The 56,113-nt window shown below is 58.4% G+C and carries 56 protein-coding genes and 2 pseudogenes (2 of these 58 only partly in view); 24 read left to right on the forward strand and 34 right to left on the reverse strand.

Features of this window, described 5'->3' with window-relative positions:
• The 4 genes from M1E10_RS04560 to M1E10_RS04575 form a co-directional block, all read left to right on the forward strand.
• Positions 1-162, forward strand: the final stretch of a protein-coding gene (locus M1E10_RS04560) for a TetR/AcrR family transcriptional regulator (RefSeq protein WP_499173475.1). The gene continues 393 nt to the left of window position 1, outside the view; 162 of the gene's 555 nt are visible here — the last part of the coding sequence; the start codon falls outside the window, past its left edge; it ends in the stop codon at positions 160-162.
• A 176-nt stretch (positions 163-338) separates the two neighbouring features.
• Complete coding sequence (locus M1E10_RS04565) at positions 339-686, forward strand: ArsR/SmtB family transcription factor (RefSeq protein ID WP_499172939.1); 348 nt, start codon at positions 339-341, stop codon at positions 684-686.
• Positions 679-1,143, forward strand: coding sequence for an SRPBCC family protein (locus tag M1E10_RS04570; protein WP_499172940.1), 465 nt, complete (start codon positions 679-681; stop codon positions 1,141-1,143). Before M1E10_RS04565 ends, M1E10_RS04570 begins: the two co-directional genes overlap by 8 nt.
• 224 nt (positions 1,144-1,367) lie before the next feature.
• Positions 1,368-3,080, forward strand: a complete 1,713-nt coding sequence (locus M1E10_RS04575) for an IS630 family transposase (protein WP_499172941.1) — start codon at positions 1,368-1,370, stop codon at positions 3,078-3,080.
• A 147-nt stretch (positions 3,081-3,227) separates the two neighbouring features.
• Here the strand turns inward: M1E10_RS04575 and M1E10_RS04580 are convergent, their stop codons facing one another.
• Positions 3,228-3,512, reverse strand: coding sequence for a hypothetical protein (locus tag M1E10_RS04580; protein ID WP_499173479.1), 285 nt, complete (start codon positions 3,510-3,512; stop codon positions 3,228-3,230).
• On the opposite strand from M1E10_RS04580, the gene M1E10_RS04585 reads away from it, so the two are divergent.
• Complete coding sequence (locus M1E10_RS04585) at positions 3,460-3,642, forward strand: hypothetical protein (RefSeq protein ID WP_499172942.1); 183 nt, start codon at positions 3,460-3,462, stop codon at positions 3,640-3,642. The two genes, M1E10_RS04580 and M1E10_RS04585, sit on opposite strands and share 53 nt — an antisense overlap.
• A gap of 68 nt (positions 3,643-3,710) precedes the next feature.
• Here M1E10_RS04585 and M1E10_RS04590 read toward each other — a convergent pair.
• Positions 3,711-4,259, reverse strand: a pseudogene (locus M1E10_RS04590) (GNAT family N-acetyltransferase); the annotation flags it as partial.
• Positions 4,260-4,521: 262 nt separating this feature from the next.
• On the opposite strand from M1E10_RS04590, the pseudogene M1E10_RS04595 reads away from it, so the two are divergent.
• Positions 4,522-4,943 (forward strand): annotated as a pseudogene (locus M1E10_RS04595) (DUF1349 domain-containing protein); the annotation flags it as partial.
• A 450-nt stretch (positions 4,944-5,393) separates the two neighbouring features.
• Positions 5,394-6,317 (forward strand): DMT family transporter, encoded by a 924-nt coding sequence (locus M1E10_RS04600; protein WP_499172943.1) that lies wholly within the window; start codon positions 5,394-5,396, stop codon positions 6,315-6,317.
• Between the two features lie 270 nt (positions 6,318-6,587).
• On the opposite strand, the gene M1E10_RS04605 is transcribed toward M1E10_RS04600, so the two are convergent.
• Together M1E10_RS04605 and M1E10_RS04610 are read right to left on the reverse strand one after the other, a co-directional pair.
• On the reverse strand, positions 6,588-7,196 hold the full coding sequence (locus tag M1E10_RS04605) for a DUF488 domain-containing protein (protein WP_499172944.1): 609 nt from the start codon (positions 7,194-7,196) through the stop codon (positions 6,588-6,590).
• 17 nt (positions 7,197-7,213) lie between these two features.
• Entirely contained in the window at positions 7,214-8,092 is an 879-nt protein-coding gene (locus tag M1E10_RS04610; protein ID WP_499172945.1) for a manganese catalase family protein, read from the reverse strand.
• A gap of 131 nt (positions 8,093-8,223) precedes the next feature.
• On the opposite strand from M1E10_RS04610, the gene M1E10_RS04615 reads away from it, so the two are divergent.
• From M1E10_RS04615 to M1E10_RS04625, 3 genes are all read left to right on the forward strand, one after another.
• Positions 8,224-8,442 (forward strand): hypothetical protein, encoded by a 219-nt coding sequence (locus tag M1E10_RS04615; protein WP_499172946.1) that lies wholly within the window; start codon positions 8,224-8,226, stop codon positions 8,440-8,442.
• Positions 8,443-8,444: 2 nt separating this feature from the next.
• Positions 8,445-8,729, forward strand: a complete 285-nt coding sequence (locus M1E10_RS04620) for a hypothetical protein (protein ID WP_499172947.1) — start codon at positions 8,445-8,447, stop codon at positions 8,727-8,729.
• Between the two features lie 48 nt (positions 8,730-8,777).
• Positions 8,778-9,877, forward strand: a protein-coding gene (locus M1E10_RS04625) for an IS3 family transposase (protein ID WP_499172948.1) whose coding sequence is annotated in 2 segments (ribosomal slippage) — positions 8,778-9,030 and positions 9,030-9,877 — 1,101 coding nt in all. Because the reading frame shifts where the segments join, the coding sequence is not laid out codon by codon here.
• 200 nt (positions 9,878-10,077) lie between these two features.
• Here M1E10_RS04625 and M1E10_RS04630 read toward each other — a convergent pair.
• From M1E10_RS04630 to M1E10_RS04675, 10 genes are all read right to left on the reverse strand, one after another.
• Positions 10,078-10,563: a DUF2231 domain-containing protein gene (locus M1E10_RS04630; protein WP_499172949.1), complete on the reverse strand. Its 486-nt coding sequence runs from the start codon at positions 10,561-10,563 to the stop codon at positions 10,078-10,080.
• A 492-nt stretch (positions 10,564-11,055) separates the two neighbouring features.
• The gene (locus M1E10_RS04635) at positions 11,056-11,781 is read right to left on the reverse strand and encodes a Crp/Fnr family transcriptional regulator (protein WP_499172950.1); all 726 of its coding nucleotides are present in this window, start codon (positions 11,779-11,781) and stop codon (positions 11,056-11,058) included.
• A 128-nt stretch (positions 11,782-11,909) separates the two neighbouring features.
• Entirely contained in the window at positions 11,910-12,182 is a 273-nt protein-coding gene (locus M1E10_RS04640) for a DUF6894 family protein (RefSeq protein WP_499172951.1), read from the reverse strand.
• A 515-nt stretch (positions 12,183-12,697) separates the two neighbouring features.
• A complete protein-coding gene (locus M1E10_RS04645) occupies positions 12,698-13,447 on the reverse strand; it encodes a Crp/Fnr family transcriptional regulator (RefSeq protein WP_499172952.1) in 750 nt (249 codons plus the stop codon).
• Positions 13,448-13,630: 183 nt separating this feature from the next.
• Entirely contained in the window at positions 13,631-14,251 is a 621-nt protein-coding gene (locus M1E10_RS04650; protein ID WP_499172953.1) for a site-specific integrase, read from the reverse strand.
• Positions 14,252-14,701: 450 nt separating this feature from the next.
• Positions 14,702-16,273, reverse strand: coding sequence for a TerC family protein (locus M1E10_RS04655; protein ID WP_499172954.1), 1,572 nt, complete (start codon positions 16,271-16,273; stop codon positions 14,702-14,704).
• A 382-nt stretch (positions 16,274-16,655) separates the two neighbouring features.
• Complete coding sequence (locus tag M1E10_RS04660; RefSeq protein WP_499172955.1) at positions 16,656-17,216, reverse strand: DUF2076 domain-containing protein; 561 nt, start codon at positions 17,214-17,216, stop codon at positions 16,656-16,658.
• A gap of 26 nt (positions 17,217-17,242) precedes the next feature.
• Entirely contained in the window at positions 17,243-17,959 is a 717-nt protein-coding gene (locus M1E10_RS04665) for a Bax inhibitor-1/YccA family protein (RefSeq protein WP_499172956.1), read from the reverse strand.
• A gap of 17 nt (positions 17,960-17,976) precedes the next feature.
• Positions 17,977-18,738 carry an anti-sigma factor family protein gene (locus M1E10_RS04670; protein ID WP_499172957.1) on the reverse strand — a complete coding sequence of 254 codons (762 nt, stop codon included), beginning with the start codon at positions 18,736-18,738 and terminating at the stop codon, positions 17,977-17,979.
• Complete coding sequence (locus M1E10_RS04675; protein WP_499172958.1) at positions 18,731-19,261, reverse strand: sigma-70 family RNA polymerase sigma factor; 531 nt, start codon at positions 19,259-19,261, stop codon at positions 18,731-18,733. The genes M1E10_RS04670 and M1E10_RS04675 overlap by 8 nt, the downstream gene beginning before the upstream one ends.
• 367 nt (positions 19,262-19,628) lie before the next feature.
• On the opposite strand from M1E10_RS04675, the gene M1E10_RS04680 reads away from it, so the two are divergent.
• Positions 19,629-19,817 (forward strand): hypothetical protein, encoded by a 189-nt coding sequence (locus tag M1E10_RS04680; RefSeq protein ID WP_499172959.1) that lies wholly within the window; start codon positions 19,629-19,631, stop codon positions 19,815-19,817.
• A gap of 19 nt (positions 19,818-19,836) precedes the next feature.
• Here the strand turns inward: M1E10_RS04680 and M1E10_RS04685 are convergent, their stop codons facing one another.
• From M1E10_RS04685 to M1E10_RS04705, 5 genes are all read right to left on the reverse strand, one after another.
• On the reverse strand, positions 19,837-20,127 hold the full coding sequence (locus M1E10_RS04685; RefSeq protein WP_499172960.1) for a DUF982 domain-containing protein: 291 nt from the start codon (positions 20,125-20,127) through the stop codon (positions 19,837-19,839).
• 153 nt (positions 20,128-20,280) lie between these two features.
• A complete protein-coding gene (locus M1E10_RS04690; RefSeq protein WP_499172961.1) occupies positions 20,281-20,469 on the reverse strand; it encodes a hypothetical protein in 189 nt (62 codons plus the stop codon).
• 302 nt (positions 20,470-20,771) lie between these two features.
• Complete coding sequence (locus M1E10_RS04695; RefSeq protein ID WP_499172962.1) at positions 20,772-22,001, reverse strand: MFS transporter; 1,230 nt, start codon at positions 21,999-22,001, stop codon at positions 20,772-20,774.
• Positions 22,002-22,191: 190 nt separating this feature from the next.
• Positions 22,192-22,542 (reverse strand): VOC family protein, encoded by a 351-nt coding sequence (locus tag M1E10_RS04700; protein WP_499172963.1) that lies wholly within the window; start codon positions 22,540-22,542, stop codon positions 22,192-22,194.
• Positions 22,543-22,736: 194 nt separating this feature from the next.
• A complete protein-coding gene (locus M1E10_RS04705) occupies positions 22,737-23,036 on the reverse strand; it encodes a hypothetical protein (protein WP_499172964.1) in 300 nt (99 codons plus the stop codon).
• A 29-nt stretch (positions 23,037-23,065) separates the two neighbouring features.
• Between M1E10_RS04705 and M1E10_RS04710 the strand changes: the two genes are divergently transcribed.
• On the forward strand, positions 23,066-23,791 hold the full coding sequence (locus M1E10_RS04710) for a CYTH domain-containing protein (RefSeq protein WP_499172965.1): 726 nt from the start codon (positions 23,066-23,068) through the stop codon (positions 23,789-23,791).
• 136 nt (positions 23,792-23,927) lie between these two features.
• Here M1E10_RS04710 and M1E10_RS04715 read toward each other — a convergent pair whose 3' ends face one another.
• The 5 genes from M1E10_RS04715 to M1E10_RS04735 all read right to left on the reverse strand — a co-directional run bounded on the left by M1E10_RS04715 (position 23,928) and on the right by M1E10_RS04735 (position 30,696).
• Positions 23,928-25,040, reverse strand: a complete 1,113-nt coding sequence (locus M1E10_RS04715; RefSeq protein ID WP_499172966.1) for an endonuclease/exonuclease/phosphatase family protein — start codon at positions 25,038-25,040, stop codon at positions 23,928-23,930.
• Between the two features lie 173 nt (positions 25,041-25,213).
• On the reverse strand, positions 25,214-26,932 hold the full coding sequence (locus M1E10_RS04720; protein WP_499172967.1) for a Na/Pi cotransporter family protein: 1,719 nt from the start codon (positions 26,930-26,932) through the stop codon (positions 25,214-25,216).
• Positions 26,933-26,962: 30 nt separating this feature from the next.
• Positions 26,963-28,105 (reverse strand): type 2 periplasmic-binding domain-containing protein, encoded by a 1,143-nt coding sequence (locus tag M1E10_RS04725; protein WP_499172968.1) that lies wholly within the window; start codon positions 28,103-28,105, stop codon positions 26,963-26,965.
• 749 nt (positions 28,106-28,854) lie between these two features.
• Positions 28,855-29,220: a response regulator gene (locus M1E10_RS04730; RefSeq protein ID WP_499172969.1), complete on the reverse strand. Its 366-nt coding sequence runs from the start codon at positions 29,218-29,220 to the stop codon at positions 28,855-28,857.
• A 33-nt stretch (positions 29,221-29,253) separates the two neighbouring features.
• Complete coding sequence (locus tag M1E10_RS04735) at positions 29,254-30,696, reverse strand: ATPase domain-containing protein (protein WP_499172970.1); 1,443 nt, start codon at positions 30,694-30,696, stop codon at positions 29,254-29,256.
• 35 nt (positions 30,697-30,731) lie between these two features.
• Here M1E10_RS04735 and M1E10_RS04740 point away from each other — a divergent pair, with 35 nt between their 5' ends.
• From M1E10_RS04740 to M1E10_RS04750, 3 genes are all read left to right on the forward strand, one after another.
• The gene (locus M1E10_RS04740) at positions 30,732-31,925 is read left to right on the forward strand and encodes a sensor histidine kinase (RefSeq protein WP_499172971.1); all 1,194 of its coding nucleotides are present in this window, start codon (positions 30,732-30,734) and stop codon (positions 31,923-31,925) included.
• Positions 31,926-32,470: 545 nt separating this feature from the next.
• Entirely contained in the window at positions 32,471-33,694 is a 1,224-nt protein-coding gene (locus M1E10_RS04745; protein ID WP_499172972.1) for a GGDEF domain-containing protein, read from the forward strand.
• Between the two features lie 277 nt (positions 33,695-33,971).
• Positions 33,972-34,595: a plasmid pRiA4b ORF-3 family protein gene (locus M1E10_RS04750; RefSeq protein ID WP_499173476.1), complete on the forward strand. Its 624-nt coding sequence runs from the start codon at positions 33,972-33,974 to the stop codon at positions 34,593-34,595.
• A 75-nt stretch (positions 34,596-34,670) separates the two neighbouring features.
• Here the strand turns inward: M1E10_RS04750 and M1E10_RS04755 are convergent, their stop codons facing one another.
• Positions 34,671-35,375: an SDR family oxidoreductase gene (locus M1E10_RS04755; protein ID WP_499172973.1), complete on the reverse strand. Its 705-nt coding sequence runs from the start codon at positions 35,373-35,375 to the stop codon at positions 34,671-34,673.
• A gap of 421 nt (positions 35,376-35,796) precedes the next feature.
• On the opposite strand from M1E10_RS04755, the gene M1E10_RS04760 reads away from it, so the two are divergent.
• On the forward strand, positions 35,797-36,657 hold the full coding sequence (locus M1E10_RS04760) for a nucleotide kinase domain-containing protein (protein ID WP_499172974.1): 861 nt from the start codon (positions 35,797-35,799) through the stop codon (positions 36,655-36,657).
• On the opposite strand, the gene M1E10_RS04765 is transcribed toward M1E10_RS04760, so the two are convergent.
• The 4 genes from M1E10_RS04765 to M1E10_RS04780 form a co-directional block, all read right to left on the reverse strand.
• Entirely contained in the window at positions 36,641-37,015 is a 375-nt protein-coding gene (locus M1E10_RS04765; protein ID WP_499172975.1) for a holo-ACP synthase, read from the reverse strand. The genes M1E10_RS04760 and M1E10_RS04765 overlap by 17 nt on opposite strands.
• Positions 37,016-37,018: 3 nt before the next feature.
• Positions 37,019-37,213, reverse strand: a complete 195-nt coding sequence (locus M1E10_RS04770; RefSeq protein WP_113559413.1) for a hypothetical protein — start codon at positions 37,211-37,213, stop codon at positions 37,019-37,021.
• A gap of 1 nt (position 37,214) precedes the next feature.
• Positions 37,215-38,774: a patatin-like phospholipase domain-containing protein gene (locus M1E10_RS04775; protein ID WP_499172976.1), complete on the reverse strand. Its 1,560-nt coding sequence runs from the start codon at positions 38,772-38,774 to the stop codon at positions 37,215-37,217.
• A gap of 102 nt (positions 38,775-38,876) precedes the next feature.
• Entirely contained in the window at positions 38,877-40,055 is a 1,179-nt protein-coding gene (locus tag M1E10_RS04780) for an RHE_PE00001 family protein (RefSeq protein WP_499172977.1), read from the reverse strand.
• A 179-nt stretch (positions 40,056-40,234) separates the two neighbouring features.
• Here M1E10_RS04780 and M1E10_RS04785 point away from each other — a divergent pair, with 179 nt between their 5' ends.
• The 3 genes from M1E10_RS04785 (at position 40,235) to M1E10_RS04795 (ending at position 42,305) form a co-directional block, all read left to right on the forward strand.
• On the forward strand, positions 40,235-40,528 hold the full coding sequence (locus M1E10_RS04785; protein ID WP_499172978.1) for a type II toxin-antitoxin system Phd/YefM family antitoxin: 294 nt from the start codon (positions 40,235-40,237) through the stop codon (positions 40,526-40,528).
• Positions 40,525-40,902, forward strand: coding sequence for a type II toxin-antitoxin system VapC family toxin (locus M1E10_RS04790; protein ID WP_499172979.1), 378 nt, complete (start codon positions 40,525-40,527; stop codon positions 40,900-40,902). The genes M1E10_RS04785 and M1E10_RS04790 overlap by 4 nt, the downstream gene beginning before the upstream one ends.
• A 257-nt stretch (positions 40,903-41,159) precedes the next feature.
• On the forward strand, positions 41,160-42,305 hold the full coding sequence (locus tag M1E10_RS04795) for a site-specific integrase (protein WP_499172980.1): 1,146 nt from the start codon (positions 41,160-41,162) through the stop codon (positions 42,303-42,305).
• A 79-nt stretch (positions 42,306-42,384) separates the two neighbouring features.
• On the opposite strand, the gene M1E10_RS04800 is transcribed toward M1E10_RS04795, so the two are convergent.
• On the reverse strand, positions 42,385-42,648 hold the full coding sequence (locus M1E10_RS04800) for a hypothetical protein (protein WP_499172981.1): 264 nt from the start codon (positions 42,646-42,648) through the stop codon (positions 42,385-42,387).
• Positions 42,649-43,214: 566 nt separating this feature from the next.
• Here M1E10_RS04800 and M1E10_RS04805 point away from each other — a divergent pair.
• From M1E10_RS04805 to repB (M1E10_RS04825), 5 genes are all read left to right on the forward strand, one after another.
• The gene (locus M1E10_RS04805) at positions 43,215-43,439 is read left to right on the forward strand and encodes a hypothetical protein (protein ID WP_499172982.1); all 225 of its coding nucleotides are present in this window, start codon (positions 43,215-43,217) and stop codon (positions 43,437-43,439) included.
• A gap of 266 nt (positions 43,440-43,705) precedes the next feature.
• Positions 43,706-44,620, forward strand: coding sequence for a recombinase family protein (locus tag M1E10_RS04810; protein ID WP_499172983.1), 915 nt, complete (start codon positions 43,706-43,708; stop codon positions 44,618-44,620).
• A gap of 1,344 nt (positions 44,621-45,964) precedes the next feature.
• Positions 45,965-46,171, forward strand: coding sequence for a hypothetical protein (locus M1E10_RS04815; protein ID WP_499172984.1), 207 nt, complete (start codon positions 45,965-45,967; stop codon positions 46,169-46,171).
• Between the two features lie 590 nt (positions 46,172-46,761).
• Positions 46,762-47,958: a plasmid partitioning protein RepA gene (gene repA, locus M1E10_RS04820; protein WP_499172985.1), complete on the forward strand. Its 1,197-nt coding sequence runs from the start codon at positions 46,762-46,764 to the stop codon at positions 47,956-47,958.
• 3 nt (positions 47,959-47,961) lie between these two features.
• Positions 47,962-48,990 (forward strand): plasmid partitioning protein RepB, encoded by a 1,029-nt coding sequence (gene repB / locus M1E10_RS04825; RefSeq protein WP_499172986.1) that lies wholly within the window; start codon positions 47,962-47,964, stop codon positions 48,988-48,990.
• A 1,262-nt stretch (positions 48,991-50,252) separates the two neighbouring features.
• Here repB (M1E10_RS04825) and dinB read toward each other — a convergent pair.
• From dinB to repB (M1E10_RS04845), 4 genes are all read right to left on the reverse strand, one after another.
• Entirely contained in the window at positions 50,253-51,293 is a 1,041-nt protein-coding gene (gene dinB, locus M1E10_RS04830) for a DNA polymerase IV (protein ID WP_499173477.1), read from the reverse strand.
• 56 nt (positions 51,294-51,349) lie between these two features.
• Positions 51,350-53,419: an ATP-dependent helicase gene (locus M1E10_RS04835; RefSeq protein ID WP_499172987.1), complete on the reverse strand. Its 2,070-nt coding sequence runs from the start codon at positions 53,417-53,419 to the stop codon at positions 51,350-51,352.
• A gap of 305 nt (positions 53,420-53,724) precedes the next feature.
• Entirely contained in the window at positions 53,725-54,996 is a 1,272-nt protein-coding gene (gene repC / locus M1E10_RS04840; protein WP_499172988.1) for a plasmid replication protein RepC, read from the reverse strand.
• 235 nt (positions 54,997-55,231) lie between these two features.
• A protein-coding gene (repB, locus tag M1E10_RS04845) for a plasmid partitioning protein RepB (RefSeq protein ID WP_499172989.1) crosses the window boundary here: on the reverse strand, positions 55,232-56,113 show its 3' portion. 177 nt of this gene lie beyond the right edge of the window; the window shows 882 of its 1,059 coding nt (coding positions 178-1,059); its start codon lies beyond the right edge, outside the window; the stop codon is at positions 55,232-55,234.

Raw genomic sequence — 56,113 nt, forward strand, 5'->3', positions numbered from 1 at the left:
TTAGGGCGGCGGCTGACGACGGATCGACAGGAGGCCGATCTGCTAGGCTGGCAGATGGCTGCCCTCTGGCAGGGCGCCCATACCTGGTGGGCTTTCGATCAATCCGTCCCAGCAGATCGTGCGATCCGGCAGGCACTGGAGGCTTGGGTGCAAAGGCTTTAACAGGCGAAGCACGCAAAAGTCATCGACCCCAGTCCTAAACTCCACCTCACGTCCTCCAAGGCACCTTGCTGCAGAGACCTGCGTCGGCGACGGAAAGTGCCAGTTCTTGCGCGCCTCAATGGAATTGACGCAATGACAGCTTGCCATATGGTGAACTATCACTTATAGTTCACCATATGGCAAACAATCAAATTTCGCTCGACGCTGCATTTTACGCGTTGTCAGACCCAACTAGAAGGGCGGTGCTCAGCCGCTTGGTGAGGAATTCTGCTCCGGTCAAGGAGCTGGCCGAGCCATTCAGTATGGGGCTTCCTTCCTTTCTGAAGCATCTGCGAGTGCTTGAAGAAAGTGGCTTCATTATTTCTGAAAAGGTTGGCCGAACTCGTACCTGCCGAGTCAGGGTCGAGCGCTTGGTGGAGGCCGAGTCTTGGCTTTCCGAGCAACGCAAGCTTTGGCAGGCGGCGACGGATCGCCTTGCTAATTATGTCGAAAACCAAATGCCAGGAGACGGAATTGATGACTGAAAAATCTGAACTGATCATCTCGAAGTTCATCGAAGCACCTCCCGCGAAGGTCTGGAGAGCATGGTCGTCTCCGGAACATCTTGCGCAGTGGTGGATTCCGGAGCCTATTGAGTGCCAAGTGGTCAAGCTCGACTTGAAACCTGGCGGAGGTTTCGAAACGCTCATGCGCGAGCAAGGCGGTGACTTCAAACCGCATGTTGAAGCTTGCTTTCTGGAGATCGTGCCCGAGAAGCGCATGGTTTGGACGACAACATTGGCGGAAGGCTGGCGGCCAATCGAGCCGTGGCTTGCGCTTACCGCCATCATCGAGCTTGAACCACAGGGTGCGGGCACTCTCTATTCGGCCCGAGTCCTACACAAAACTGCCGCCGATAGCCTGAGGCACGAGCAGCTAGGGTTCCAAGAGGGATGGGGCACGACGCTCAAACAGCTCGCGGCATTCGCTCAGGGTTTGTGATCGCGTGACCACGGCCAGCAGGCGAGTGTGACGTCAGTTCACGCGCTCGTCTTGCGGGCTGCTTAATAAGTGGTTTCCCTGCTTGAAGTTCAAGATCATCGCAATGTCTCCTGTTGACGCAAAGGAGGCGAGGTCGCCAGATCATGTTGACGTTATGCTACATTAATTAGTCCTGTATCGGCATTGCTTGACAAGGTGTACCATCTCGGAAGGGAGAAGCGCCAATGTTCACCGATCCTAGCCAGTGGACCAAAATTCGCCGAAGCATCCTTGACGGACGCAAGTCGATTCGAGAGGTGGCGCGAGAAACTGGTATAAGCCGAGGCACCATCCGCAAGATTGTCGACAACGCCAGGCCAGTTCCGTTCAAGCCGCGTGAGAAGAGGTTTCCCAAGCTGGGTGAGCATATCGACGCGATCAGGCAGAAAATCCAAAAGGAAGGCGTATTCCCTGCTCCCCCCTTATCTGCGATGAGCGTCTTCCGTGAACTGGAAGCTCAATATGACTACGTGGGAAGCTACAGCGCCGTCCGCGAATTTCTTCGTCACGACGCTCCTAAACGAAACGACTACTGGGGATCGACCTACGATTTTTTGATTTCTCTTGACCGCAAGCGCGGGATCGCGCTCCTGCGTAAGTTATCGACCACCAATCCGGTAGTTGTTTCTAAGATTGGCGCAAGAAGAACGGCCGCAATTGCGGTCGAAATTGCTTCGAATGCGATCAAAGTCAGTGAGCGCGAAAAGCGTCGCCTGGCTTCTGTCGAGTGGATGAGAGCGGTACTCCACAAGGACATTCAAGTCTCGGAGTTGGGCTTTGTCCTTGAACCCGCATCTGACGCCGTGAGCATTTTGGAGAAGATACATTCCGGCCGCCTCGCTCACCGAAACCGGGGAATGGCCGTGCTGGCGAGGCATCGCGGCATTACCTGTAAGACATCATGCGAGTTTCTCGGGATCAACAAGCAGACACTGTTAGGCTATCTTCGTAGTTACAGAACTGGCGGAATCCCGTTGTTGTTTGCGCCAAAACAATCCGGCACGAGGAAGTTTGAAAACGAGACGCTGAAGCAGGCCGTGTTCAACCTCTTGCATGAGCCCCCCTCGAAATACGGCATTAACCGCACCTCGTGGATAATGCAGGACCTATCGAAGACGCTGAGGGAGACAGGCAACCCTGCTTGCCCAGAGGTTATTCGAAAAATCACCAAGTCGGCCGGGTATAAATGGCGAAAGGCCAGGACAGTTCTTACATCCAATGATCCTGAATATTCAGCCAAACTACAAAACGTACAGAAAATCCTTGGAAGCCTTGGCTCGGATCAGGCCTTCTTCTCGATTGACGAATTTGGCCCTTTCGCTGTTAAGATGAAACCCGGACGGATGCTCGTTGCTCCAAATACCCAGAGAGTAGTGCCACAATGGCAGAAGAGCCGAGGTTGCCTTATCGTAACGGCGGCGTTGGAGCTTTCAGGCAACCAGATCACGCACTTCTATTCGACAAAGAAAAACACTGACGAAATGATCAAAATGATGGAGATGCTGATCAGCCAGTACTCCGATCGCTCAAAGATTTATCTTTCTTGGGATGCTGCGTCCTGGCATATATCGAAGAAGCTAGAGCAAGCTCTCGATGAGCATAATTCAGTGGCTGTCTCCAGAAGCCTGCCAGTCATTGAGACCGCCCCGCTTCCTGCTGGCGCACAGTTCCTGAACGTTATCGAGTCGGTATTCAGTGGTCTCGCGAAGGCTATACTTCATAACAGTGACTACGAAACCGTTGAGAAAGCAAAGGAGGCCATCGACAGGTATTTTTTGGACAGGAACCTACAATTCAAACAAGCACCACGGCGGGCCGGAAAGAAAATTTGGGGACAAGAGCGAACACCTTCAGTCTTCTCGACCTCGAATAATTGCAAAGACCCTCGCTTCCGATAATAGCTCACTCACAACAGCGCTCTGCTGGTAAACATAATTTCCTGACGTTGTGCTACATTAAATGGAACAAGAATGTTGGTCCGCTGTCGGTCCAAAGCCGCCGATTGCAGGGATCGGCCTGGCCACAGTAGGAGAGCCCGGCGATCTTCACCAGGTCGAGTAAATGAACTTGCTACCATTTTGGCCTATGGCCGCAAACTTCCCTGTCGCTTTATCGTACAAAACCCCATCTCGGGTTTCGGTGTACTGTTCGCGAAATTGCGGGATCACAGACGTGCTGTCGTAAACAACCCTTCCACTCGCACTTCCATCACTGTTATATTCAGTCGTACTTACCAACCCCGCTTTGAAGCCAAGGTCAGCGATATTGGTCTCCTGCATGAGGCTTTCGATCGCGTTCATGGTGGCGGTCGTCGCGAACTTTGCCGCCATGGCACTGGCAGAGCCTCCGGCGTGGATCGTCTATGCGCCGCTACCCCCGCTCTTTCTCCTGACGTTGACTGGGCTCTACATGTTCGTTTTGCCATATCTTGCACCGGGGCGAGGGACGGCGCGAAACTGACTTGGCAGGTCGGTCACTCCAGCGTCAACGATCTCTTGGGTGAGAGCCCTTGCGTCGGCCCGAGCTTTCCATTCCGTAGCAAGGACGGCATAGACGTATTCATCTCCCCACACGTCGTTAAAGCGATCATTTTGGATCAGATGAGCCTCGCGACGTAGGCCGAGGCGCTCAACGACACCGACCGATCCCGTGTTTGCCGCATCCAGCCGCGCGAAAATCCGGTGAAATGAAAATGAGGAAAATCCGAGGCTGATCATCGCAGCGACGGCCTCCGTCGCATATCCCTTTCCGGCGAAGGCGGGATTGAAGATGTATCCAACCTCTCCTTGTAGTGCATTCTTGTTCGCCAGCTTCAACAGGACTTCCCCAAGCAGGGCCCCATCAGCCTTCCGCTCGACAGCCAGTCGGTAAGTATCGCCGTCCTGCTGGAATGACTCGCACAGGATTTTTGAGAACTGCTCTTCGAGGGCCCTTCCCGTTGGCGGTGCGGCATAGAGATAACGATAGACGTCCTGTCGAGAATGGTACGCAGCGTAGTCGTAGGAATCGCTGGCGATAAAGTTGCGCAATAGGAGACGGTCTGTGAAGAGCGGCATCTGAGGTTCCTGAAACTGCATCAAGCCTCCGATCTGGATGAGTTTCCGGTGCAGATAGGGGGTTTTTGCAGCACCGCAATGTCGCCGCCTGCTCAAAGTAGCTCGAGCTGGCGGTTTCAAGAGGAGCTTCGGCTTATTGACAGGACTCAACCGCTCTGGTGCGAAGCGGGGGACGGCTCCCGGCCTCCTCCCAGCAACATCCTAATCAAATATTTCGGCTGTCGAGCCGATCCGAAGTCGATTTCGTATCTGGCCTTACCTCCAGTTGTCATAGGAGCCGCTGTTGCAGAGTCTCAAGAATGGGCGGTGGCTCAATGAGCTCACAAAGGCAAAAGCATCGGATATCGAACTTTCAGGAACGACTGACGCCAACACTGATTTTTGGCGAAAAACCCACTATGGCTTTGTCCGCGACAACGGCCACTTCTACGCCTTCCAGGCCCGAAGGCGATTTCACCGCCCAGGTTCGGGTCCAGGCACATTTCGAACATCTCTATGATCAGGCAGGCCTCATGGTCAGGCTCGATGAAACACGGTGGGTTAAGACAGGGATCGAGTTCTCACTGGTCCGCCTCTGCCCATTCCCAAAGATAGATCGTTATCTAGTCCGCCCCATGTGCTGCACTCCCGAACGTGCAGGCTTAGAGGTAAGGTTTAGCGAGTGGCAACTTGGGCAGGTCTTGCAAAGACCTTCACGACTTGTCGTGGCCGCAAGAGCGCTTTATTTACGCTCCGCTGCTTGCAGCGATTGGCAATCTTGCGGATGTGCTTCCAGAGGCTGGTGAGGACGTTCTTGCGATGGTTTAAGCCACCAAGATCGGCGGGTACTTTCACTTCCAGCGCGTCTTGGCCCTCTAATGTCGTGATCACAAGCAGGACGCAGATGTAACCAAGCGTCTCGTTATTCATGAGCCACCAAAAAAAATGAGCTCACGGTTACCCGGAGCCCATTAAAGTATGAAGGTTATAGAACCTCCAGAGGGGAACAACAGATGCGCGGAACTGGGAGGAAGCCGCGTGTGCATCTGCTTTGCGCTTTATGCGCGTTTTTTGACCAGAAGAACAACATTTATTGTGCAGTGCAGTTATGTCTATGCTTCATTGCTCCTTCCGCTGCGGCGTTCTAAGCCTCCGTCAGCGTGATCAGTCAGGGGAATGGCGGAGATGGCTACAGCAACTGCAGATCGCACCTTCCTCGGTATCGGGCTCGCATCGGCAGGATACGCTTGCTTTGCCCTTCAGGATGCAGTCGTAAAGCTGCTGGTGTCATCCTATGAAGTTCCGCAAATTCTCTTCATGCGGAGCATCATCATCGTGATCGTGACGGGTATTCTTGCAAAGCACTTCCGTCACCCCTCGATCATGAAAAGCAAGCACAGAGGCACCTTGGTTCTGCGGGCTGCTCTCATGCTCGTGGCATGGCTGCTCTTCTACAACGCAGCCCGTTATCTGGGCCTGGCGGAGTTGACGACACTCTACTTCTCCGCCCCGATCATCGTCATCTTGCTCTCGATCCTCATCCTCAAGGAGAAGGTAGGAGCGGGTCGCTGGATCGCCTGCGTCGGGGGCTTCCTTGGCGTCCTCATTGCCGCGAACCCGACACAGTCCCCAAACCTGCTTCCAGCTGCGATGTGCGTTGTGGCTGGCTTCTGCTGGGCATGGAGCACGGTGCTTGTCCGCCTGGTCAGCAAGACCGAGACAACGCTCGTCCAGATGTACGCGACAAGCCTGCTGTTCGCTTTTGCTTGCGCCATCTCCTTTCCTTGGATTTGGGAGACGCCTGACGGCACCGGTTGGAGCCTGATGATCGGGCTGGGCGTCATTGCGACGATTGGACAATACCTTCTCTACGAAGGCTTCCGCCACGCTCCGGCCTCGGCTCTCGCGCCTGTCGAATACACTGGGCTGATCTGGGCGTTCGTCTACGGCTATGCCATCTGGGCCGAAGTCCCTGCAGCCTACGTGTTCATCGGAGCAGCACTAATCGTAGCTTCAAGTATCGTGCTGGTGATGTTCGAGCGCCGGCAGCTCAGTAAGTCTGCGACGCCTCTTCTGGTCAGTAACAACGAGCCGAAATAGACACGTGAGAACGGAGTTACATGACGGCAGTCGGCCCGAAGCGGACGAAAAACCTTCCACAAATCGTTATGATGTCTGGTTACTGCCAGCCGATAAAGGTAGGTGAATCAAATGCAGATTAGACGCGCGGCTGCCAATGACTTTCAAGCGTTGCAAGCTGTGGAATTGGCTTGTTTTGAAACCCTTCGGGAGGCTGGCGCAGTGAGCGGCGTCCCGCATCAGGCCTCAGGACACTGAACAGCCGGACGCTCACAGCTTCCTGGCTCCCCATCAACAACATTCCACCTTTGTGATGCTGGGATAGATGATCCGTCTTTCATCAAGAAGCACAGCGCCGTCGGTTAGATTAGCTGGAGTGGCTTTTCCACCGTCCATCAGATGAAAAACCTCCGCGCCCCGCTGCAGAAGGTGGTCACCGATGATCCTCCTATAGCAGCGCCACCACACGCTTTCTGCACACATGATGGCGCAGCGTGTTGAAGCTCCCAATGCAACAAGTTGCTCTAACCCGTGCCGGAATGGGTCTGTGAGTGCATAGTCCGCATAATTGTGGAAGCTGCGGTTGTTCCAGAACGGGTTCACATCCTGGTCGATCGACTTCTGCTTAGAGCGCCTGCCACCCAGTTCGGGGATAGCGAGATAGCTGACCTGATAGGGGCGCAAGGCATCTACCAGCGCTTCCTCGTTGAACTGAGGGTTGGTCCGTGATCTCCTGATTGAGCGCACATCCACGACCGCCTTAACCTCGCCCACTCTCAGCAGCTCCACAAAATCCGGGATCGAATGCGTGGAATGGCCAACTGTAAAAAAGGGCGGCCTTCTCTCGATCGATGAGGCAAGGCCCCGCTCTTGTTGCTCTATCGTTTTAGCGACGTGCATCGTGCGGGGCCGTCTCGTCACGAAGCCATAGGTGGCATCGGCTTCTTCGGCGTACTGTGAAGCCGGGGATCGAGTTGAGCGAGTTCCTCTACTCGTTCGCCAAGAGGCTGCGGGTCCGCCAGGAATTCGAACTCACCCTTGCCGTCCGGTGAAGTGCCCGCAGCCCACGATCCCCGCTGGCTCTCCGTTCCATCGGAGCATCTCCAGTATTGGTACGCGACCTCGGACTTCTCGCGGTCCTGCGGGAAACTGAAGGGAGCCGGTGTCTGCTCAAGACCATCGGCCTCAAGCTCCTTGATGGCGGCGAGCCATTGGTTCTGGTGCATCGTGTCTCTGGCGATCAGGAAGGAGAGCATGTCGCGCACGCCGGGATCGTCGGTCATCTCGTAAAGACGGCAAACCTGAAGCCTGCCTTGAGACTCGGCTGTAAGATTGAACCTGAAATCTGCAAGAAGATTTCCGGATGCGATGGTATACCGAGAATTCCAGGGATATCCGACGCTATCCGTCGGCGTTGCTCCCATTCCGGAAACGATCGCATGCTGCGGGTTCATGCCGGCAAGAATGGCATCTTCGACTCGGGCACCGCCCATGACTGCTCCGATCACGGAATCCTTGGCCGCATCTTCCTGCGTCTCGACCGGAGAGGTCTCGAGAAGTCTTGCGATCATCGTCGCCAGCATTTCCACATGAGCGATCTCTTCCGTGCCAATGTCGAGAAGCATGTCTCTGTACTTTGCTGGCGCACGGCAGTTCCAGCCTTGGAAGAGATAGGTCATCATGACGCTGATCTCGCCCCATTGGCCACCCAGCACCTCCTGAAGCTTCTTTGCATAAATTGGGTCGGGCCGCTCCGGCCGAGCGTTGTATTGGAATTGGTTCGTCCTAAAGAACATCGGCTCTCTCCTCTTTCCGGCACCATGCCAGAGCCTCCCGAACATGATCGCGCCATTCATGTTCCGTGCCGGAACAAAAAACGAAAGCGCCGGTTAGCGGACCGTTGCGGCCGGAACCTTTGGAGGAGGGAATGGTGAAGTCCGACGATCAGTTGGAACTGTTGCAGGAAGCGCTGTATTTCGCCCAGCAGGCGGCGGCAGGTGCGGCCGCTGAGCTTGAGGGCGAGTTGACCGAGCTTAACAATGCAGATGCTCGCTGCCGACTCCTTGTGGCGGAGCGGACGGTAGAGGAGATCGAGGCTAGAATTGCGCTTCGCCGGATGAAGCTTTCAGGAAGGAAGGTCCACTAGCGATGGCTGATGCTCGATCAACCGAAGAAGTGTTTGAGGATCATTTGCGCCTCCGTGCAGAGGGAAAACTGGAAGAAGACCTGGCCCGAAATTACGACCACCAGGTGGTGCTACTAACCAACTCGAAGATGAGCGGTCACGATGCATTACGCATCTCCGCCCGACGCCTGAGGGAACAATTGCCTGGGGCCCATTTCAGCTACCAGGTAAAGCAGGTGCATGGAGCCTACGCGTTGCTCATCTGGTCGGCCACGTCCTCGCGCTTTGATGCTGACCTGAGCCCCTGAACTTCCTCCAGATTTTGGTAGAGTCCGTCACAACCAGGAGACGGACGAATGAAGCGTTCACGGTTCACGGAAGAACAGATTATCGGGATATTGAAGGAGCAGGAGGCGGGTGCGAAGACAGTCGATATCTGCCGCAAGCACGGCATCTCGGATGCAACCTTCTACAAGTACAAGGCGAAGTATGGCGGCATGGAGGTGTCCGATGCCCGCAAGCTGAAGGCGCTTGAGGACGAGAACGCCGCGCTGAAGAAGCTGCTCGCCGAGACGATGTTGGACAATGCGATCCTGAAGGATGTCGCTTCAAAAAAATGGTGACGCCCGATGTAAAGCGGGATGCGGTGGTTCACGTCTGTGCGCAGCATGGAGTGAGCCAGCGTCGGGCGTGCGAGGTTTTGTCGGTGGATCGGTCGAGCATGCGATATCGCAGCGTGCGGCCAGACGATGCATCCATCCGTGAGGCGATGAAGAAGGTCGCGTCAGAGCGCCGGCGCTTCGGCTACCGGCGTATCCATGTCATGCTTGACCGGCAGGGGATCGTCATGAACCTGAAGAAGCTTCGGCGTCTCTATCGGGAGGAGAAGCTGACGGTGCGCGAGCGTGGCGGCCGAAAGCGGGCCTTGGGGACGAGACGTCCTCTGGCTCTGCCGTCGCGTCCCAATGAGCGCTGGAGCCTGGACTTCGTCAGCGACGCCTTCACGGACGGCCGCCGGTTCCGCGTGCTGGCGGTTGTAGATGACTTCACCCGCGAATGCCTGTGCCTGGTCGCCGATACATCTCTGTCGGGAGCACGGCTCGCCCGCGAGTTGGATAGCCTCATCGCCAGGCGGGGAAAGCCGAGAACGATTGTCTCAGACAACGGGACAGAAATGACCAGCATGGCCATCCTCAAATGGTGCCAGGAGACCACGGTCGAATGGCATTACATCGCCCCCGGCAAGCCGATGCAGAATGGCTTCGTCGAAAGCTTCAACGGCAGCTTCCGCGACGAGTGCTTGAACGAGACGCTGTTCTCGTCGCTCACTCAGGCCCGCGCCGCCATCACAGCATGGAAGGAGGACTACAACAGGAACAGACCCCACTCATCGCTGGGCAATATCACCCCCAGCGAGTTCGCAATCAAAATGGCTATGGAAAAACAGGCCGCATAAGGCCAGATTGAAAACCCAAGACTCTCCCGAAAACTGGAGGGAAAGTGGGTCTCAGGTCAATGCTGTCGAGGGAGCAGACAGCTTCGTCATTGAGAACGGCAAGATAGCCTTCCAGTCCATCCACTATACTCTCCGAAGCTCCGATTAAGGTGGTGGAACCGAGCGCCATAACGGAATTATCGCCTGAGAGGACGGTGAGGTCACTTGCGATGACCGAGTTGGATTTCATCAGGAAGCATACCCACCCGGTGTCTGTAGGACAGCTCGCCCCCTTTCCACCCGGTGTAAAGGATGAGAGCGAAGATCAATATAGATGCCCCCAGCCCCCAAGGGACCACCGCAGGAGGCCCGTCTGACCAACGGAGCAGGAGACTGGCAACAGCCACGACAACAGCAACGATATTTCCAATCATGTGACGCCAAGCGTCACGAAGCGCTCGAATCTTGCGATTGCCGAGAAAGTCGACCAAGCCCGCTACCGCTGCGATCGCTGCAGTAAGTAACGCCACGAAAAGAGCCCAGAATCCAGCAGTTGCCCAAAGAGGGTCGGCACTCCACCAGAATACGAGATCGCAAAGGAGCGTGGCAACAAAGAAACCGATCGGTAGTGGGACCAGGAGCGGATGCAGGGGATGGCCCTTGATCCGAGCCGTTGTTGCAAGGCCAGCAAGCTCGCGGTCGCTCATGACGTGTCCTCCATAGTTCGATCCTGCAACTAAGCTCCATCGTTCTAGTTCCAGAAGAACAGGTATAAGCAGATGATGGCCACCGACGGTGCAACGCTGCCGTACCCACTCTCGAACCCAAGCCGCTGTTACATTGAGATGGAGGCGGCGGCTCACCGCCAACCGCCGTCAAACTGCTAGGGGCAAACGCGCATTCTGGAATGGGAAGCCCTCGTCGTCGGCCAAGCTTCCTACTACTGCTCCTGGACGACGTGCACGAGGAAGCGGCACCGCGCTAGAGCGACGCCTGCTGGAGCGGCACGGCATGACCCCAGTAGCCCCCATCTCATAAGGAATGGCCTCAGTGCGTCGGTGACATCTGCTGAGAGACCGTAGGCGATAGCCGTCGGTGAAACGCGCCCACCTGTTTTCAGTCCGTAGGCACCCTCACACGGTCGCCCCACCTTAGCATCAAGGAGCACTAAGCTGCGTAGCTTTCACAGCTTTGCGAGATCAAGAACGCCTGATAGGAAATCCGATACGTCGCTCGTATTCCTGCTCCGGTACTCCGTAGGAGCCACTTGCGACATCTTCCAGCTTCTGCCTGTCGACAATTCGGATGTTTCCTCGCGTCGCCTTGATTGCGTGGAGACCCTCCAGGACATGAATCTCGTTGGTGACGCCTGAGCGACGGACGCCGAGCATCAGCGAGAGGAATTCATGCGTGAGTTGCAGGTCATCGTCCTGCAAACGGTCGTGGCACATCAGCAACCAGCGAGCCAGCCGCTCCGGCATGTTGTATCGGGCATTTGCAAGAGCGGAATGGGCAAGCTGCAGTTCGCAACAATGGACATATCTCAGAAGGAGATCATTAGCAGACGGCACCTGTTCAACCATTGACAGAAGCGTTGCGGCTGGCACGGAGATACCGCTGCCTGCAACTTGCATGAAAGCCTTGTTCGGCGTCTCCTCGACTTTCAGGAGAACGTGGCTGCCGCCCATGCCTTCATAGCCGATGTGACCGACCTCGACGGACTCGTCTTCAGAGTTGGTGGCGACCAGAGACGCCAAGCCCCGTTCCAGGAAGTAGACCAGGTCTGTCGCCACATCAGGAATGACGAGATCGAACTTCAGCGGCAGCTCGACCCGCTGCATAACGGGTTGCAGCAGAGCGTAGGCTTCGGGTGCAAGTGCCCGCAGAAGAAGATTTGAAACATCAGCTTGAAGAAGGTCGGACATATCCCAGCCTCGGCGGGATTGAGCCCGATCTCATGCGACGTATGGCGAGGCGTGGCAATATTAAGCTTACGCGCCAAACCGGCTTGATCGGCCAAGAGCCGAAGTTCTTTTGTGCGGTTCTGACATTTCTATTCGGCGACTGCCCTTGCCGCAGCAAGCGAAGGCTGGTCGACGATCTGAACAGCGGCCGAGAACGAGAGCACCATAACGGTAAACCCTTGTTCATCAGTGACGTTCATCAGCCAGGACGAGACGTCAGTCTCTTTCAACAAGGAACCCTTGAGCCGCTCTGCGATGGTCTCGACAGCCTCGCTACGAGCGCTAGCCAGATCAGGATGTTCTGACCCTACGGTGTCTGGGAGAGAAATGCTGTCGTGAAGATTGAAGAAATACCGCATCATCTGTCGGTTGCTCCCGTGCAGGCAAGAGCAAAATAACGGTCTCTCAGCCACCCGCGCCTGTTATCGATGGCGGTGATGAAATGTTAATGACACCTAATATAGTTATAAACAAGGCTGACGTCTTGTCATCAGGCTTTGGTCGGAGAGGGTGCCTTTTGGGGTAGCCATACGACCGCCTTAGCGAAGCTGCTTTGTAAGCTTCGCCCATACAGGTTGGCCGTCAGCTCCTCCAGAACCTCGCGGAAGGTGATGGTGTGGAGCACTTCGCCAGACGAATTGGTGATCTCAATGGAGATAGGTCGGTTCTCGTCCGACCTTTATGTCCTCGGCCATGATAGCGGGCGCATCGGTTTTCGGCTCGTTCACCTCAGAGACCAAGTCTAGCAGTTCCGACCCGTCCGGGTCTTCGACCAGGGTCATGTTGTTTCGCATGTGAAAGAAGTAGCTGACTATCGCGTCCAAACAGATTCCGCAGGTTCAGGTTCCGCTCTCGCAGAAGGGATTTCGGGAGTCAGCTATCCGGTGATGGGGACAACATTCGATGGTCCTGAGGTCCCGCTGCCGATCAGTCGATCATACTCCTGCTCGGGTCTACCATAGGCATCCCTTGCGAATTCTTCGAGAGCAGCTCGGTTTCGGATGAGGATTCGCCCTCTTTCCGACCGGATGAAGCGGTTGCCCTCAAGAACATGCAGCGCTGTCGTTACGCTTGGGCGACGGACTGCGAGCATCAGGGAAATATAATCATGTGTGAGGTACAGCTCATCCCCATCGGCGCGGTCGTGACACATCAAAAGCCAGCGAGCTAAACGCTCATCAACAGGGTGGCTGACATTGGACAAGGCGGTATACGAGACCTGAATTGCCAGAGCCTGGCTGTAGCAGGCGACGAGGCGAGCGAACGGTGGGCTACCCTCCATCGCCTTCAGGAAGCTCGCGTAAGTGATGCGGTGACCGCTGCCCGCGCTCTGTATCACAATCTCATGAGCGCTGACGTCAGCACCCACTGCCGCCAGCACAGGCGAAAATCCCTCTCGCCCAAACATGCCAGCCTCAGCCTTGTTTCCCTCAGGCGAGACGGCCACAACCGAGCCGATGCCACTATCCGGGAAATAAACGTAGTCGATCGGACCGTTGAAAGCGGCGATGACGAAGTTCTTGGGTAGGTCGATGGCGATCAGGTCGCGGCTGAACTTCGCCAGCTCTTCAGGTTCTAGCTTCGAGAGCAGAACGTTTCGCACGGACGAGGAATGATTCGGTGACATAACGGGTCCCCCTCTTGCAGGCGGGAGCACGTAGTAACCCTCAGCCGTCAGCGCCTACAGGATCGGTTGCCGACGATAATCCAGACGTTGGTCGCGCTCCCAAAAAGTCAAGGGTTGCTTAAGAAAGGTGACGTCCGCTTGTGGCGCGAGAGAGACCACCGGCTGTCGCCGATGGTCAAGAGCCTATAGCTCAATTTGCTCCGCAATCCTGAGCGCATCGTCCACCTCAACGCCGAGGTATCGGACCGTGCTTTCCAGCTTCGTGTGACCGAGCAAAATCTGGACTGCCCGAAGATTGCCCGTCTTCTTGTAAATCTGCGCTGCCTTGGTTCTCCTCATGGAGTGAGTGCCATAAGCGCTGGTGTCGAGCCCGATGGACGCGACCCATCGGTGGACAATTCGAGCATACTGCCTCGTCGACAGATGCTGCGACGTCTTCCGGCTGCTTGGAAACAGATAGCTGCTGCCATTCCTTCGAACAAATGGGAGCCACGCCGTGAGTGCGATCTTGGTCTGTTCGGTGACCTCGAACTGTACGGGCCGCTTCGTCTTCTTTTGAATGATGGTCGCCCGATCCCGGATCGAACTACCTGACCACAAGTCCTCAACCCTCAGCTTGACGAGATCGCAAGCGCGAAGCTTGCTGTCGATGGCAAGATTGAAGAGCGCCAGTTCACGGATCGCGCCGCTCATTTCGAGCCGAACGCGGATCGACCACACGTTCTTTGGCTGCAATGGGCGCTTCTGGCCAACGAGGATTCCCTTGTTCCATGGATATCGATCACGCAGTACAGCGGTGTCCATACCAAAGCCTCCGCCACTCCTCCCGCCGCGTCGCCTCCATCAGGCAGCGGATTGTAGCACATCTCGTCGCTACTCGGCCCGAAGTTGTCTTCCGACGTGCACCATGGGGCGACAACCCGCCCATTCCTCCTCTGCGGTGCTGCTCAATGTATGAACCGCTTCAAAGCACCAAGACCAGTAGTAGCCAACCGGAGGCGACTGTTCGGAGCACCAGCTTGTGGATGGGCGTTTGGGAAGACCCGGCGTTCCAGACGCAGTGCCAGATGAAGATATTATATGGCAGTGGAAGAAGGATGACGACCAGCGTCATCCATCCGGGGTATCCGTAAGCGGACAATGCTAGACCCGTCGCCAGGCAAAAGACGGAAGAACAGGTTCCGAACAGGAGCATATCCCTCCAGAACATGACATACAGTCTAGCCCTGCCGGATAGCCTGTCTGAGAAGAACCTCATCCCGACATGGTGTCCGCCGCACGCCCCCGCCTGATCCTCACCTTGTCGATGTTTCTACCGTCGAGTGAGACGATCTCGTATGTGAGGTCACCATAAGGGATTGTCTCTCCTTCTTTTGGCAAATGACCTAGTCGCCATAGGATCAAGCCCGCAAGCGTCGAGTAGCGATCAGCATCGTCCACCAGGTCGACATCAAGCAGCTTGGAGACGTGACGGATGTCAATCCAGCCGTCGACGAGCATGGAGCCGTCTTCGTCATGAACGACGGTTAGTTGCTCTTCGTCGTCATCTGCGAAATCACCAGCGATTGCTTCCAGCAGGTCAGTCGGCGTGACCATGCCCTCCATTGAGCCATGCTCATCCATAACGATAGCTACCTGTAGAGGCGACTGGCGCAATTGCTCCAGCAACCGCAAAGCGCTGACGCTCTCATGGACCACCAGGGGCTGTCGAAGGGACCGCGTGAAGTCGATCTTGCCAGTCTCGATGAGGTCTCTCAAAAGGTCCTTGGCAAGAGCCACGCCAAGGAATTGATCCATGCTGCCCCGGGCAATCGGGAAGCGGGAATGTCCCGTGTCAATGATCTTCCGTCGCAGCTCCTCGTCGTCGTCATCCATGTCAAGCCAATCGATATCCAGTCGAGGTGTCATGATGGACTTCGCGGGACGGTCGGCGAGTGTCAGCACGCTTTCGATCATCTCGTGCTCTGCCGGAGTGAACAGCTCACTTTCAGTTGCGCGTTCGGCAATAACATCGGCCGTTTCGCCGAGGGATGCTTCAGGTCGCCGACTTCCAAGCAAGGAGAGCACGGCATCCGCAGTCCTTTCTCGTAAGTCGCCGGTTGTCATGACGCGCTCACGATTGCGACGGCCGACCTGGTTGAAGGCTTCGATGAGGACCGAGAAACCGATCGCGGCATAGAGATAGCCCTTGGGGATATGGAATCCGAGGCCTTCCACGATCAGCGAGAAGCCGATCATCATCAGGAAGCCCAGGCAAAGAATGACGACAGTCGGATGCTTCGATACGAACGCCATAAGCGGCTTCGAGGAAAGCAACATGACGCCAACAGCAATGATAACGGCGATCATCATTACGGAGAGATGTTCGACCATGCCGACCGCTGTGATGACGCTATCGAGCGAGAAGACGGCGTCCAGCACGACGATCTGCACGAGGACTTGCCAGAAGACTGCGTGCTCGATCTTGCCTTCCTTCATCCCTGCATGCCCCTCAAGGCGCTCATGCAACTCCATGGTGCCCTTGAACAGCAGGAAGAGGCCCCCGAAGATCAGGATCAGATCGCGGCCGGAGATTTCCATCCCGGCTACAGTGAACAGTGGGGCGGTGAGGGTGACGATCCAGGCGACGGAGGCAAGAAGGGCGAGCCGCATGCCCAGCGCAAGGCCAAGACCGATAAGCCGGGCCTTCTCGCGCTGATGGGGCGGGAGCTTATCGGCAAGGACGGCGATAAAGACGAGGTTGTCGATGCCGAGGACAATTTCGAGCACGACCAGTGTGGCAAGACCAGCCCATGCAGCGGGGTCGGATATCCATTCGAATATCATTGAATTAAGAGGCCGCTCTTCTGAAGCGGGCCAATCCTTGTGTTGTTGATGGTAAAACGGGGAAAGCAATGTGGGAACGGAACCTTGTCGATAGCGGCAGGGTCCGTTGCGCAACTTGCACGGTGGCGAGGGGGTATCTCACCCAATCGTCGTCGGTTCGGGATGCTGGCGCGACTATCCGGCTCCTCAGGCATAAAAGAGCCTTCCTGGATCAGACGACGCCAAGAGCATGTCTTCGACTGGCGGACCCACCCTTCCTCGGACAGGAACGAGAGCGCCAGCAGGGGGCGAAGTAAGTACCATGGTAGCTTTCTGGTCGAGCATTGAGCCGCCGGAGCTTGGGAGGATGGAGGCGTCCGGCGGCCCAACTCAGGGTACGAGGTCAGATATCCTCGTCACCGCCGAAGTCGAAGTCGTCTGTGGGAGCTTCAGCATCAGGCTCCGCCTCGGGCTCAGCGGCCTGAGCCTCGTTGCCGCCCATCATGCCCATGATTGCGTTCCCGAGCAGGACGCCGCCGGCGACGCCCATAGCAGTTTGTGCCGCGCCAGCCAGAAAGCCGCCACCACGTTGCTGAATTCCCTGCTGACCTCCGTTGCCCCAAAGTGACGGAGCTGGGGCAGCCCCTCTATGCGGTGACGGTCGAGGAGCCGTGCGGGACGGCTGTGAGCTACTGCCGAACATTGAGGAAAAAAACCCACCGCCTTGAGATTGGCCGCCAGGCGCTATCCGTGACTCAAGCTCTTCGATCCGACGCTGGGCAGCTTCAAGTGCCTGCTCCTGCACGACGATGGTCTGCGCCATATAATAGGGCGCACCTGGCTGTTCTCCGACCCGTTGCTGAATGAAGCGTTCAGCTTCGACGTCGCGCTGGCCAGATTGCTGCTCGACCTGAGCGAGCTTGGTGAACAGAGCTTCGATGGCCTGTTGGTCATTACGATCCATCAGTTGTCTCCTTGGGTAAATGAAACTTACTCTTCACGCTGGCCGGTGAAGTTGAGCAGCAACTGGAAGATGTTGACGAAGTTCAGGTAGAGCGACAGGGCACCAAAGACCGCGATCTTCTGCTGTGATTCCTGGTCGAAGTTCTCTGCATATTGTTCCTTGATGTTCTGCGTATCCCAGGCGGTCAGGCCGACGAAGACGACGATCCCGATCACGGAGATGGCGAACTGCAAGGCGCTTGACCCAAGGAAGATGTTCACGATGGACGCAATGACGACGCCGATCAGGCCCATGATCAGCAAAGAGCCGAACTTCGACAGGTCTCGCTTCGTGACATAGCCGTAGAGGCTCGTCGCGCCAAACATGGTGGCTGCGATGAAGAAGGTGCGGGCGATGCTAGCACCGGTGAAGACGAGGAAGACCGAGGCAAGTGACAGACCCATCACCGCGCAGAACGCCCAGAAAGTCATCTGAGCAGTCGAGGTCGACATCGTCTGAATGCGGAAGGAGAAGAAGAAAACGAACGCAAGTGGCGCTAGCATCACCACCCACTTGAGCGGCGAGGAGAAGATCGGAACGTAGAGGGCCGGGGTAGTCCCGACTATAAAGGCGACGAGCCCTGTCACCACGAGGCCGAGGCCCATATAGTTGTAGACACGCAGCATGTGCTGGCGAAGGCCTTCGTCAAAGGCAGCGACCGAGGTCTGTCCGAAGCCGCTGAATCGGTTCTGGTTGGGATACATGATGATTTCCTTGGAGATCAGTAGAGGGAGTTCTTCAGAGTTTCCGCCTCATCGACCAATCCGGTTTCGGGCGCACTTGAAACGACGGCATAGGCGACATCACCGATCTGCCACCATGCGGCTTCAGCACCGGACAGGTTGATGTCGGCTACAGGTTCAACGGCAAATGTGCCGGGTCGGCTGGCAAACAGGGAAATCAATGTGTCGTCCTGCGTCCGTACGAGTGCCTCTACGCTGAAACCGAACGCGGCGGGAAATACCTGGACATCAACAACCTTCCAGCCCTCAGGCAGTTGAGGCATGACGATCCCGGTTGCTGAACGGATGTCGGCCCTGTCGTATGCTTTCACCTCTGGTTGCGAATGCATCTGGGCACGAAGGAGCGATGTCGTATGGGCACGAAGAGCTTGTTCTACGAACGCGGGTGGATGGGCGCTGGCGTTCACATCGCGAGTCCCCATGGATGTGTTGGCAAACCATCCTGCCGCCACGAATAGCGCAACCGTCGCGGCCTTTCTAACGTTCGACCACATCCGGGCCTCGGAAAGGCTCGACTGGAGACGTTGCGCCACCCGGCGTGTCCGTGGCGCACAGTCAGTGTCATCTGACAACATTGCGAGTTTGAGCGTCGTGCCCATACTCAAGTCGGCCATTACGCGAGCGGCAACCTCCGGGTGTGCCGACAGCCAGCATTCGACACGAAGGCGTCCGGCAGCGTCCAACTGACCGTCCACATAAGCTTGGATGTCGGTCTCATTTTGCGAAATTAGTTCAGTCATTGCTGCCTCCGACGACCCTCAGATGCGTAGGCCTCGCTGCGCTCTCCTCAAATTCCCGAAGTGCCGCTCGTGCCCGTGAAACACGAGACATCAGCGTTCCAACCGGGACGTCCAGGATTTGGCTCGCCTCTTGATAGGTGAGTTCCTCCACTGCAATAAGGTGGAGCGCCTCGCGCTGGTCCTGCGGGAGGTTCTTGAACGCTTCGCGAACCTGGGCGAGCCTGATGCCGTGTTCCTGGTGAGGAGGGTAGGATGTCTCCGCGTGCGACTGTGTCTCAGCCTCGCGACGTCCGCGAGCTGCGGCTGTACGCATTCGATCCACATAGTTGTTGTGCAGAATGGACATCAGCCATTTCCGGAGGCTTTCTCCCCGCCGGAAGGTGGAGCGCCGCTCATAGGCGCGTAGAAGAGTGTCATGTACCAAGTCTTCTGCGTCTGCGGCATTGTGGGACAGGGAGTGCGCGTATCGCTTTAGGGCCCCAAGTTGGCCAAGGACGTCAAACGTGCTCTTCCTGTCACTCATACCCCGGTATACGGAGCAGCAGCGAGATGTCTTGCATGCAAGTGCAGATTTTTTTTCAGAGTCGTCATCCCGGCACGTCAGCGATAGACCAAGCGATGCCGCCTGACCCTGCTAATTGCAATCCGGTTGACGAGTGAACTGAAGTTAGAAGACCTATGTCCGCTGTTGGCGTACACCCTACGATACTCCCCGGTCCTTGCGGACACCTGGACGAGTGGCTGGCTCGATCGTAGCCATGTCTCCAAAATGACGCAGAGCCGAGCCTTCATGTCGTATAGCAGGAAGTGAATGTGCGGTGCCGTACCATACCACTTGTCGCATTGACACCTCAGTCCCGGAGGGAATGAATAGGGCTATCGGAGGTATCATGATGATGCAAAAGTCCGTCTACACGCCGGAGCAGATCAAGCGCCTTTCAGAAGCCCATCGCATATTGTGCGCTGACCGCCTTATCGATCCACACAGTCTGCAAGGCCGCGAGGTGGCAGGACTGCTGCTGGACAAATGTACGGGCGACGAGCCGAATGATGTGATCATGCGGCGCGTTGCGCACTAAACCTTTAAGGGGCGTTTCTTTATCCCTTGCGAGCCGACGCTCTCTCTTGTGGAAGATTGCGCTGCCACGGCCGAATGCTGACGTTGGCATCAACTGCTGCCGCGATGAAGGCCTTACGAGCTATGTCATCTGTGGTCTTGCCTTCAAGCGCGTCCAGACACTTCTGCATCGCATTTAGCCATTTAGCACCTCCGATGACAGGCCACCGATAGGCCAATGCTTCGGCCGCGTGTTCGGTTCGGCCTATAAGCTGGAATGAACCCATTGACCCTGTCTGGACCTCGATCGGAACTTTCCACTCGCTGCGCATCACACCACACCCACTCCGTAGGCAACATTTGCTTCAACATGGACGGTAGGATTCAGGCACTATCGGCTAACCCGCCGATGAGTTCCCTTCGCTGAAGGCGCTGAAAGCACCACAACTACTTCGTAATGATTGTGGTGGCAGATGGCAGTAGGCTTAGCGGGTGATCAGCGAACGCCGTGCGTTCATGAGAAGTTCCTGCTCGGTAGCGAAGGACCCCAAGAGCCGAAGCATTTTGCGTTCTTCAACGTCATCAAGCTTGCTGCGGCGAGCAAAGGCGCTCACGCACAACTTCTTTTTCGCAGCATCATGGGCCGCGTCGGAAGGCACAGTATAAGATTTCATATCTCACCCTTGTACGACTTCGCCAGCGGAGTGGAGTCAGAAGTCTCTCTGCGCCTTATACAGGCAATGCTAATAAAATCCGTGTTGGTCAGATGGCGTACCATTCACGTCCGCATGCTGATGCGCTCAGGAGCAGAGGACGGCAGCGCAGCACCTTCCCGGTTCCTACCAAGACCTCAGAAGGATCATGATTCATTTCCTCGGAACAGACGAACTGTCAGAGGCAGTCGAAGCTATGATCGCCCGTCTTGGCATGACTGCTTTTGGCGCGAAGCGGAAGACGGCAGTCGGCCCTTTTATGGTCATTTAAGCCGTCCGGCTAAAAACGCGACAACTGCCAGAAACTGGACCGCCACCGCCAATATGAAAATGGCGGGGTCGGAGATCGTCCGGGCGATGCCGAACAGCGCGGGAGCGAGAGCATAGATCGCCTGGCTCAGAGCCACGATCAGCGGCACCACTCGGGAAACATCGGCTTTGTCGAATTCCACCTGAGCGATGAGAGGCGGGAGCGATGTGGCATTGCCAATGCCGAGGCCGAAAAGCAGGATCCCGACAACTATTGCAGCAGCATTTTCTCCGGCCGTCGTCAAAAGCATCAGGGTGCCGATGATCTGGACGCCATAGCTTGCGGACGCGATCAGGCGGCGGTCCGCCGAAACCGGCATCAGCCAGCCGATGCCCGTGCGCCCGAGGATTGCCGCAACGGTAGCCCCTCCCATCAGCAGGCCCGCCGCCTGTGTTCCGAAGACCGGAACCATGATCGAAAACAGATGGGCCAGCAGCCCGATCTGCGCAAACAACCCGGCAGCCATACCTGCTGCCAACGTCAGGAAGCGGCGGTCGCGCCACAGCAAAGTGCCTGCTGAGGGCGGAGCAAGTGATGGAGCCGTCGCCTCGTGGTTCGGCCGTGCTCCGTCCGGAAATTGCCCCAAAAGGTCTGGAGATTTGGCGAATGCCAGAACGGACAAGGCGGTCACAGTGGTGACCATGGAGATGCCGACGATGACGGCTGCCTGTGCAAACCCGCTCGAGGCAATGAGCGTGACCCACAGGGGCGAGAAGACGACGCCACCCACACTCGCGCCATTGTAGGCCATGGATAGTGCTGCCGGGCGGGCGCGGACAAACCAGGGTGCGATAATGGCATTCACCGCGGCAGCGCCCATCGCAACCCAGCCAGTTCCGCTCAAGAGAGCGGCGGCAAATAGCTGCCACGGCTGATCGGCAAGAGACCAGCCGACGACGCCGATGGCGAGAAGAACCGCGCCGGTGACGGTGAGCGAGGGAACACCCGCAAGCCGATACAGTCGCGGAAGGTTTGCAACGACCGCTGCGCCGACCAAAAAGTGCAGCGTTACGGCAGCCGAGACAAACGCGACGGACCATCCCGTTCGCTGGACCACCATCTGTAGGTAGATCGGTGGTCCGTAAAAACCGACACCCCAGCCAAAAACTGCCAGCACGAAGGTCGCAGCGACCACATGCCAGCCGAAGAAGGTTGCCGTCGTGGATGGTGGGCAAGATGTCATGACCTGAGCTCCAATGGGGACAGCCCCTTATGGCAGCTTCCCTGAAACGAAGTTTCGGTCACGATCGAAGTGTTGGCGCATTTTGCGGCTAGTTGCGTAAGTCCCACGACCGCTCTCGGCCGGATGAGCTTGTGCCGACTGCAGTTGACGTTTCCGCTGCAGAATGAACTTTGCGAACAAGCGAATGCAGTTATGTCCTGGCTTCGGTGACGTGCCAGAGCACGCCCGACGGGTCGTGGATGAACCCAACGATCATTCCCCAATCCTGCAGGGCGGGCGGGGTCGGTGGCTTCGTTCCGAAGCGATCAGCGACACGTTCCGGATCGTAAATGCTCCACCAAACGGTTGCGTCAGGAACGGTCAGTTGCATCACGAAATTTTCCGCCAGCTCCTTCACGTAAAAGTTCTGTAGGATGAAGCTGTCATTGCCGCTCACCATCACGGCGATACTCGCGTCTGCGTATCTCGTCTCAAAGCCAAGAGCCTCATAGAACTGCCTCGACCTTTCATGATCAACCGATGGCAAGAATGGTCGAAGCATGAGGCACCTCGGTGAGCTGTTAGAATGATGGCCTATGTTGAGCCATCTGGAACTCCGGAGCAAGCCAAACTGACCATGCCAATTCTGGAAATTGTTCGTTCCTGTAAGGCTATTTCTCCTACTGTCGCACAGGCGACCTGAAGTCTCTGAGACCGATGTCGGACGCTACAAAGACGCCCCATCACGACAGGCTACTAGAGGAGCGGTCCCGAGGCACGCCGCGGAGTAGGCCGCGTCAGTCCTTTGGTCTCGGCAAGGAGTGATCCTTGAGAGGCATTTGGCCATTCCATCAGCCACTTGTGGCGCCTAGCTGCCTCCTGCAGCTCCGGCAAAGTCCTATTCCCTTCGCGAAAGAGATTGATGAATACTTCTGCCGCGATAGCTGCTTCAGGAGATTGCCTGTCGACGAGACGCTCGCGGCACCATTGAGCCAACGCGGCCTCTAAGATCTTCAGTTCAGCAGGACCAAAAGCTGTTTCGAAGAATTTCTTCAAGTCATTTCTCCCGATCCGGGCCAGCAGGTATGAACAGCCCATTGGCATTTCAAGGGACGGACCGCGTGCTGGCCTCCCTCTATGCCAACATCGCGGTGTGGCGCCTCATCGCAGGCAGGACGAGGGAAATATGCGGGGTGTCGATGATTGGTTTCAACAAAGCCGCAGCAGCTTACCGTACTGTTCCCATTCGAAAATCTTATCAACTCGGTACGAGCAATCTTGCGTCGTCAATGCCTTCTCCATACGGAAGGGAAGCATCTGGAGTTGTAGCAATGGCATTGGAAATCGAGCGCAAGTTTCTGGTCGTGGACCAGTCATGGCGGACCCTGACTGGGAACGGGCGCCATATTCTTGATCACCTGATCGCGCGGTTTGATCTGGGTAAAGCTCGCATCAGGGTCTGTGAAAACAAAACGACCCTAACTATCAAGAGTGCTCGCCGCGGATTTTCTCGATGCGAGTACCATGTTGAGCTAACAGAGGCCGACGGACAGGCAATGATAGCGGACTTCGCGAGGGACCCCGGGTTGGAAAAGATCCGTTACGAAATTCATATCGACGATGTTGTCTGGCAGGTCGACGAGTACCTTGGGCCGTTGCGGGGTCTGGTCACGGCCGATGTCGAACTGCCGTCCGAGGATCATCGTTTTGACAAGCCGGATTGGGTGGGCGAGGAGATTAATGGCGACACTCGCTACAGCTCAAGCACGCTCTCCGCCGCAGTTGAAGCGGTCCAATCAATGCGGCCTTAAGCTAGGAGCATCTTTCCTAAATCGCCGCGGCTGAGTGACGGTGTGGCTTGAACAATCTCCCAACAATTCGCAGGTCGAGCGTCAATACTTCCTTGCTGGAAGGACCCGCGGCATTCGCCTAAAGCTGAGCTCCTGATCAAAGGTCGACATCGACCCATATCGCGGCGTGGTCGGAGCCCGCGTCCTGCTTGCGCCTCAGCTCCTCGTAGACCTCCCAACGTGCCGGACGCGAGCCCGGCCACATCCCCCTGCGAAGCACCCCGCCTTTTTTGACCCGATCGAACAGCTTCGGCGACAGAAGAAGATAGTCGATCTTGTTCGACGCGTTGCATAGACCGTAGGTGCCGGGATATCCGCCGTCATCGAAGGCCGGGTGCTCAAAGGCGTCTTTGAGGTCGCTCTCGGCTAGCAGCGGCTTCAGTGGGTCGCTGTCTGGCGTGTCGTTGAGATCGCCAATCACGGCAATGTGCTCGTTGCCATCCGCAATCAGCGCCTCATAAATCACCTTCACCCGCTGCGCCTGCGCCTTGCGTCTGCCGTTGGATGCGGTGATGCTGCCGTAGCCTTTGCTCTTGAAGTGATTGACCATCACGACGAGCGAATTTCCCGCTGGCGTCGTCACATAAAATGCTGGACAGTCGCGGGAAAAAAGGGGGTCGCCATTCGCGGCGAGGTCGTCAACATGGCTACGCATAAGGCCGATCGGATAACCCTCGCGCGTGACCAGTCCGACATCGATACCGCGTTCGTCATTGCCATCGATCACCATCACATGGCGAAAGGGTGTGCCGCCCATGGCGCGAATGACTTCTTTGTTAAAGGCGGCAAGCACCGGACGGCTTTCCGCCTCGACTACGCCAAGGACGTCTGCTTCCACATCCATCAGGACGCGCGCGGTGTTGTGCATTGCATGTTCATTGATCGGCTCGTCGCGCAGTTCCAGTGAGCCGACCCAGTCCGCGCGGCCATCGGCGACAACCTCGATGCCGCCTGTCCTGGGCCTCCTCACCAGACCACCACGGTTACGACGCAAAATAACGAACGGCCCGGTATCGGATTTCTCAAGGCCGAGTTCGATCATGAGCTCGGCCATCTTGCGCTTGATCGCATCGGTATAGGCGATTTCACCCAGAAGCGCATTGAGGGCTGCAAACTTCTCCAGGATCGGCTTGCCGTCCTCCCAGGTGTCCAGGTTCATCGCCTTGGCACGATCGAACAGGTTCTCGACATTGTAGGCCGCAAGCCGCATGGCCGCCCTCCCATAGATGATCTGTGCTGCCGGGTGTCGTGCTCGTGGCAAAGATCACCTTGGCCGCAAGTTTCATACGCTATGCTGGCACCTGGCTGACTGCACAAGATCCCGGTGTGTCGACTTGCCCTGAAGTAAACAAGTCATCGCCACGCGCGTTTCGATCGGGCTACTCACTCTGCCGGAACCATCTCCCCGGTGGGCGGCAGACCGCGTTTCTCGGCCGGCGAAACCACCGGGGTCCGGGCTATACCGCTGCGGTCGACCGAGGCGCGCTCGTCGACGATGCGCTGCACGAGGTTCTCGGCCCGCTCCATCGAGCCGAGCAGCGCCAGCAGCGCGCCCTTCTCCCCGGCCTGGATGTCACCTTGGCTCAGAACCTGCCACCGCAGGTCCTCGAACGAAGGCAGCGTCGAGTGCCCTGACGGCATGCGCGGCTGCATGGTAGGATCGAGCAGAACGCGGTTCAGCGCCTGGTCCACATGTTCCAGTCCCTGGTCGAGGACCCGCACTGCCGCCGTCGAAAACGGCTCGCGTTTCACGCGGCGCGCAATCTGATACAGCGTTTCGGAGAGAGACGATGTGAAGTCGACTTCCTCGATCATCGAGGCAACGAGGTCGAGCTGGTCACGCGACAGGCCGTCCTGGAACAGCCGGGACGAAAAGGCGCGTATTTCACGCGACAGGGCGTCAGTGGCAGCCGCGTGTTCGGTCGGGTCGGTGGGCGCGCCCTTCTTGTTGCGGGCAACATCGAGAAACACGGCCCCGGCCCGCAGGTGCCGCTGCGCCTCTTGCTGGACAGCGGGCAGCGCGGTGTTGAAGTCGGCGGCGGCGCTTGCGCTGAGATACCGTGGAACCGAGTAGTCCTCGATATTCTCGGCGCTGGTGTGGCCGACACGGCTGAGAACCCGTTCGAATGTGCTCACGAAAGGGAACAGGATCAACATGTTGAAGATGTTGAACACGATCGAGAAAACACCGACCGCGATGGGAACGCCGGGGAAGGTCTCCTGACCATCGACGATGATCGGCGCGCCGGGATCAATTCCCCACATGTTCAGGATCGAGCTCAGAACCCAGATCGCCGGGAAGAACAGCGCCAGGACGACGGCGACGCCGATGAAGTTGAAGCTGATATGCGCATAGGCCGCGCGCTTGGCGTTCTTCGATAAATTGAGCGAGGCCATCCACGAGGTGATGGTGGTGCCGAGGTCGGCGCCGACGGCGAAGGCAATCGCGGTTTCCCAGGAGAGGATGCCCGAAGCGCCGAGACCCATCACGATGCCGATGGTTGCCGACGACGAATGGATGAGTGCAGTGATGCCGGCAGCGATCATCACGCAGAGGACCACCCCGCCGAAGCTGGAGGCATCGAGGGTCTGGATGACGGCCAGAACCTCCGGCATGTTGCGCATCGGCTTGAGCCCGCCGGTCATCAGGTTGAGGCCGTAGAAGATCAGAGCGAAACCCATGCAGGCCAATGCGACATTGCGCAGCCGGTCATTCTTGGCAAAGCAGTAGACCAGCGCGAACAGGCCACCGAACAGGAGGCCTAGAGGGCCAAGCGGCAGGGCAATCAGACCATTACCCAGTGTCGTCCCGATGTTCGCACCCATGATGACTGAAATTGCCGAGCGCAGGCCGAGCACGCCCGCGTTGACGAGACCTACGGTCATGACAGTCATCGCGGTGGATGACTGGATGATGCCGGTGATCAGCGTGCCCGCGAGCACCCCTTTGACCGGCGTACCGGCCATTCTGGCCAGCCACTCGCGCATCTTGTTGACAGAGAGTGCTTGGATCCCGTTGGCCATGAATTCGAGACCGAGCATGAAGATGCCCAGACCCCCGATCACGGGAACGATGATCTCCTTGAAAAGATCAACTTCCACAGTCCTACCTCAGCTAAGCGCGACGCGCGGTTACGAATTCTGGTCAAGTCGGGTCGCCCAGAGCCTTTCGACAGCCTGGACAGCCTCGGGCGGAAGGGCAACATATCCAAGCTCCTCCGCCTGGCGGGGCGCTTCGGCGTAAAAGTAGCGAAAGAATGCGAGCGCCCGGTCGGTCTCGGCCGTTCTTTCAGCTCTGGTCACGACATATACAATGGCGGTCATCGGCCAACCGGCACCGTTGATGGCGACGGTCTCGGCGGACCAGTCGACGCCCGCGGCGGCGGCGGCGATGGTTTTGGGCGTGGCGGCGACGCTGGCGCCGTTGCCGTCGATCAGGTTCACCACGGTCAGCCCGGCGCGGCGGGCCTGGCCAATCTCGGCATAACCAATGGCGCCCTCGGTGGCTGCTACCGAGGCCACCATACCGGTGCTGCCATCCGTCGCTTCGCCCACTGGCCAGTCCAGTTGCGCCGCATGACCTGCAATCCAACTGTCGCTTTGGGCCAAGTAGCCGGTGAAGGTATAGGTGGTGCCGGAGCCTTCGCGGCGATAGCGCACCTCGATCAGCTGGTTGGGTAGGACGGCACCACTGTTCAGCGCGGCGATGGCAGGGTCGTTCCAGTTGGTTACATTGCCCGTATAGATCGCGGCGAGGACATCAGCGTCTAGCGTGAGCATTCCCGACGGAAGGTCAAGGTTGACCACCGGGGCCGCGGCGCCCAGCACCAATGGGAACTGCATCCGGCCCTCGGATGCCAAGTGGTCTGCTGTCGTCGGCACCTCCGTGGCCGCGAAGTGGACCGCCGGGCTTGCCAGGCGGATCAGGCCGCCAATGGACCCCACTGGATCGTAGTCTAGAGCCGAAATCGACCCGGCCCAATCAGAGCTTTGCCCCTCCCGCGTGGCCGGGTCGATGCGGTCGGCCGCGAGATAACCCTGATAGGCTGTCGAGACACTTTGCAGAATGGGCTGCACCAGGGTGGACCCGGCGCCCATCAGGCGACCTTCCTCGTTGGAGCCAGCGGCTGCAAAGACCAGAAACCCCAGCCCCGCGAAGGTCACCGCCGCGACAGCGATGCGCCGTCCCAGCGGCCAAGGCTGGCGCACCACGGCAACGCCGTCATTCCCGGACGCGAGCATATATGCGAACTCCCGATTCTTAGTCAGCAGCACTTGCAGTCTTCAAAGGGTTACCATCGGGCCATGACGGGTTTGTGAACCAGTCAGCGGGTAACTGTAAGTAGCCTAACCGGCCGATCGTCACGAAATCTTCTCCGCGCTATTGCCGAACCGCCATCGGGCCGTCGGTGCGGGCGGCAAACAGGCCGGAGCAGCTAAAGAACCTCGAACGGCGTGGGCTACTTCTGAGGACCATCGAGTTGGTTCGATACATGCGAAAGTCGATCAGTCTCCCGTTGTCCCAGAAGAGGGTGACGTGATCGTGGAGCTACAGTGTAGGTGGCCGCCATTGGAAGCAATGCCACATCGCCGGAAGAGATACGCGATGTGCTATTGACGGCCGCTGGCATGATCCGGGATATGCACGTGCTGGATAAGAGGGCGGAGCGCCGCCTAGTAGGAAGCCGCTTTGCTTCAAGCACCTCAAGTGCACGATGATCAAGTTGAGCAAGAGCATCTGACATAGCAACAATAAAAGCGCTTCAGTTTTCGCTGCCTCAAAATCGGGAAGCTCTGCTCCCGCCGGAAGAAAATCCCTCTCCTTAGCCAGCTCCTAGGCGTCGGCTAGCCAACATTTTGATTAGCCTGAATGGCTGATCTGGAGACAGGAGCCGGCTGTCAGCTTCGAGCTGTCGAGGCGCAGCAGTGGCCGCAAACGCTAGCGTCGCCCCAGATCGGTGATAGCGCTTTGCAAGATGCTCGGCGGTCCTGGATGCACCTTCAGCAGAACCGTTCGACCCCGCTTAAGACCTGCCGGCCAAAGCACCCTCCACGGCCATGAGGAGCCGGGTCTCGTCATACGGCTTATCGAGCACGTCATCGAACATGTCAGGATGGGACCGTCCGATGCTCGCCTGTGCGCCACTCACCAGGATAATGGGGATGGCGGAGAGCTCCTCATCTGCCCGCAAGGCCTGTGCGAGTTCCAGCCCGGTCATGACCGGCATCATGAAATCAGTGATGACGAGGTCCGGCCGTCTCTCCTTCACGAGCGAAAGTGCCGCCTGCCCGTGTGGCGCAGCGGCCACTTCGTGGCCAGCGTCTTCAAGCATGATGCTCAAAACATCAGCTATCAGAAACTCATCTTCCGCAATCACGATTATGGCCATGTCAGATGCTCTCGTTTCCTCGACATGACGCGGTCACGTTGGAAGGGGCGTTGCCAGTCCTGTAGCGGCATTGACAACGGGTGGAAGCGGAACATCGATCCTTAAGCCCGTGTTCCCGAAGCTGACTTCGTGGATCGCAGGATCGAAGGCGCTGTCTCTGACTTTCAGGACCGACAGCGCCTTCTTGTATCGAGACTCCGCCTCGATGTGGCGTAGCATGACAAGATTATCGATCAGGCTGGACAGTTCCGATCCTGGTGCCGTCAGCGTCGGCCCGAAAAGGTCGCGGAGTTCCCAGGTGGCTATGGTCGTGACCCTAAGTCCTCGCAGTTCATTGGTCAGAGCGGAGAAGAATTCGGTCATCCGCGGCTGATAAACGGCCGCACGTTGAAAGCCACCTAGACCGTCAAGGAAAAGCCTCTTCACCTTGCGCTGCCTGAGCGCCTGAAGAAGCTGGTGGCCCAGCTTGTCCAGCAAGTTCTCAGTCATGGGCTCCCAGATGATTTCCAGGTCACCCGCCTCAATAGGACCTTCGATGTCCACCCCCAACGCCCTGGCCTTTGCCCGTAGGCGGGTGGGGGTCTCATAGAACCCAAAATGAAGTGCCGGTTCGTCTTTGCTGGCCTTGGCAAGGAAGCTGAGGCCGACGGCGGTCTTGCCTGCGCCGGAGGGTCCGAACACCAACGTGACAGAACTTGATGGTAGCCCGCCGCCCAACAGGTCATCAAGTCCTTCAACACCTGAAGCTACTGCCGCCAACGAAGGCTCATCCTGGGTAGATGGACTTCGAAGTGCCGCCTCAAGGCGAGGGTAAGCGGTGAAGCCGGATGATGTGATCTCGAACTGGTGGAGCCCTCCCAGCGCGGGGCTCCCTCTAGACTTCTTCACCTGAAGCCGCCTGACCGAACGTACGCCCGGGACTTCCTCGTGGAGTTCGATGACACCATCAACCATAGTGTGTTCCGGGCTGTCGTCCGCAAACCTGGTGCTGGTCAGGAAGAGCACGCTGCATCCTACGAAGGCTGCCTGGCTCTGAATTTCCGCAACAAAAGTCTTAACATCAAGCGGGGAGTCTGCCCGGTCTCTGGCATTCAGCAGTCCGTCGAAGACCAGCAGTGTCGCGCCTTGCCGGGCGATCTCCTTGCGCACCAGCTCGACAACGGCGGACAGACCACTATCACGAAGCGTTTGGAAGACGCTCACATAGGATAACGTCACTCCAAGCTGACTGCGGTCGAAGAAATCGAGTGTCCCCAGCACCTGGAAGAGCCGATCATGGGTCTCCGCCAGGAGCGTTATGTACAGAACCTTGCGTCCTGCCCCGACGTTCGCAAACGCGACTTGGTTGGCCAGAATCGTCTTGCCCGCCCCTGGCTGCCCCTGAACTATGTAGGACGCACCTTCGATGAAGCCGCCGCCCAGTATCTGATCAAGGCCGCTCACGCCGCTGATGATCCTCGGAAGAGATTGTGTCACTTGGATTTCCCGCCTGTTCCCCGCACTACACTAGGGTGGCGAGCCTGTTTTGCAACGGCCTTTGCCTATCTTTCCCCCGGCGCCAAATCTATGTACTGCTTTATTCATGCAATCAGCGACAAGGGCACAAGACTGATGACATCTTCGCCCGGCATCCGGATGTGAGTGCGGCTTCTCCCGAGGCTGGTGAGAGACGCGTCGCCGGCGCAAGCGCGCTGGCTGTCGCACCTTACGATCCCAAAGAGCTGCTGGCCTCAATCGTTGAATCTTCGCAAGACGCGATCATCAGTAAGACGATCAACGGTATCATAACGAGCTGGAACCGCGGTGCCGAACAGCTCTTCGGTTATCGGGCCGAAGAGGTCGTTGGAAAGCCGATCACGATCCTTATTCCGGAGGATCGACTGGATGAAGAACCTGCCATTCTTGCAAAGCTCCGCGCTGGTCAGAAGGTTGATCACTTCGATACGATACGTCGGCGAAAGGACGGCTCGCTCCTCGACATTTCGCTGACGATCTCGCCCTTAAGGGACAGTGACGGCACCATAGTCGGTGCTTCCAAGATCGCTCGCGACGTCTCCTCCAGAAAGCGTGAAGAGGAGCGGCAACGCCTGCTCCTGGGAGAAATGCATCACCGGGTGAAGAACCTGTTCGCTCTCACCAGCGGTTTGATCACTATGGCATCGAAATCCGCTATATCGCCAGAAGAGTTGGCCAATTCGATGAGGCAGCGGCTCTCGGCGCTGGCTGCTGCTCACGATCTAACTCTAGTCAGCCTTGATGGCCCGCAAGAGCGCGGCGAGGGTGCCACGCTGCATCAACTGATGGAAAAGGTTGTGGCTCCGTACCAGGATGAACCCCGGCAGCGCATTTCTCTATTGGGTCCTGATTTCCCTGTCGCGCAGGGCCACACCACTAAGATTGCGCTCCTCTTCCACGAATTGGCCACTAACGCCGCCAAGTACGGCGCGTTATCGTTCCCCGATGGCCGAGTAGCCATCACGACCAAGGCTGTTGACGATCAGATCATTCTTGCCTGGAAGGAGACGGGCTGCCCTTCGGTTTCGGAGCAAACCTCCTCGCCAGGTTTTGGCACAAGACTGATCGACTCAATTGCCAGAGGCTTCCCCGCTACGGTGAATAGGGAGTGGGGACCAGATGGTCTGTGCGTTACTTTCGAAATCGCCGTTCGCACTCTTCAGCCGGGAAGTTCTGTAGGTCCAAGTTGAGGACGACGCGGAAGCGCAGGTAAGACCCTGCCAAGGCAAGGTGCTGATCGAAGCAGTAAAGGAACACCATCCGCGTCCGACAAGAAAGATATTTCTCGGGCAGCGTTTCTCAGCGTGATCCTCGACGGAACACGATCCTAAAGACACTCAGACTTTGCACGACATCACCATGGGCACGAGGGATGAGGGTGATTAGTAGCTCTGTGGTACCTGCTCTTGAAAGGAACGGAACCTGCGACCCCTGCCCTTGTATACCCCCTGCGTTGTAGGTCCCGTGGTGAGCAGGGAACTTAGGCTGCCAAAAACGCCGCATCAAACCGACCTGCAATATATCTTATGCTCATAGAAGCCTCTTTGAACGTCAGCCCAACTGGTGACGTTCTGCCCAGATGCGGTGCATCGGCTTCGTGAACCTGCATGGCATACTGAAAGCAAAGACCGTCGCGGTCCCGGATGCGTTTGATCAAATGCAATCGAAAAAATTCATCGGAGGTTCTGCGTTCAGACCGTAATCACCTTCGGGGGCTCATGAAGGTAGTGCGGGAATGCCTGATTTTTACACCATCTACCTGCTTGTCATTCTCTTCGGACTTTCCAACTGTGTAATATGGGGTGCGATCGCTTATCGCTATCGCGACCTCTCCGCCGCCCGCTACTGGCTTTCCGCCAGCGTTGCCGGCGTCGCGGGCGGGCTGATCCTGTCGAGCCAGGGTAATGCCGGCTACCTTCTGCAGACTGTTGGAGGTAACACAGTCATCATTCTCGGTTTTTGGCTGAATTACATCGGGCTCCGGAAGCTTCACGGCGATGGTCCCAACCTGATCTGGACTCTGCTGTTGCTAGCGGCCTGCCTGATCGGGATGCTGGCGACCTTCCACCTCTGGTATGGTCGCAATCCCCTTTATACCCTGTTGCAGTCCCTGCCCTTGTTCCTGACTTTTCTCTATCTGCTCAGGAAGTCCCGGCTCGAGCTGGGAGCTGGGATCACCTGCTCTGCGGTAGCTGTCGCATGCATTTCCCACTGGGTCATTGCTGGCGGCAACATCCTGCTCCTGACGGGAATAATGCCGACTCTTGAGTTGAAAAACGCTGCGGCAGTCGACCTCCTTGTGTTCCTTTTTGCTGCTGTCACCTGGAATTTCGGCTTCCTGATTTCCGTCATCGATCACCTTCACCGCGACGTTGAGCGGCTTGCGAATGAAGACGACCTGACGGGCCTGGCCAACCGACGACTGTTCATGAAGCATCTTGAGGTGGCATGTGGCACGGGCTCAAAGAAACCTTTCAGTCTGATGCTCTTTGATCTTGATCGCTTCAAGACGATCAACGACAGCCATGGGCACGCGGCAGGGGACGCTGCCTTGAGACACGCAGCGAACGTGTTTCGTCACCACTTGCGGCCAGGTGACGTGTTCGCACGGCTGGGCGGCGATGAATTCGGCATACTTTTGCCGGCGACCGGAGACGGAGAGGCAACCTCCATCGCAGAGCGGGCTATTGGGCATCTCAAAGCCTCGCCCTTCCGCTGGCGAGATGTTTCCCTCAATATCACAACCAGCATTGGAATAGCCTCATTGAGGAACAACGCCGTGCAGCCTGATGTCATCATGGAAGAAGCGGATCGGGCGCTCTATGAGACAAAACGGCGAGGCAGAGACGGCTTCACCTTGCATACACTTGATCAGGGACGCAGGCAGTCTGGCAAGGTGATCGGATTGGAACTTGGCGCCTTTCAAACCCCACGCGTATTGAATGCCATCAAATCGTAGTGCGTTGATCGCCAGCGGGCAAATGGCTCCGAAGTCAACTGAGGGCTAAAGCCGGAAGGGATGGAAGCAGGTAAGACGGTGACGCCTTGAAAGGAATCGAACCGCCGGCCATCAAGTTCGCAGCAATTTCTTTGGTTAAACGAGACGTTGAAGATGTGTCAGCGAACTGGTGCACCACAGGTCTTGGTGGGCCCCCGTGGATGACTCCACCAACTTCCTTGTATGCGGCGCTTGCGATCAACTTGACGATCTTCCGCCAACCTTGTTTCATTCGGTAATGTTGAAGGCCGCAAACGCTGTGCAGATGAAGATTTCCATCGACGAGATCGAGCCAGGCATCTGGCGCCGTCTGGTCCTTCCGGCCTATTGGAACCTGGAGCATCTGCATCTCGCCATCCAGGCGGCATTCAACTGGTGGAACTATCATCTCTTTGAGTTCCGCATCGGTGGCCTGCGGTTTGGGGAAGTTGATATCCTGATGGAGGATGCGAGCGATGACGATCCTCGTGTCTTCGATCACAGAGATGTTCGCTTGCTGGATTTCGAGGAAGGCGCTGTCTTCAGCTACCACTACGATTTCGGGGATGGCTGGCGGCACACCGTCGCGATCGAGAAGTTCCTGACGATCAGTCCTAATCCCAAACACGGGACCTGTGTCGCTGGCGAGAGGGCCCGACCGCCCGAAGATGTGGGCGGCGTGTCGGGTTATGAGCAATTTCTAAAGATCATCGCCGACCCGGAAGATCCAGAATACGCCGAGACCATTCGGTGGTGCGGTGGCTACTTTAATCCCGAATGGTTCGACCTTCCCACCGTGGAAAAGGATCTGCGTAACGCTTTGCGCTCGAACGCCAAACGGCGCCTGTATCAACCAAAGCCGAAAGCCGTTCCGAAGATATGAGCAGGTGAACCGCCCTGAAGGGATCGAACCACGACCCTCCCCTGCGACGGCGAATAAGCGGGCCTCTTCACCAGATCACACCGAGCGGGTGACGCCGCCATCGACGCGGATGTTCTGGCCCGTGATGTAGGCAGCACCCTCGGAGGCAAGGAAGGCAACCGTCGCGGCGACCTCGGCACTCGTGCCATAGCGTTTCATCGGCACGCCCAGGCGGCGTTCATCCGTCGCTGCTAGGCTGTCGATCCATCCGGGCAGGACGTTGTTCATACGGATGTTGTCGGCGGCGTAGGTGTCCGCAAAGATTTTCGTGAACGATGCGAGCCCTGCCCGAGCAACGGCTGACGTCGGAAACATGGAAGACGGCTCGAAGGCCCAGGCGGTGGAAATGTTGATGATGGCGCCCGATTTCTGCTCCTGCATGATTGGTGTCACCAGCCGCGCTGGTCGCACGACGTTGAGGAAGTAGACGTCGATGCCTGTGTGCCAATCCTCATCCGTCAGTTCTAGAATCTGCTTTCGGGGACCATGGCCCGCGCTGTTCACGAGCGCATCGATACGACCCCATTTTTCTACCGTCGCATCGACTAGGCGTTTCAGGTCATCTGCTGACTGATTGGAGCCCGTGACACCGATGCCGCCAAGTTCCTGGGCCAGTGCCTCGCCCTTGCCGGACGAAGACAGGACCGCAACCTTGAAGCCATCGGCAGCAAGACGGCGGGCGCTTGCTGCACCCATGCCACTGCCACCAGCCCTTATGATTGCTACTTTCTTTTCCGTCATGTGCGTTTCCTGCTTTCTTGGCCGACGGCGCTGCACGTCCTGGTAGGAAGTCGTTTCTTACAATCCGAACGCGGCCTGGTAACTATCCGTGACCACAAGGCCATGGATAAACTTGCGGGTGAAGCCTACGGCAAGCCGGAGAAACAATACCGCCAATTGATGGGAACCGATTTGCAACCCTTTTGCCAGCAACTGCCGCTGTGCCGTAAGACGGTTCTCTTCCCACCGAGAACGGATCCGATTATCAATTTTTCAGCATGTAGAGACGAGGTCACTAAGCCGAGTCCGCCGAAGTCGCGTAGTGACGTAGTGACGTAGCGGATGTGACGTTTCATATCATGATGTACGGGGTATACGGCAGCCCAAAAGGGGTGGAGTAAGGGGTGCGGATTGGTCCCACCGCGTCACGCGCAGCACGCGAGTGATTGCTCCTTCAAACACCAACGCCTATCGAGCCGCTGATCGTGTCAGCCAATACCTGATACGCTCGGTGATCTACGACCCAAACCTCGATCAAAATCCCGACGAGATTTTCTTTCGCACGATCCTGTTCAAGATTTTCAATAAAATCGAGACCTGGGAGGTCCTGACCGAGCAACTGGGCGCGCTCACGTGGAACGCGTTCAGGCCCGCCGCGATCGATAAGGTCCTCTCCAAAGCTCAGCAGAATGGAGGCCGAATTTACTCTGCGGCCTATATCATGCCTCCCGTAAGATTGGGGCCTACTGACGGGGTGAAGCACCGCGGACATCTGGCTCTTCTTGAACTCATGATGCGGGAACGGGTTTATGAACGCATTCAGGAAACTCAAAGCCTGAAACAGGTCTACGAAATTTTGACGGCCTTTCCGTCGATAGGTCCATTCCTCGGCTATCAACTGACGATCGATCTCAACTACTCGTCGCTGATCCATCATGAAGAAAGTGACTTTGTCGTCGCCGGCCCCGGAGCTCTCGATGGCATTTCAAAGTGCTTTGTAAACACCGACAATCTGCAGCCTGCCGATATTATTGAGTTCATGACTGACCGCCAGGAACTGGAGTTCGAACGTTTAGGTCTGAACTTCAAATCTTTATTCGGCCGCCGCCTACAGCTCATCGACTGCCAGAACTTGTTTTGCGAAATCAGCAAATATTCACGGGTGTCGCATCCTGACATCCATGGGCGAGCCGGCCGCACCCGCATCAAACAGGGTTTTCGCGAGCACGGCGACGCGCCGCGACCGTTCTTCCCGCCCAAATGGAATCTCACCGTGCCGACAGGTCTCAACCTGACGCAATGACGACTGCGGCTGCAGCGTTCTGCGTATGAGTAATACTCAGAAGCCAGGACTTGATCTGCATCTCCCTAGCCCGGAGAGCGGCTTGGCCAGAAAGATAGATGGTGGGCTGACCGGCTGACGCGCGAATTTCGATCTCCGTCATAGCCGTGCCCTGCTGAAGACCACCAAGTACTTTCAAGACAGCCTCTTTGGCAGCAAAGCGTCCGGCAAGCCGGGCCATTTGGCTCGTGCTGTGCTCGGCTTCGGAGAGCTCGAATAAGGTAAATACTCGGCCTAGCACGACAATATCGTCTAGGGCATAGAGTGCGCGAAACTGCGGAAGCTCTACAAGATCGAGACCGACACCGATAAGTATCACGCGTTAACGCGCCGCACTCTTGCGCAATTCCGGGTCCGTGATCTTATCAATGGCTTCACGGCGCTCTTCTGAGGCCCTCTGAGCCTTCTGCAGGATCACTTCCATCGCCGGGCGATGTTTCTCTATTGCAGTCGAAACCTTTTCGCCGGATCTCGGTGGGCCGCTGCGAGGCGAAAAACTTGCACTTTTCCAAGCCATTTCATTCCTCCATCTCTTTGAACCGGTCTGCAAGCATACCGAAAAACTCCTTCACATCGGTTTCGATGCTGGTGATCATCGTACCAACAGTTTCGTCTTCCGGCAAATCCCGACCACCATCTATTTGCACTACGAAGCGTACAGGTCCATCACCAATGGAAATGGGTATGCACAGGACCCATTTCAAATCACTTCGTAGAGCCTTGCGGCGCAACCGATGTTCCGGAGCTGTTAAACTGAACTCCGGAGACAGAGGGGCGAGTTCGAACCAGCTATCGCCAGTCCTCCAGGCCTGCCCTGCCACCGTTCCGTCGATTGGGATCAACATCCGTTCATCGTGGTGGCTTTCATATCCGGTTGAATAGCGTAGCCGCAAAGACCGTGTGTGTCCGACGTCCGGAATTGCAATCGCCACCCGGACCTTCGGGTTGCGCTGGTCGAGTGCCGCTTCGATAACGTCGTCGACGAGCCCTTTGGTGAAGCGGCAAGCCTCGGCGTAGGTTTCAGGGGTTTGAAAGAGCCATTTGTCCAACTTGGCTGTTGCCGCCGTTTCCGCATCGAGGACCTCCTTAACGGCCCTATCGACGGACAGATCAAACTCGAGAAGATGCAAGCTTGTTGAAAGTTCGAGCCGTTCAGCTTGGCCGGCAGCACGAAGATTAAGTTCGGAAGAGCCGAACAATCCGGTTTGAATAAAGGCACCTAGCCAATTTAACCGATTAAGGATGCGCCGTTCCGTGGCTGTCTGGATCTCGACGGCGAGGGTGATGGCATCCGGATCAAGTTCACGCTCTTCATCAAACGACCAGGCAGGTAGGTTTGAGACAATCCCTCCGTCCATATGCAGGTTTTCGTCAATGATCAGCGGTTCGAATATGATCGGAAGGGAGATGGAGGCAGCGACCGCATCCGCTACCGGTACATTCGGCGTTCGCTCAGGAGAAAAAAGCTCCATCTTCCCGGTCGTCAGATTGGCGCTTACGATCTTGAGGATCGGCCGACCGTCGCGGCCAAAGTCGCCCATCCGAACGAGGCGTCCCGGTTCTGATGGGAACATTCGCTGCTGGAGAAGGATGCCGAGGGCTTCAGAAAACTCCTGCGATCTGGCGAGTCCTGACAAAAGCGACGTAGCAACGCAACCAAGAACAATAATTAGCGCAGTGAAAATAGCTGCGGCGAGATAAATTTTGCCCAGTGCCAGAAACGCGCCGACCAAGATAAGAGTGAGTGCAACGCTGGCCAGCGAGACGCATAAAATCGTCGGCAACATCGGCATGGCAGTGCGAAAAATCCAAACTTTCCACCATCCCCATCTCCCGAACAGATGCTTTGCCTGCTTGATCGAGGGCCTTATCTCGCCAAGCCGCGAGATGACGGAAGATTTGTCGAGCGGGTTCAAAAGCTCATCTGCAGAGAACCCCGAGGCCTTTAGTGTAGCAACCAGAGCTCCAGCAGATGTGCCAGAGAGCCCTCTGAAATCAACACCCTTTGCTTCCAGCGCTCTGAGAGCGCCAAGATGAATCAAGGCCTTCGCACCGCCCCCGGCAAACGCCACAAACATTCGATGGGTCAAAGGCTTCCACTGCTCGTTTATGATGTTGACCGGTTTTATCAAACAGAGGTGGAGAACGGAACTAAGAAGATAAACGCTGCCGCCTGATCATCACATAAAACCCCACGCCCGAAATCTCCCCCTGCCCGTCATCTCTCTGAGGCCTAGCTCCAAAACCATCCGCCGCGCCGCCTGCGGCGTGACGCTGAGCGTCTTGGCCACCATCCCGGCCGACACCAGCGGCCGGGCCATCACCAGTTCGACCAGCTCCGGCAGCTTTGATGAAGTCCGCCGCCCCTCCAGCTTTCTTTCCATCAGTCTTTTCGCCAGCGCCAGCCGGTCGTGCTCCTTCAGCCCGGTCTCGGCCGCCGCCATCAGGCCATGGGCGATGGCGAGCAGCCGTGTCTCCCGATCGCGATGGCGGCGCCGATCGACGGGAATGGTTTTCAGGCCGAGGTTGACCGCGGCCAAATGGGCGCCGGTGGTGATGCCGGCCTGGCGCAGGATCGAGGCGGCCAACAGCCGGCCGAGCCAGGGCGCGTGCTGCAGCACGGCAAGTTCGTTCCAGGCATCGAGGGCTAGGATGGCCCTCAGTACCGCCGGCATGTCCTGGATTTGCCGCAGCACACCCCGCCATTCTTCCAAGCGCCCGTCTTCGTCCCAATCCAGATCATAAACCAGCGGGTCCTTTTCCCCAGCCCGGGCCGAAGCGCGTTTGGCGGGGCCTGGCTTCTTTGCCTGTTCAATGGCCGCGGCGGAGCGCGCCAGGACTGCATCGATGGCGGCCAGTTCCGCATCGAAGGCAGTGGCGCCATCATGGCCGTCGTCACCGTCCTCCTCACTGCCCTCTGGCCCCTCCCCTCCTCCGTCGGCCACCTCACCCGCGGCGGCTTCATCGGCCACACCAGCGCCTGCATCTCCCAAAGATGCCACGGCCCACGGCCGGCGCAGGCCGCGCAGGCCTTCTTCCGACAAAGGCCAGCCTGGTTTCTGAGACGCGATGCGCCGGCGGGTTCGCAGAACGTCGCGGGCAATGGTGAGTTCGTGGGTGGGGGTGCGGATATCGCGGGTGGAGTCGTGGAGGACGAGGTCTTCGAGGTGGACGAGTTCGCCGTCGATCCACAGGGATGCGCAGGCGTCGGTGAAATTTTGGCGTTCGAGGAAGCCGGGTCCGACGGGCGAGCGGGCGATGCGTTCGTCGAGGCGGGCGAGTGCGCTGCTGGCGTCGGAGACGGGTTTCAGCAGGGTGTGGATGGGCAGTTTCGCGAGATCGTAAGTCATTGTTTTCATGGTAAACGATGTCTTACACGAAAGCTAGTCGTACACTAAGGTTCCCCACATGGTATAAAGAAGCCCGTGGCGGCTCGCCACCGATAAGTAACCCTTATCGGAAGTGTTACGTACGTCACGCTTGTACGCTCAGTGCAGCGGTGGTATCAATACCCTCAAAGCAAATTTCGGAGGTCCCTATGCCCCAAACAAGCTACAAGATCAGCGAAGCCCGCAAGAAATTTGCAGAAGTTCTCGAGCGCGCCAACCAGGGCGAGGAGATCGTCATCATGCGCGGAAACGAGGTTTATGCCCGTATCGGTCCCGCAGCCGGCGGCGGAAAGCGTCCTTTTGGCCTGCTGCGCCACCGTGGCCTGCCCAATGACCTGTTCGATACCACCGATGCCGAGCAGGCCGCGATCGACGCTGGCGATTGGAATGACGATACCGGCGTCTGGCAGGGCAAATCCAACAGCAACGAAAGTTCGCAATGAAAGTCCTGCTCGACAGCCATGCCGTCTACTGGTGGACGATCGGCAGTGATCGCCTGTCCACGAAGGCACGATCACTGATCGAGGACAAGGCAAACTCTATCCTCGTCAGTGCAGTCACGTTCTATGAGCTGGACAACAAGATGCGCCTGAACAAACTTGATCTCAAGCCCCAGGAACTGCGGGCAGCCGTCACAGAAAGCGGCCTGCAGACTTTGGCCATCAGCGATCTGCATGCCGAACTAGCCGCAAGCTTCGATTGGGATCACCGCGATCCGTGGGACCGCATTCTCGCCGCCCAGGCGCGGCTAGAGCATTGCGCCTTCGTCTCGACCGATCTGGCGTTCGACGCGATCTTGCATGAGCGGATCTGGTAAAGGGCCGCGGCGGTGAAGGTATTCGTAGAGATTGTCGATGCAGCGGGGCGACTTGAAGAACTGATCGACCTTGTCTTACGCGAGGATGAGGTTGTCATCTGCCGAACAGGCGAACCCGTTGCGGCAATCGTACCCCTTGTGCGGAAAGACCAGGGTACGATTGGCGACGTCTGGGCGCTGGCGGCCAGGGGGAGGCCTGCGAGCAATGACCAGACGTCGAACCACGATGAATGTTACGACGAGAACGGGTTGCCGACATGAAAAGCTCGCCGTCAGCTTCGATCGAAAACCGCACACAGACGTTGGACACGATCGCTGCGGTGCTGCCCATCGAACGCCGCGACGAGCTGGCGGAGCTGCTTACCGACCAGGATGTCGAAACGCTGCGTCACCTGGTCAACCAGGGCATGGGCGTCAACACGTTACGCGCGCTCGCCTCCGACCTCACCTATCTGCAGGCCTGGTCGCTGGCGGCCACCGGATCCTCGCTGTCGTGGCCGGCGCCGGAGGCGCTGCTCCTGAAGTTCGTCGCCCATCACCTCTGGGATCCGGAAAAACGCAGGACTGACCCGCAGCATGGCATGCCGCTTGCGGTCGAGGAGACACTTCGCGACCAGGGGCTTCTCAGGGTGGAAGGTCCGCATGCCCCCGATACCGTTCGCAGGCGACTGGCCACATGGTCGACGCTGACCAAATGGCGCGGGCTGAATGGTATGTTCGCCTCCCCTTCCCTCAAGTCGGCCATTCGACTGGCTGTACGCGCCACGCCGCGGCCACGAAAACGCAAAAGCGCAAAGGCTGTCACGGGCGAGATTTTGTCGAGACTGCTCTCGACTTGCGCAACAGATGGTCTGCGAGACGTCCGCGACCGGGCGATCCTGATGGTGGCCTTTGCCTCCGGCGGGCGCCGGCGCAGCGAGATCGCCGGGCTGCGCAAGGAACAGCTCACCGTCGAGCCACCCATCCCTGTGGACGGCGCCCGTCCCCTCCCCTCACTGTCTATCCATCTTGGCCGCACCAAAACCAGCGGCGCCGACAGTGACGAGGTCGTCTACCTGGTCGGTAGCCCGGTGGACGCGCTCAATGCCTGGCTTGCCAAGGCCAGGATCGACCGTGGCAGCGTGTTCCGAGCCATCGATCGTTGGGACAATGTTTCGAAGCGGGCGCTCGATCCCAAGGCGATCAATGACATCGTCAAGCACAGAGCGACGATGGCGGGCTTGGAAGCGGCTGACTTCTCCGCTCACGGTTTACGTTCCGGGTACCTGACGGAAGCCGCCAACCGAGGCATCCCGCTGCCTGAAGCAATGGAGCAGTCCCGTCACCGCTCGGTTCAGCAGGCCTCAAGCTATTATAACAACGCCAACAGGAAGGGCGGTCGAGCAGCCAGGTTGCTGGTATAGTGCTGAGCGGGCCGATGACGCATGCTGACGGTCGAACCGCTCACTTGGCCCGTGAACGGATTCACGCACGCCCCAGCCGCTACATAGAAGCCATGTCATCCAGAAGATTCTGTGCCAACTCACTGATCGCCACTTCCGCCTCCTCAAAGGTCCAGCCAGCCTGTTCGGCCCGTTTGGCCAGGCTGAAGAGCACCGGAGACATAGTACAGCTCGCAGCCTCTACGATGTTATCTGGCGTCAGTCCTTTCGCCAGGTCAAGAAACGCCTGCTCTAGCGCTTCCTGACAGGCGATATCCCGATCAGGATAAGGGCCTGTCGTCCGAGGCCTGCTCAACTTCGACATCTATGTTTGACCCTGTGGTGTTAATTGCAGCTGCCTTGTCTGTCAGCAGCCTCTGCCGGCGGCTTCGGGAGAAGTCACCGTATATGGCGCGTAACTCGCGTAAGGTAATATGTCCCTCTATCCACTCGTCCACCGCCGCGCGAAATCGCCCATCGGGCTCGAAGGTCCTACCATGCGCGTTTAGACGGTCGACAACCCGACTGAATATTGCGCGCCGCTCGTCGGACGTCATTTGTGCACCTCCCGGACTTAACGAAGATAGCGGAATTGCTCTTCAGTGGCAGCTAAAATGCACCTGCTCCGCTAGCCCGGTCCGGCAGATGTCGTCGTTCATGCTTCGGCCCAAAACGCCTGGGCGGGCGACGCTGTGCCGGCGACCTGTCGTCGTACCTCGTGCGATGGGCGCTTACATGCTTCGCTTCTGCTCCCTAGAGGAGGAGAACGGCGATAGCTCGCAACCATTTCGATCAGCGAACGGCTGCGAGACGCAGATAAAGAGACTGGCGCACGTACGCCGCACAAAAGCGCCGGTCTCGTTATCCGCTCACATGGTAAAGAAGGACTGTATGACTGACGAAGTAGCCACCGAAGACGTGTCGATTGCAAGCCGTACAGATTTTGCAAATTGGGCAATTGAGCGTGCCCAAGCCATCGTTGTGCAGCAAGTCGGCGACCTTGCACTTGCAGCGCGCGGCGTGAACAAGCCTGCCATAGCAGAGGCCGGAAACGCGCTCGGGCAGTCCATAACCGAGGCACTGCTTGAGGTGTTTGACGGCCTTCTCGAAGATTAGCAACAACGTCAGCCTATGCCGGTCCGGATCGACCATGACGCATTCTTCCCCTACCCGCCGGTGGTCCGCAGTCGAGTCATCAGCATTAGACCCGAATTCCCCTCGCTGGCCACTGGCGCGCGTTTGGCGGCAGTGACGCCCCATTGCTCATCCCTAATGCCGTTTCGAGTCTGGCGAGTCCCTATCTCCGTCCTAAACCACGCTTGCAACTCCCCTGTTTCCCATGCATTCTTTCCCAAGTACGTTGGGGAGACAGTCATAACGCTATGGGGGAGAAACCGACCGCCAGTCTGTCGCCAGGACATCAACGGCTCATCGGCTATGCCCGCGCCTCGTTGAACGATGGAGTGGATGGGCAGATGGAGGAGTTGCGTGCCGCCGGCTGCGACAGGGTATTCGAAGAACATGGTTCCGCAGCCTCTCGCGTCTATCCCGCCCTGAACCGCCTGCTCGGCGAGCTTGTTGCCGGCGACGTCCTCGTCGTTGTCCGCCTTGATCGTCTCGCCCGTTCCGTTCGTCATCTCCTGACCGTCATCGAGGATCTTCAAAAACGCGGTGTTCACTTCAAGTCCATCCGCGACCCGATCGACACCTCTGCGCCACAAGGCCTGTTTGCCCTTCAGGTTCTTGATGCGGTCGCACAGCTTGAACAAGCCTTGACCACTGAGCGCACCAAAGCCGGCATCAAGGCGGCAAAGACGCGCGGCAAGCTGCCAGGTAATCCCGGCCTGCGGGAACGTCGGCCGGAGGCTATCCAAGCAGTCTCAATGGCTCGTGAGAAACTCTATATCGACAAGCTCATCGCATCCGAGGCGACATGGCTGCCACTGGTGCAGCAACTGCGGCCGCGCCACAGTTGGGAGAACGTCGTGCGGGTGCTCAATCGCCGCGGCCAGGCCTGGACCGTTGAGCGTCTTCGCCGGGCCGTTCATCGTATGGTGCGTGAAAAGCGCGTCGAAGAGGAGCTTCTGGTCCGGTCGCCACGTCGCGAGCCTGGCGACCATTTGATGACACTGGTCGCGGCGATCACCGTCGCCGACCCACATCTCTCGCTTCGCGAGATCTGCACCCAACTGGAGCAGATGGGCGAACAGCCTGCGCGAGGGGCCACGAGATGGCAGCCCTCGTTGGTCCGGGCTCTCCTGGACGAGGCAATGCGTTTTGGACTGATCCCCCGCTGAGAAGCCACGCATGGCGACCAACTTCGAGGTTCCGTTCCTGCCGCTGACCTTTGAAGCGAGGACGCGCAAGAGTTCCGTCCTGACAACTCACCTCGGACAAAACCCCCAATCCGATCAAGGCGCGTCCACCCCGGATGGCTCGCAACATGTCTGCTCCTCAGCCGAGGGGCTACCGCGCCTGCGGGATCCCACTCGCGGCAATGACAGACGTGGAAGTATGCTCAGACCGGCACACATGGAGGTGTGTGACGCTGTCATCGTCGATCATCAGGTGCTTTCGCCTCGCGTGACAGGAGTTGACTTCGCTACCGACTGTTGACGGTCCCGCCTGCCGTGATCGGACGCGATAAAGGTCGCCGCCCGCCTGACCCCGCGCCAGAGTGGCCGACAACCTGATGCTCGCACGTCTAGTTGGCATGATGAGCTCGCAGCATTCTCCCAGGATGATGTCGCCACCATGAGCGTTCGGCGAACAGACCAGCGGCCGGGCCCTGCCGCCGCGCCTGAAGTGCACCTCGTTGAGGCGATCAAGCGGTCCCCTCCCCTGGCCTACCGCTAAATTCCTGTCGCTGCGGCGTGGGGCGCACCACCACCGGCGCCCTGTCCAGCCAAAGGCGGCGGGATATTTCTGACGTCCAGGACAAACCGCGTGACCAACGCCTGCCCCATAGCGATCGCCTCCGAGCCTGCGAGACCACGTGCAATCCCGGCAGATACACCAAGCCGCTGCGACCTTTCGAAGATTGCACCCTCCTTTGTCACCGCTACAACGAAACTCTCCATCTCCTGGTTTCGCGCGGGGATGCGACTGGCAAGGCACAGCTCCGCAGGCCTCCTGGCGCTTCAGGACACGGGCCACCTGGGAGGATGAGGCGAGCGGCCATATCCGCAGGCGGCATGGGTTTGGCAAGCAGCCGTACCACGCACGGTCCGTGCCGCAGACAAGTACAGCTGAAAGACGCCAAACCGATATCGGGCCAAGTGGCGGTAAAGATTGGTCAGCGGGAACGCGGGATCCTCCGGCACGCAATTGGTCCAATGGACACATTGGCAAAACAACGGGCAACGAGCCCCCCCCCCCCCCAACACCGGCAAGAAGTCAATATCTAGCCTTGCGAAACCTATCGGGAGCCCGTGACGAAAGCGGGGAAGAGAGAGGCAGGCGGATGAACGCGCGAGGCCGAAAGGCAATCGCTGCTTGGGCACCGCCGATAAGAGACGCTCGATTGCCGGGCCGCTTGACCGCAGATGTCGCCAGAGGCATAGAAACGCGCGCACGCACAACCAGATCGCGCTGAGTTACCCTAGACCAGAACTCCTTGACGAAAGGCTAAGGCGGACCCCATGGAAACCACGCCAATCGGAAACCGAACGGATTTCATCCAATGGGCCATCGAACGCTCCCGCGCCATCGTGGTTGAGCAGGGTGGCGACTTGGCACTGGCGGCACGCGACATGGACGACAGCAGAATTGCAGAGGCAGGAAATGCGTTGGGGCAAGCCGTGGTAGACGCGCTCCTGGAGGTCTACGACGGGTTACTAGAGGACTGACGCTCGCACAACCTCCCTCTGTCGCTACCCAGTTTTCGCCCTCCAGACGCCCTTCGGTCCGCCGCGGCCCTTGCGTTCGCCCCGAGAGCTGATGCAGCCGCAGCGGGATTGGGTTGACGCGCCTGAGACACGTGCCTGCGTCGCTTACGGCAACACCCGTAGCTCAGCATCTTAACTGGTAACGCCGACGGCAGGCCACACGCCGCGGCGACAACGATTTCGCCATGCGCCTCAAATGGCAATCAGCGAGAACCACGCCGCATCCCGTGGCAGCGGTCGCCATTCCAGAGGCAGGGGTTGTACATGTACAACTGGTGCCCGCTTCGAAGTTGTACATGTACAACTGCTTGCTCTCAGGCCTGCGCAACCTGTCCGCCCTCCGCATCGCCAAGGGGCAGACCCAGACGCATGAACGACCGTCAAGGAGGATTGGCAAGGGCTTTGGAAAGGCGTTGTACATGTACAACTGCAGCCGCTGGAGCCCCGATTGACGACAAATTCCTTTGCACGAATCACGTAAATCAGGTCTATTGAATCAGCGCATATCGCATCCCCCAGCTTGAAAATGCGCAGATCCCCAAGAGGACACCATGACAGTGGCACCGAAAGCCGAGTACCAGTCGCTTCGCTCGATGATATCTGCGGATGCAGCTGAATTGTCCCGACAGCTACAGGCTCATCAACTGCGCACCTACCCTCCGACCGCCCAGAAGGGGATCCGGCAATTCACGCCTGCCGAGGCGGCAGATTTCATCGGCATCCACCAGGGCTACCTCAGGCAGATCGTCGCCGACGGGATCGGTCCGGAACCGCAGGCCAACGGCCGGCGTCTTTATTCCGCCCAGGACATCGAAGCTCTGCGACAGCACCTCGATGAGGGAGGGAAGGGGCCGCGCAAATATATCCGTCACCGGCGGGAGGGAGAAAAGCTTCAGGTCGTGTCGGTGATGAACTTCAAGGGCGGCTCGGGCAAGACGACGACGTCAGCTCATCTCGCTCAGTATCTGGCATTGCGCGGCTACCGCGTCCTGGCGATCGATCTCGACCCGCAGGCCTCTCTCTCGGCTCTGTTCGGCCATCAGCCGGAACTGGATGTCGGCGAAAACGAAACCATCTACGGCGCGATCCGCTACGACGGCGACCGCCGCGACATCACCGAAGTCGTGCGCGCCACCTATACCCCCAATCTCCACATCATCCCGGGCAATCTGGAGCTCATGGAGTTCGAGCACGAGACGCCGAAGGCCCTGTCGAAGCGCACAGACAACAATTCGATGTTCTTTGCCCGCATCGGTCTTTGCCTTGAGGACATCGAAAGTGCCTATGATATCGTCGTCATCGATTGCCCGCCACAGCTTGGCTTTCTGACCCTTTCAGCACTCTGCGCCGCCACCGCCGTGCTGATCACGGTCCATCCGCAGATGCTCGATGTGATGTCCATGAGCCAGTTCTTGCATATGACCGGCGATCTTCTCGATGTCGTGGAACAGGCCGGCGGCACCATGGACTATGACTGGATGCGCTACCTGATCACCCGGTTTGAACCCAACGACGGCCCGCAGTCGCAGATGGCTGGCTTCATGCGCTCCATCTTCGGCAACCGCGTTCTCGACAACACGATGCTGAAGTCGACGGCGATCTCGGATGCGGGGCTGACCAAGCAGACCATGTATGAAGTCGACAGAAGCCAATTCACCCGTGGCACCTACGACCGCGCGCTGGAATCGCTAACGGCGGTCAACGGAGAGATCGAAGACCTCATCAAGCAAACCTGGGGGCGCAAGTAAGACATGGCACGCAAGAATGTTTTCGGAGTGGACGTCGAGCCGGCGGCAAAGCAGGAGGCAACGGAGCATGCGCTGCCGCCTTTGAGGCCTCTGGCCTCGCTCGAGCGGCCGTTGAAGCGGGCAGGTCCTGTCGGCGCTCTGTCGAGCTCGCTGGGCGGAATGTCGGAGAAAGCCAATCGCGCCGACGAACTTGAACGGCAGCTGGCGCTTGGACAGGCTATCGTCGAGCTCGACCCGGAGCTGATTGACAGCTCCTTCGTCGTCGACCGGCTGTCAATCGTACCGGCTGACCTTTCCGTACTGGCCGAGCAGATCCGCGACAACGGCCAGCAGGTGCCGATCCTCGTGCGCCCACATCCAGATCAGCCGGGCCGCTACCAGGTGGCCTATGGCCACAGGCGCCTGGCTGCCGTGCGCCTGCTGGACCGGAAGGTGAGGGCGGTTGTCCGCGATCTCAGCGACGAGCAGCTGGTGGTCAGCCAGGGCCAGGAAAACAACGCGCGCACCGATCTTTCCTTCATCGAGCGATCCTATTTCGCGTTTCGCCTCGAGCAGCGGGGGTTCGGCCGCGAGATCATCATGTCAGCCATCGGCGTTGACAAGGCGGCGCTGTCGCGGATGATCTCGCTTGTGGAAAGCTTGCCCGCGCCGCTGATCGAGTTCATCGGCGCCGCGCCCAGCTATGGCCGGACCCGCTGGGCGGAACTTGCCGAACTTCTCCAGGATCCCGCCAAAAAAGCCAAGGCGCTGGACACAGTCGCAACCTCTTTCTTTGCAGATCTCGCCTCTGACGACCGCTTCCAGGCGGTCTACGACCTTATCCGGCACATGAAGTCAAAGCCGCGGGCGCAAATCTGGCAAACGCCGGATGGGGCCAAGGCCGTGCGCATCACCGAGACCGAGGACAAACTCAATCTGGCATTCAACAAGATGGCCGCCGGAAATTTCGGGGCGTTTGTCGAGGCAAGACTTGAGGCGCTTTATCAGGAGTACAGCCAGGCCGCACCTAGCCGCACGTCATCCAACCGATGATGGCTGACGGCGACAGCGGGGTGCTGTTGCCAGGCCGGCGCGGCCGTTGAATGGACGTCGGCCCCACGCCTGAAAGCAATCCGTCTGCGCCAGCCATTGATAATCGATCTAGAGCTCTTCGCCTCTGCAGCGCGACGGCGCGCGCAATTGCACAGGAGGGCAGGGGCAGGGAACTTCAGCCGCAGGACACTCCAAAGGCCCGATTTCACTGTCTGTACGGCTGACCAGGCCCAGCGCAGGACCCTCCCTGGTGCCAGTGCACGCCAGCCCTCACTCCTTGGCAGCATCTGGATAAGGTTTATCATTTATTAACGCGCAGATCTGCCATCCGACTTCACACCGCTCCCTAATCGCAGTCCTGCCTGTCTAGCGACGCTGGAACTGACAGTTACAGTCCCGGAGTCAGCGGCGGCAAGCCGGACGGGAACTTGCCACAGGGCCAAGCGCCAGATCGCGCGGCATCTAGCACGCGTCGTATTCCGCTTCAAAAGCGTCTGGAACGCGCGATGGAGGTCCCACGCCTGCACAGCGCATCGCGACCACGCCGCAGCCGATCAACGCCGATCACCGTCACGAACGAAATGCCCCATCCCCGCGGGGAAACCTGTGCAGCAGGATGGGTTTGCACCCCGTGTGTGCCACCAGGTGCCATACCAGATCCTCTCGCATGGGAACTGCTGATCTTCTGATCATGGCCACGCAACCACGATCCGCGGGTGTGATCAGGCGGATTCCACCCGCATTTCCTAGCAGGGCACATCGAAGATCGACAGCAGGACCATGCTGGACGAACGGGTGCGGAGCATCTGCTGGGGCAGGGGGAGCTGGGGCAGGGGGAGTTGCTGCATCCCGTCTCGAGAGGTCGCATGGCACAATCGTTAGCCCTTTCCTCCCTCCACGACGTGGAGAAGGTGGTCGATCCCCTCACGTCCGAAGGACAGGCCAATGATCTGAGGGGTGCGAGGAAACGAAAGCAGTCGCCGAGCATGAACGAGAGCCCGCCGTCTTCGACGAAACCGCGACGGGCACCGAGGCCGGATCCATGCCGGTAGGAAAGACGGTCTTACTCCCCGGACGCCTCCGTCGCCTGATGATGCATGGGGTGAAGGTGACGGCCGGCCCACTCCGCGGCGGGGAGGGGGCCGCTTGGAACAGCCATTGTCGGCGAACATCTGGTGATGGTTGCCGAGGCGATATGCTCTTACCCTTTGCGACCGCCAACGGTCGTCCCCGCCGGCCTTGTCTGATCAACCACAGTGGGTCTACAGATCCAGCCGGAACTGAGCATCATGCGTCGCGCACGCAGTCATCAAAGACGAGAGGCTGACGCCAAGCAAGCGCACGCCTTTCGACGCCGGAAATTCCTGCCCCAGTATCACCTGGCAGATCCCCGCCAGCTCGTCGGCCGAAGCGATTGGCAAGGGCATCGAGCGGCTTCGGGTGACCTGGCGGAAATCGGCGTATTTGATCTTAACCGTCACTGTGCGCCCGCTCAATCCATTGCTCCGGCAATAGCTCCAGACCTTGTCGACCAGCGGCGCTAGATTTTCCAGCGCCTGCGAGAGCTGGTCGATATCGCTCGAAAACGTATCCTCCGCCCCAACAGACTTGCGGATACGGTCGGGCTTTACCGGCCGCATGTCGATGCCCCTGGCGATGCCGTAGAAGTATGGTCCGGCCTTGCCAAAATGCTGCTTCAGGAGTGCAAGCGGCTTCGCCTTCAGGTCAGCGCCGGTTTCAATTCCCAGGCGAAGCATTTTCTGCGCCGTCGCGGGCCCCACACCATGGAACGCCTTTACCGGCAGCGCCTCGACGAAGGCCGGGCCGTGTCTAGGCGGAATGACGAACAAGCCGTCCGGCTTACGCTGGTCGCTTGCGATCTTTGCAAGGAACTTATTGTATGAGACCCCGGCTGAAGCCGTCAGCCCGGTTGCGGATCTGATCTTGCTGCGTATCTCGTCGGCGATTTCCGTCGCAACGTCCATGCCTTTGAGGTTCTCGCTGACGTCAAGATAGGCCTCGTCGAGAGACAGGGGCTCGATAAGAGGCGTGTATTCGGCGAAGATCTGCCGGATCTGCTGCGAGATCGCCTTGTAGACATCAAAGCGCGGCTTGACGAAAATGAGCTCGGGGCATCGGCGTTTTGCTGTTACCGATGCCATGGCAGAATGGACCCCGAAACGTCTCGCCTCATAGCTGGCTGCAGCAACGACGCCGCGCGCCTCACCACCGCCGACTGCCACCGGCCTACCGCGCAGGTCAGGATTGTCGCGCTGCTCAACAGAGGCGTAAAAGGCATCCATGTCGACATGGATGATCTTGCGGACCCGCTCCAAGGCCTCCTCCCGCTCAACCACTGTCACTTCCACATGGAACGCATTTGGGCACCCACATCAATCCTCACGTGACGGGCACTGCGCTCGCCAGCGCTGGCACTGACCAGCGGCCAGGCGACCGTCTCGAAGAACTGCAGGAGTGTTGCGGGGATGAAGCGGGTGCGTGAGGCATAGACGTGGCGATCGCCCTGACTGTTTTGCCCCCCGGTGAAGAAACGCTGTGGCGTGAGAAGCGTCAGACTGTCCCGTGCTCTCGTCATTCCGACATAGAGTAGGCGCCTTTCCTCTTCGATCTCTGCCGTCGTCCCGGTGGCAAGATCGGAAGGAATGCAGCCGTCAACGCAGTTGAGCATGAACACCGACCGCCACTCCTGACCCTTGGCCGAATGGATGGTCGACAGGATCAGATAGTCCTCGTCGAGCAGCGGGACGCCAGCCTGATCGCTCGTGGCATCGGGCGGATCAAGCGTCAGCTCGGTGAGGAACCGCTCCCGGCTGGAATAGCCGCCGGCGATATGCTCCAGCTGCAGCAAGTCGGCCTTGCGGGTGTCGGCGTCTTCGTGAATCCTATCCAGGTGCGGCTCGTACCAGTCACGCGCCAAGGCGATCTCGCCCGGCCAGCCCGCCTCCGCCTTGCGCAGCGTTGCAAGCAGCGTCACCAAGTGGGGCCAACTTTCGCCGCTCCTCGGCGGTGGCTGCATTTCCGCAAGGCTCATGAGAGGTTCTGGATCCGCGGCCATGGTGTCGAGGATCCTGCCAGCGGTTTGCGGGCCAACGCCCGGGAGCATCTGCAGCAGGCGGAAACCGGCCACGCGGTCCCTCGGGTTTTGGGCAAAGCGAAGCACCGCCAGCAGATCCTTGACGTGGGCGGAGTCGAGGAACTTCAGTCCGCCGAACTTAACGAAGGGGACATTGCGGCGCGTCAGCTCCACCTCGAGGCTGCCGCTGTGGCTGGAAGAGCGGAACAAAACCGCCTGGTTCTTAAGAGCGACTCCAAGCTCCCGATTGGCCAGCACCTGCTCGACGACATAGGAGGCCTGGTCCGCTTCGTCCCTCACGCTGACCAGCAGCGGCCGCTGCTCGGAGGCGCGCTCGGTCCACAGGTTCTTGGTAAAGCGCTCCCGCGCTAGATCAATCACACCGTTGGCCGCAGCCAGGATCGGCTGGGTCGAGCGATAATTCCTGTCGAGCGTCACCACATCGGCGGGGCGCGGCGAAAATTCATGAGGGAAGTCTAGGATATTGCGGATCGTCGCGGCTCGAAACGAGTAGATCGATTGCGCGTCGTCGCCCACGACAGTCAGGCCGCGCCCTCCAGGCTTGAGCGAGAACAGGATCGACGCCTGCAGGCGGTTGGTGTCCTGATACTCGTCGACTAGGACATGGTCGAAACGGCTGCCGACATCATCGGCCAATTCCGGGTCGGACACCATCTGCGCCCAGTACAGCAGGAGATCGTCGTAATCGAGGACGTTCTGGGCCTGCTTTGCCTCGACGTATCCCGCAAACAATGCCTTCAATTCAGGTTCCCAGTTGATCGCCCAGGGATAAGAGGACTTTAGAACCTCCAGAAGCAGTCCCTGCGAGTTGACGACACGCGAGTAGATCGCAAGACAGGTATTCTTGGTCGGGAAGCGGCTTTCGGTCTTCGACAGTCCCAGTTCATGCCGCACCAGGTTCATCAGGTCTGCGGCATCTTCGCGGTCATGGATGCTGAAGTCGGCGTTAAGGCCGATCTGCTGGCAATACATCCGCAACAGCCGCGCCCCGATCCCATGGAAGGTCCCGGTCCAGGTCAGCGCTTCGACCATCGGCGCGGCTTTGTCCCCAAGCACCTGCCGGCAGATCCTCTGGACGCGGCGTGCCATCTCTGCGGCTGCCCGGCGCGAAAAGGTCATCAACAAGATGCGTCGCGGGTCGGCGCCGTTGACGATGAGGTGTGCAACGCGATGGGCCAGTGTGTTCGTCTTGCCGGAGCCTGCACCGGCAATGATCAGCAGGGGTCCACCGATAGCTCCCCCTGGCAGGCCAACGCCGTGTTCGACCGCCTGCCTCTGACGATCATTCAGTTTATCAAGGTATGTGGCGGCCATCCGTTACTCACTTTCAGGATCACAGGCAGGTCCAGTCCGCTCGAACAAAGATAGAACATAGCGAACTTGCCGCCTTGTGGGAAGCCACACGCCGAGCGGGCCGTTTGCCTCGATCCCTTCCGGCCTCCTGCGAAGCCGGTGCTCACTCTTGCCCTACGCTTTCGATCAAGAGACACGACACATACCCCGGTCTCGTGCTCGCCGGGCGGTCGAGGGGCGGAAGCGTCTCAAGTCACCGGCTTGCCTTGCGGTGACGATGGAAACGGGAACGCCATCCCGCCCCAGACCCGGAAGGGTAACAGCTGTTACTTTTCCGCCGCTCCATACCGCGTGTCGGCCAGTCCGAACAGACTGCGCTCGAGGTTCAGCTTGCCATCGATCGCCCGGTCGATCATGGCCCGGAAGTAGCCGCCGGGCCGGGTGATCTGCTCCGGATCACGGATTGCCTTTTCCACCACCGTCGCAAGGATCGCGGCAGCTGCATAGAGGCCAACCTTCTGCTGGCCGTCCGCCCAGCCCGCTTCCGACAGGCCGATCATCCTGCGCAGCATCTCGCCGGCGCGGCCAAGGGCGGTCCAGCTATCAAACTGTTGAGCGATCATTGACTGCGCCTCGGGGCAGGCGGCCTGGATCAAGCCAACCGAAACGGATGCAAGAACCTCATTTTGAATGGCGTTCGCATCGCGGTCCTGGCCACCAGTTGGAGCTTGCCGTCGACCCTCGGCTTCGCCAGGCTTTTCCTCGAAAGCCGTTTCGGCCGCGGAGCGGCCGTTCTTCCGGTTGGTGTCCCGCTCGTCAGAGCGGGTCCGTTGTTCTTGCTTACTTTCAGAAGATGGTTTGGGGGTTGTATTAATATTAGAGGTGACGCCGATGTCACCCTCGCCTGACATTTCAAACGGCACATGTTCGGGAGCTAGCCGATTGATGGTCCGCTGGTGCAGATCCCTGACCCGTTCGGCCCGCTCAAAAAGAGAAGCTCCGCTCGCGGCAATCGCTTCGAGCTCCGACTTTGCTGTTGCTGCTTCGTCGGGATAGGTGCTGCAGACGTCCTCAATCGCCCGCGACAGACGCGCAATGTCCCGCTTGGCCGCCAGTTCCGCAGTCAGGCGTCTGTGGTATTGATCAACCGCCTGCTTCAGCTCATCAACCCGCACCCGCGCGGGCGTGAAATCGATACCGTAGCCGGCGACGACTTCACCCGCTCCATTGCGATAGATGAACCGGCGTCCTGTCGAGCTGTCGCGGTAGGCCGCAATTCCTGCCTCGACCAAGCGGCGCAGGCATCGGATCACAGTGCGCTCAGAGCGCATCGTGTACTCGGCAAGCTTGGCGTTGGAGATTGCCACGACCGGCCGGCCGGGGCCCTTCCAGTCCTCCGCTCGCGAGAGACCAAGCAGGATGTCCATGACGTGATAGGTCGTTCCGTCGATGCCAAGAACGGGGGCGGCCTTCTTCAAGAGCAGCGCCATTTCCGACTTGTTGGTGTCGGGAACATCATTGGCCATGGCCAGGCGGGCGCTGGCGGCAATGGCAGGGGTGACGCGCCGAAAAGACGCAACGGACGATGTTTCAGTCATAGCTTTCCCCGCTGCAGATCCGAAGACCGCAGTCCGAAATCGTGAATCTCAGGAAGCCACAGGATCGCGAGGCGCAAAAAATCGGTCTCCGCAAGTTACAGAGACTTGATTCATCCGCTCGTCCGTCTTAGAATCAGTTTGTTACAGCTGAAGTTGACGGTGCTCGTGTTCCGTTGGCTAGTGGTTCAAGGGCCTCCCGATTGCAGTCGGTGGGCCCTTTTCCATTTTCCGGCGACTAGGTCATCGCAGAATTCCTTTTCTGCTCTTTGTGAAACTCCTCGACAAGTTCGGGCAGCCGTTGCAGCAGCCAGTCCGAAAGCCCAGGAAGGCGGTTGTCGGGGATGGAAATACGCGTGGCGGTCTCGGTTCGCCTGGCAAGCAGGATCACACCGTCGGCGACCTCCACGTCAAAACTCTCCTGTGTATTCCGGACCGACGGATCGAAGGCCTGCATGACCAGCGCAAACCGTTGGTCGCTTGTCCCCTCCGACCACACGGATGACGCCCTTACCTCGGCGAGCCCTTGTTTCTGGCTGCCGCTCAGGCTCCGGTTGTGGATTAGCGATCCCAGCCTTTCCCACTTTGGCCGACCAACGGACGGCGCAGGTCCAATCAGGCGGATGAGATCCTCGGGGATCAGTGCCGCCGTGTTCGTAAGGATCGATATATAGGCGAGCCTTTGTCCCTCCTTGCGGCCCAGCGCATCGGAGATCAGTTCGCGGGAGTATCGCCGCTCCTTGAGCTTCAAGGCGAATAGTGCCTGCTCGATGAAGGAGAGGTTGAGACGCTCGGAATTTTCAATCCCTTGCGAAACGACCAGTTCTTCATCGGTCATTTCCCGTACGATCGCCTTGACAGGCCTGTTCAAGACCTGGCAGGCGCGCAGCCGACGGTGACCGTAGGCGGCCTGATAATGACCGGGCTTTCCTGCTATCGGCCGTACAAGGATCGGCAGCTTTTGCCCAGCATCCTTGATGCCATCGACAAAGGCACGGAAGGTCTCATTGCCCTCGATGTCCAGCCGGTCGTTGACGAATGACGGCACGATCCGATCCGGATCCAGCTCGATGATCGATTCCGCTGCTAGCAGTTGATCATGGAGACGCTTGTTCTCCTC

It is taken from the genome of Rhizobium sp. PK7-22, assembly GCF_056530405.1.

What these genes read in the sequence shown, in the direction of transcription:
- M1E10_RS04585 (WP_499172942.1), top strand. Translation starts at nt 3,460, where the DNA reads ATGAGGCTTTCGATCGCGTTCATGGTGGCGGTCGTCGCGAACTTTGCC.
- M1E10_RS04620 (WP_499172947.1), top strand. Translation starts at nt 8,445, where the DNA reads ATGGCTGATGCTCGATCAACCGAAGAAGTGTTTGAGGATCATTTGCGC.
- M1E10_RS04680 (WP_499172959.1), top strand. Translation starts at nt 19,629, where the DNA reads ATGATGATGCAAAAGTCCGTCTACACGCCGGAGCAGATCAAGCGCCTT.
- M1E10_RS04670 (WP_499172957.1), bottom strand. Translation starts at nt 18,738, where the DNA reads ATGACTGAACTAATTTCGCAAAATGAGACCGACATCCAAGCTTATGTG.
- M1E10_RS04790 (WP_499172979.1), top strand. Translation starts at nt 40,525, where the DNA reads ATGAAAGTCCTGCTCGACAGCCATGCCGTCTACTGGTGGACGATCGGC.
- M1E10_RS04690 (WP_499172961.1), bottom strand. Translation starts at nt 20,469, where the DNA reads ATGAAATCTTATACTGTGCCTTCCGACGCGGCCCATGATGCTGCGAAA.
- M1E10_RS04640 (WP_499172951.1), bottom strand. Translation starts at nt 12,182, where the DNA reads ATGATGCGGTATTTCTTCAATCTTCACGACAGCATTTCTCTCCCAGAC.
- M1E10_RS04655 (WP_499172954.1), bottom strand. Translation starts at nt 16,273, where the DNA reads ATGATATTCGAATGGATATCCGACCCCGCTGCATGGGCTGGTCTTGCC.
- M1E10_RS04745 (WP_499172972.1), top strand. Translation starts at nt 32,471, where the DNA reads ATGCCTGATTTTTACACCATCTACCTGCTTGTCATTCTCTTCGGACTT.
- M1E10_RS04665 (WP_499172956.1), bottom strand. Translation starts at nt 17,959, where the DNA reads ATGTATCCCAACCAGAACCGATTCAGCGGCTTCGGACAGACCTCGGTC.
- M1E10_RS04610 (WP_499172945.1), bottom strand. Translation starts at nt 8,092, where the DNA reads ATGTTCTTTAGGACGAACCAATTCCAATACAACGCTCGGCCGGAGCGG.
- M1E10_RS04800 (WP_499172981.1), bottom strand. Translation starts at nt 42,648, where the DNA reads ATGTCGAAGTTGAGCAGGCCTCGGACGACAGGCCCTTATCCTGATCGG.
- M1E10_RS04660 (WP_499172955.1), bottom strand. Translation starts at nt 17,216, where the DNA reads ATGGATCGTAATGACCAACAGGCCATCGAAGCTCTGTTCACCAAGCTC.
- M1E10_RS04700 (WP_499172963.1), bottom strand. Translation starts at nt 22,542, where the DNA reads ATGCTTCGACCATTCTTGCCATCGGTTGATCATGAAAGGTCGAGGCAG.
- M1E10_RS04715 (WP_499172966.1), bottom strand. Translation starts at nt 25,040, where the DNA reads ATGCGGCTTGCGGCCTACAATGTCGAGAACCTGTTCGATCGTGCCAAG.
- M1E10_RS04565 (WP_499172939.1), top strand. Translation starts at nt 339, where the DNA reads ATGGCAAACAATCAAATTTCGCTCGACGCTGCATTTTACGCGTTGTCA.
- M1E10_RS04615 (WP_499172946.1), top strand. Translation starts at nt 8,224, where the DNA reads ATGGTGAAGTCCGACGATCAGTTGGAACTGTTGCAGGAAGCGCTGTAT.
- M1E10_RS04645 (WP_499172952.1), bottom strand. Translation starts at nt 13,447, where the DNA reads ATGTCACCGAATCATTCCTCGTCCGTGCGAAACGTTCTGCTCTCGAAG.
- M1E10_RS04795 (WP_499172980.1), top strand. Translation starts at nt 41,160, where the DNA reads ATGAAAAGCTCGCCGTCAGCTTCGATCGAAAACCGCACACAGACGTTG.
- M1E10_RS04675 (WP_499172958.1), bottom strand. Translation starts at nt 19,261, where the DNA reads ATGAGTGACAGGAAGAGCACGTTTGACGTCCTTGGCCAACTTGGGGCC.
- M1E10_RS04815 (WP_499172984.1), top strand. Translation starts at nt 45,965, where the DNA reads ATGGAAACCACGCCAATCGGAAACCGAACGGATTTCATCCAATGGGCC.
- M1E10_RS04780 (WP_499172977.1), bottom strand. Translation starts at nt 40,055, where the DNA reads ATGAAAACAATGACTTACGATCTCGCGAAACTGCCCATCCACACCCTG.
- M1E10_RS04650 (WP_499172953.1), bottom strand. Translation starts at nt 14,251, where the DNA reads ATGGACACCGCTGTACTGCGTGATCGATATCCATGGAACAAGGGAATC.
- M1E10_RS04580 (WP_499173479.1), bottom strand. Translation starts at nt 3,512, where the DNA reads ATGGCGGCAAAGTTCGCGACGACCGCCACCATGAACGCGATCGAAAGC.
- M1E10_RS04775 (WP_499172976.1), bottom strand. Translation starts at nt 38,774, where the DNA reads ATGTTTGTGGCGTTTGCCGGGGGCGGTGCGAAGGCCTTGATTCATCTT.
- repC (WP_499172988.1), bottom strand. Translation starts at nt 54,996, where the DNA reads ATGACTGAAACATCGTCCGTTGCGTCTTTTCGGCGCGTCACCCCTGCC.
- M1E10_RS04770 (WP_113559413.1), bottom strand. Translation starts at nt 37,213, where the DNA reads ATGGCTTGGAAAAGTGCAAGTTTTTCGCCTCGCAGCGGCCCACCGAGA.
- repB (WP_499172986.1), top strand. Translation starts at nt 47,962, where the DNA reads ATGGCACGCAAGAATGTTTTCGGAGTGGACGTCGAGCCGGCGGCAAAG.
- M1E10_RS04575 (WP_499172941.1), top strand. Translation starts at nt 1,368, where the DNA reads ATGTTCACCGATCCTAGCCAGTGGACCAAAATTCGCCGAAGCATCCTT.
- M1E10_RS04710 (WP_499172965.1), top strand. Translation starts at nt 23,066, where the DNA reads ATGAACAGCCCATTGGCATTTCAAGGGACGGACCGCGTGCTGGCCTCC.
- M1E10_RS04570 (WP_499172940.1), top strand. Translation starts at nt 679, where the DNA reads ATGACTGAAAAATCTGAACTGATCATCTCGAAGTTCATCGAAGCACCT.
- M1E10_RS04755 (WP_499172973.1), bottom strand. Translation starts at nt 35,375, where the DNA reads ATGACGGAAAAGAAAGTAGCAATCATAAGGGCTGGTGGCAGTGGCATG.
- M1E10_RS04605 (WP_499172944.1), bottom strand. Translation starts at nt 7,196, where the DNA reads ATGCACGTCGCTAAAACGATAGAGCAACAAGAGCGGGGCCTTGCCTCA.
- M1E10_RS04730 (WP_499172969.1), bottom strand. Translation starts at nt 29,220, where the DNA reads ATGGCCATAATCGTGATTGCGGAAGATGAGTTTCTGATAGCTGATGTT.
- M1E10_RS04810 (WP_499172983.1), top strand. Translation starts at nt 43,706, where the DNA reads ATGGGGGAGAAACCGACCGCCAGTCTGTCGCCAGGACATCAACGGCTC.
- repA (WP_499172985.1), top strand. Translation starts at nt 46,762, where the DNA reads ATGACAGTGGCACCGAAAGCCGAGTACCAGTCGCTTCGCTCGATGATA.
- M1E10_RS04630 (WP_499172949.1), bottom strand. Translation starts at nt 10,563, where the DNA reads ATGAGCGACCGCGAGCTTGCTGGCCTTGCAACAACGGCTCGGATCAAG.
- M1E10_RS04695 (WP_499172962.1), bottom strand. Translation starts at nt 22,001, where the DNA reads ATGACATCTTGCCCACCATCCACGACGGCAACCTTCTTCGGCTGGCAT.
- M1E10_RS04805 (WP_499172982.1), top strand. Translation starts at nt 43,215, where the DNA reads ATGACTGACGAAGTAGCCACCGAAGACGTGTCGATTGCAAGCCGTACA.
- M1E10_RS04635 (WP_499172950.1), bottom strand. Translation starts at nt 11,781, where the DNA reads ATGTCCGACCTTCTTCAAGCTGATGTTTCAAATCTTCTTCTGCGGGCA.
- M1E10_RS04685 (WP_499172960.1), bottom strand. Translation starts at nt 20,127, where the DNA reads ATGCGCAGCGAGTGGAAAGTTCCGATCGAGGTCCAGACAGGGTCAATG.
- M1E10_RS04835 (WP_499172987.1), bottom strand. Translation starts at nt 53,419, where the DNA reads ATGGCCGCCACATACCTTGATAAACTGAATGATCGTCAGAGGCAGGCG.
- M1E10_RS04750 (WP_499173476.1), top strand. Translation starts at nt 33,972, where the DNA reads ATGTTGAAGGCCGCAAACGCTGTGCAGATGAAGATTTCCATCGACGAG.
- dinB (WP_499173477.1), bottom strand. Translation starts at nt 51,293, where the DNA reads ATGGATGCCTTTTACGCCTCTGTTGAGCAGCGCGACAATCCTGACCTG.
- M1E10_RS04600 (WP_499172943.1), top strand. Translation starts at nt 5,394, where the DNA reads ATGGCGGAGATGGCTACAGCAACTGCAGATCGCACCTTCCTCGGTATC.
- M1E10_RS04785 (WP_499172978.1), top strand. Translation starts at nt 40,235, where the DNA reads ATGCCCCAAACAAGCTACAAGATCAGCGAAGCCCGCAAGAAATTTGCA.